The following is a 53,033-nucleotide window of genomic DNA, read 5'->3' on the forward strand; positions in this document are numbered from 1 at the left end:
TTGTAGTTGGATCCGGTAAAGATAGCATGAGGGAGACACCTGTACCCATACCGAACACAGAAGTTAAGCCTCAGAGCGCCGATGGTACTCGGTTGGAGACGACCCGGGAGAGTAGGTAAGGCCGGATTATCCGAAAGGATAAATGATCTTAGGTAGCTCAATGGTGGAGCAACCGGCTGTTAACCGGTAGGTTGTGGGTTCGAGTCCCACCCTGAGAGCCAGGATGCCGGGGTGGCGGAACTGGCAGACGCACAGGACTTAAAATCCTGCGATGGTAAAACATCGTACCGGTTCGATTCCGGTCCTCGGCACCATAAAAAGGTAGGTAAGAAGTGACGCGGGATGGAGCAGTTTGGTAGCTCGTCGGGCTCATAACCCGAAGGTCGTAGGTTCAAATCCTGCTCCCGCTACCATAAATTTAATAAGGCCCTGTGGTCAAGCGGTTTAAGACACCACCCTTTCACGGTGGTATCCCGGGTTCGATTCCCGGCAGGGTCACCAAAGTGTGGGCGCATAGCTCAGTTGGGAGAGCATCTGCCTTACAAGCAGGGGGTCATAGGTTCGAGCCCTATTGTGCCCACCACAAAAAACTAAGTAGTTCTTGGCCTGGTAGTTCAGATGGTTAGAATGCCAGCCTGTCACGCTGGAGGTCGTCGGTTCGATCCCGATCCAGGTCGCCATGCTGGTGTAGCTCAATTGGTAGAGCAACTGACTTGTAATCAGTAGGTTGGGGGTTCAAGTCCTCTCACCAGCTCCAAAAACTACGAAAGAGGAGCGAGGATAAGAGTTCCTATAAATAAGGAGGAGTTCCCGAGTTGGCCAAAGGGGACGGACTGTAAATCCGTTAGCTAAGCTTTCAGTGGTTCAAATCCACTCTCCTCCACCAAAAATTCTATGCGGAAGTGGCTCAGTGGTAGAGCATCGCCTTGCCAAGGCGAGGGTCGCGAGTTCGAATCTCGTCTTCCGCTCCAAATGATTTGTTCCATTATAAGAATTTTGGGATAAGTAAGTATTTTTAATAAAACATCTTAAACATTGTGTATTTGTAATAAACACAGATGATTAAGATGTTTTTTTTTTATACTAGTACTTTGTATTTTCTCAAGAATTCATTAAATCTTATACTATAAAAAAGAGAACTCAAAAAATGAATGCAATACATTTTATCTACAAAAATAATGGGTCATTCAGACTTGGAATGAAAAGAAGATATGTTAAAATAGTCCAAAGAGATTTAGTAAGAAATCATGATATAGCAAGTCCATTAAAAAATTTGTAGTGAGGTGTAATTATGTATAACAATTCATCTTTACAAAACAATTCAATGAAAAGGTGTGAAAAATGTGGAGGCTTTTCTAAGATAGATGCTAATTTTTGTAGACATTGCGGAAATAAATTTTCAAACAATGAACGAAATTATTATACAATTCCGAAACAAAAAGAGATTGCAAAAAGAAATGAAAGTTTAATAAAAAAAATATTAAAAATAATTATATATATTCTCGGAATACTATTCTTGCTACTTATTTTGGCAACTTTTATACTTCAAAGGTTGTCAAAAGACAATGAAGAAATAAATAACAATCAAAACTCTGAAATCTCACATTATTAGTCAAAAGAGCGACAATGATTATTCACTTAAAATGATTGCAAATTATTATGGAGAAGATTGGTTGTTTGTTTCAGATATTCTTGTAAAAATTGATGGAAATTTTTACAATCCATACAATCTAATTGATCCCACTTTTGATAGAGAAGTGTGTGATGGAGGTGTTTCTGAATCAAATGTTGTTGAAATAGCCAATTTGCATGACTTTGTAGTCGTTGCCTGCTACTATGACTTTTTGTCAGATATTTGCAATTCTAAAGAAACGGTAGTATGTTTTTCAGGCAAGAGCAGGAGTGAGTATGTTACAATTTCCTCAAAAGATAAAAAGGCTATAAGAGAAGTTTTAGACGCTTGGGAAACAATAGTGGAGATGAGCAACAATGGAGATTTTGCTGAATCAGATAACATCTAAATAATACATATAAAAAAATGGGGAGCAATTTGATGTGTACCAATAAAACTGGACACAATATTTAACTAATTAGTTGTAGTGGATGCTAACCTATACTTTTTAGGTGGCATTGATTTTGTTTTTAATTGAATTCTTTCGTTATTGTAATAATTTATATATTTCTCTATTGTCTAGAAAATTTTTCAAAAGATCTATAGCTATTTTCATAGCCATAATAAACCTCATTCTTTAATCTCCAAAAAAAATGTTTCCATAATTGAATTATCATAACAATTTCCTTTTCTTGACATGGATGGGTTATACCATGTTTTTTCAGTTCATTTAAATAATATTTATGTTAGTATTGCATCCTTGATCTGAATGTAATATTAAGTTATTTAATTTTGGAAATTTGTTAAATATTTTTGTTAACATAGTAGATATCTGCTCTAAATTAGGACTTAAGGATAAAAAGAAAATATTTTACTTAAACTGGTAACTAAAGGCTGTAAAAAAGGATCTTTGATAAACTTGTGGTATATTTAAAAAAGATGATAGGGTATTGACAGTTGTAAAATTTATGCGTATAATACTAGAAGTAGTCAATGGAAGGGAGTAGTATAAATCTAGCGTTAGTACGTACTACTAGGGAAATATAGAAAATTTTATAAAAGGGGAATTGAAAACTCCTCAAATCATGATTTATGCACCTATAGCTCAGTTGGATAGAGCAACGGACTTCTAATCCGTGTGCCGGGGGTTCGAATCCTCCTAGGTGCACCATTATTTTTTATATGATAAATAAGCAATCATTAAGAAAGGCAACTGACTACTAGGAAAAAATATTAAAAATGAGAAAAACAGGAAAAAACCTACTAAATACTGTATTTTTGTACCGTTAGCTCAGCTGGATAGAGCGTCTGGCTACGGACCAGAAGGCCGGGGGTTCGAATCCTCTACGGTACACCATCAATTTTATGGAAATCTGCAAAAGACCGCAAGTTACTGAAAACTGGTAAGAATGCGGGATTGCAGGTTTCTTTTTTTATTTAGAATTTATAAAAAATCCACAAAATTTCATAAAAAACTATAGAAATCATAAATTTTTACACCATATTTGCACCATATTTTATATGGTGAAGACGTTCAATTCATCCAACTTTTTAACTGCTTCTCTTTTTATATTATCCTCAATATGCGTATAAACATTCATAGTTGTTGCGAAGTCTTTATGACCTGCTAATGTTTGTGCTATTTTAGGAGATATATTTGACTCAGCAAGTCTTGTGATATAGGTATGCCTTAGAGCATGGAAGGTTTTATATTCTATATTGTTTTCTTCGCATATTTTTTTTAGCCTTCTTGTAGGTCTTTTTCTTTCAATATAAGTCCCTTTATCACAGAATAAAATATTATCAGGATCATATTTAAAGCCAGTTTTTAAATTTAATTCTTTTATAGCTATTATTCTGTCTTTTATAATTTGACAGGCCTGTTTAGGTATAGGAATAACTCTTTTAGATGATTTAGTTTTTTGCTTCCTGATTTCTTTTATTCTTTTATTTGTCTTATTTGTTTTACTTTCAAGATTACATTTTAGATTATATTGTTTGTCTGCATTTAAACTGTCTCCTGTAAAATCCTCAACCTTAAGAGCAAGGCATTCTCCTAAGCGGAGTCCTGAAATCAAAGAAGTATATATTGCCAAGTCTACAGGGTCTTCATAGTCCAGACTGTTTAATATTTCCCTTTGTTCCTCTATGGTATAAGCTTTCCTTGGTTTTTTATCAACCTTTATTTTTATTGTTGCAAATGGATTAAATTTTGTCATTTTATTATCTATTGCATATTTAAAAAATGATTTGAAAAGAACTAAGGACTCTTTAATGGAGCTTAAAGAATTTTCAGTACTTAAAGATTTTATAAATTCTTGTGCATCTAAATTTGATATATCTATTATCTCTTTTTTAGCTATTGGATATCCTTTCAACCTTTTTTCATAGGTTGTTAGATATTTCTCCAAGGTATTGGATAATACGGTATCTTTTTTTACATTCATAATCCAATTATAAAACATGGATCCAAAGTCGTTTGAATTTATAAAATCTAAGTCTTTATATTTTTCTACCCACGCCTCCCTTTTTTCCAGTACCATATAACGCTTATAACTGCCGAAGCTTTTACGTATTTCTTTCAGACTAGTCTCAATTGTTGCATCACAACGATAATAATCTTTGCCGTTTACCTTTGTCTTATAAACGGGACTGAGTTTTATTTCTTGCATAAAAAATAACCTCCTTTTATTTTCTAAAGTAAGGTTATATGCTATAATATAGTTGTGTTAGAGTTATAACATATAACCTAAGAAGTCTTTACTCGGCCAGGAGTAGAGGCTTCTTTTTTTATGCTTAAAATAATATTTATTTATCTAAATTTTCAATAGCGTATTCTGCTTCTTCTTCCGTGAACTTTTCCCCAAATTCTGACACTAGTTGTTCTTTGATAGCAGCGGGCGACATATCCATCTCTTTTTGATATGTTTTAGCTTTTTCTAGAGCATGCTTTTTATAATCAGTTACTAAGTTATCCACAGCATATTGTCCAGCTTCAGGTGTAAATTGCTCCCCATATTCTGAGGTCAATTGCTCATATATAGCAGCCTTTGACATGTGCATTTGTTCTGCGTATGCCTCAGCTTTTTTCAAAGCCGACTTGTATTCAGTAGGCACTTTTTCTTCTTCTTTAGCCTCTTCAGCTTCTTCTTTAGCCCCTTCAGCTTCTGCTTCTTCTTGATTTTTTGTATCAGCTGCCGCTTCTGTATTATTGCTTGTATCTTGATTAGCTGTTATATCTTGATTGTTGCCGCCGCCAAGGCTTCCTAAAATACCAATAGCTAAAATTATAACTATAACAATGAACCACCATTTTTTATAAAACGGCTTCTTTTCTACATATACTTTACCGTCGGCACCAGTTATCTTTTTTGCCATTCTCAATCCTCCTTAAATAAACAAACCTATGTTCTTTCAAACTTAAAAAAATAATTCTATCTTATGCTTATCAACTCCTAATAAATTTGATATTTGTTGTATACTAAAGCTTTTTAAACAATCTTTATCCAGACCATTTAAAAGCATAGCTACCATAAATAAGTCCGCTTCATTTTCCAACTTATTAGCTATAAAGTAGGTATTTAGACTTGTGAATATTCTATTTGTATCATGCTTACAAAATATATGACCTAATTCATGCAGACAAGTTATTTTTTGCTCTTGTTCTGTTAGGTTGCTATTTATATAAATAAATTTAATTCTATTTAATGAAAAGGTATAGCCTTTCATTCTAGAGGGCATATCAAGTTTCTTTACTACATAATCTTTAGCCCTTGCTATTATAAAAGGATCTGTAGTGCCATATTTTTTATATATTTTTATAGCCAGTTTTTTTATCTTTTCTTTTTCCATACTTCCACCAATAATATTCTATAGAATATAAATTAAAAATTAATTAAAAAAAGAGATACCTGATTTCTCAAGTATCTCTATGCGTCTAAAACGCAAAACCTAATAGGCTGTGTCTCCACAACTATGTCCCTATAGGACTTGTATACCTAGATTATACAAGAGAAATTATTATTTATCAAAAATAAATAGTTTTTTAATTTTATCGTTTGTTAATAATCATTTTTTAAGCGATTATCACAAAATCTCAATCCATCAATATGTTCAAAAAGATTATTCTTAACTGGTCTGCCTAATGAATCAAGTATAAAGTCCACACCTTCACGTCTGGCCAATTTAGCTGCTGGTACAAAATCAGAATCCCCAGCAATTAGAACTATTTGATCAACTTGTTTTTTATAAGATATAGAAGCTATATCAACTCCAATTTTCATATCAACGCCTTTTTGTAGTGCTGAAAATTGGAAATCATTTTCGCCTAAATTTGAAACAGTTAAATCTCCGGATAATAATTTTTTTAACACCTTTGGTTTAAGGGAGTATCCTAAACTTATGTCAGAGATTGTTCCCAATCTTAAAGCTAATTTTCTTTTCTTTTGCAGCTCCTTTATAAATTCGTTCATCCAATTGAAGTGTTCAGTTTTTCCTAAAGCTATATCCTTTTTTAATAATGGATGATATACGTTTTTTTCAATAGGAGGGCAGTCATAATAAAATATTCTATAAAGATCATTTCTGAACTTATTTTTTTTGTTACCCTCTGTTAAATGACGAGTACAATATTTATATAATTCATCGGCACTTTCTTTGGAACTTTTAAATCCAAATTTTGGCAGTGCAACTTTCCTATAATATCCGCCATCAATTAAAATAGCTGTTTTCATATTTGCTCCTATAAATAAAAAATTCCTTAGTTCAAGCACAGCCTTTATGGTAGGCGACTTACTTCCCAAGGAATAATATAACAAATTAATTTGTATCTAAATTATACCATGAGATTCTATTTTGTAAACATTTAGTTTACGTTTTATGTATTTATTTTTATTTCCATCCTATTTTTTATATTTTTTGGGTGTAAATTTTTCCTTTGCCTTTATCTTTGCAATGGTAAGGGCATCCTCCATATTATCTAATATATATTTAATCACTTCATCATCAAGCTTTTCTCCATCAAGTTGCATCTGTAAGGAGCCTTCATCGAAATTGTTTTGCATTTCTTTTAATACTTTTTGTATATCAAGCTCGTTTTTTCTTGACAGCTTAGGATTAGAGGAGCGACCGAGGAGGTAATCTGTAGACACATTGAATATTTTAGAAAAAGATAGAAGTAGTTCATTTGAAGGTTCTCTCTGATTTAATTCATAAAAAGATATAGCTTTAGGAGTTACTTTAACTTTATCTGCTAGTTCTTTTTGCGTCATGTTATGTAATTCTCGTAATTGTTTAAGAATTTTTCCTTCCATAAAATTTCCCCACTTTCCTATTATCTGTACTGTGAGTACATTATATAGTAAAAATTTTAAAAAATCTATTGACAATCTTCATTTTGTACTGTACAATATGTACATAAGATGATTTGAGGTGATAATTTGAATAGAGTCAAAGATAAAAGAATTGAAAAAAATTTAACTCAGTTAGAATTGGCTAATTTAGTAGGTGTAACACCTAAATATATTGGATTCATTGAAAATGGAGAAAGAAATCCATCTTTAAAAGTTGCTCAAAAGATAGCAAAAATTTTGGGGTCTACAATAGATGATATTTTTTTACATTCTAAATGTACAAAATGTACTAAAAGTTAAATTTAAAAAGAGGGGTGAGAGGATGAGATTATTCAATACTGATTACAGCACAAAGGGAATTAAGCTCTATATGAATAATGAGGTTTACCATATTTATTTAAAGAAAAAAGGGTTTTCAATTGAAATTGTAGATATATTTAAAAGAATTAATGATGAGAGTGTTCCTGTGAAATTTAGTCAAGAACAAATAATGGACTTCACCGTTAAGAACATTGTAAAATCCATTATTTTTGACATAAAAGTATTATTCAAAAGATTCTTTGGCAAGATTAAGTCCAAGTTCAGTTAGTGTTAGCCTGCTCATGCCAAGAGCTTTGTAACCAGGTTTGATGTAAGAGTTTGAATACATTTCGTCTAATGTATCAAACCAATCTTGCCTAATATTGTTATCAAATCCAAAGATAAATTCTCCTGACGGAATACCACTTTTAAGGTAATTTTCATAGCATTTTTGGAGTATTTGATTTTGTATTTTATGAGAGTAGGACATTATAGTCACCTCCTTTGAAAGTATTATATCAAAGGCTGGTGGAAGATAGATAAGTAGTTATAGTGTTTATGAGTAGTAAATAAATTTAAAAATATATGCGGAGGAGTTATGAAGTTAATTATTAATCATGAATACGAGAATAAAAAAGAACTAAAAGAAATAGTAAAGGCAGTAGCTGAAATAGAAAAAGAGCACAGCTGCAACTGTACTCTTAAGCTTAAAAACTCTATACGCAGTTTTCCTTTATTGGGGAGCAAAGATTCTGCACTTGAGAAGATCAGTCAAGCTCTTCAGTCAACTGTTTATGATACTCTGCAAGCATCTGATAAGAAATAGCAGAGGATAACTCAATCAAGGTTTTAGAGAGATCTTTTTGAGATTCAGATAATTCTTGATTGTTGAGATTATTCATGAAATTAGATTTAGTGGTTTCATAAATTTTATTTAGATCCATATAATCACCTCCTTGAGATGATTATAGCAAACTTTAAAAATTAAATTAGGAGGTGGGAGATGGAAAGTAAATCATTACTTTTAAAAGAAATGAACATGGAAAGAATAAGAATCCTTCAAGAACATAAAAAAGAACTTAGAGAGGAAATCAATTCTAATATTTATGAAAAAAATGAAGAGTTATTTTCTAAGTACTTAAAACTCGAAAGACTCTTTAATGAAATTATTTGTTATGAGGCTAAATGCCTAGATGATATTTAATTATGAATTCAGTAAATAAAAAGGAGGTGCAACATGGCAATTTTAACTTTCCCTGAGTTTTTTAAAAAATGTAAAGAAGAATGTAATTTTAAAATCGGTAGAGATAGTTTAAGAACAATAGTCAAGACAGACGGATTTCCTAAAATCATGGTGGGAAGTCAACCTAGAATTATTGAAGATGAGGCTATCGAGTATTTACAGACTAATTACAGTTTAAAAGTAAAGGTTAAGTAAGGAGAACAAAAATGAGTGAAGAAAGAGTAATGCAGATAGTAAATTTTAATGCAGACATTAAGAGAATTCAAGAAAACAACAGAAGAATAAAAGAACTAAGGCTAAGTAAATATGGAAGAGTAGATAAGGAAAAAGAAAGACTATATACAGCTATATTTTTCCTGATGATAACAGTTTATCTAATGGCAATAGTCCTAATGAAAATGGCAATTAAATAAGCTTCTAAAGGAAGAAAAACAATGGAAGCGTATAAGGTACTTAAAAAATTAGGATTTATAAAAAAGGGAGATTATAACTATGGATATTACACCAAGGTATTGAAAAGGGGCAAGGATAAATTCAGATACAGAATAAACTGGCACCCTGACGACCCGAAAGTGTTTTATATTTACAAAATTACCAAGAAGGGAGAGGAGATTATAGACGAAGATGAATTTTTAAAAGGAAAAAGAGAAGAGTCGATAGCAGCAGTAACACAATATAAATATATTCTGGAGCAAATAAAAAAGGCTTCTGTAGTGCAAATACAAAAGCCTTAAAAAAGAAATGTCAACAAAATATTTCTTACTCCAAGTTTAACACAAAGGAGAAAAAAATGAAAGAGATAAGAGAAGCAACCTTTTACGTAACAAAAGATAATAAAATCTTTGAAACTTTAAATGAGGCAGAAGAATACGTTAATAGATTAGCTATTAGAGACGACATGAAAAGACTTGTAGCAAGAAGCATAACTAAAGATGGCTATGAAAGAATTTTAAAAAAAGTATTCAGTCCAGATCCTCAAATGAGCGACTTGGCAGAGTTTATAGCGGACACAATATTAAACAACCTTAAACAGTATAAAGAATTTCTAGAGAGGGTGTAAAAATGAGTACAAAAGAAACACTGTGGGCAGATGCGGATAAAGAAATGAGATGCAAAGATTATGAGCTTGAAGTAAATCTCGACAGACTTATCAGACTTAAGATAAGGGCTGAAAGTTTTGAAGAAGCCTTAGAGCTTGCAGAGGAAGAAGTCATGTGTATATTAACGGACCACTTTGATGACTATATGTCAATAGACACCATTTAAATGGAGGTTGAATATGAAAGAGATAAGACCTTTAAGGGCTGATGAAATAGATGTAAGAGTGCAAAGCATAAAAGATAATGGATACACTGTACTTTTATATAAAGACGCAAGATGCGATATGAAAATTTTAGATGAAACCTTTGGAACAATGAATTGGCAAAGACATCACGAAGTAGTAAACAATAACTTATTCTGTACAGTATCAATATATGACGAAAATAAAAATCAATGGATAGACAAGCAAGATGTAGGAGTGCCAAGTAATGCTCAAGGAGAAAAGGGAGAATCCTCAGACAGTTTTAAAAGAGCCTGTACGAACATAGGAATAGGCAGAGAATTATATACCGCCCCTTTTATCTGGATAAATCCTCTAAGTGGAGAAATAAGAACAAGAGACAATAAAAAGTACGTAAATACAAAGCTTAAAGTAACAGATATTGAATACAACGACAACAGAGAGATTATAAGGCTTGAAATAAGAGACGATAAGGACAATATAAGGTATCAGTATCAAATAAGAGAAAAAATTCAGAATAATGGCAGTGGAGCCTCTGTAAACAATAATGAAAGCCTTGAAAAAGAGAAAATAAAAAGCGATATAGTGGCAATGTGCAAGGTTAAAAATATTGATTTAAATAAGGTTACAGAAGAACTTAGAGCGAACTACGGAACTGACAAGATATTAGATTTAAATTTAAATCAGATGAAAATGTTAAAAGATAAAGTTAGTAGATGGTAAGGGGGAGAAAAAATGGGTAGAGTAAATTACTTTTCAATAATGACAGCGGAAGTAAGATATGATGAAGATTTAACAGCTAATGCAAAAATCTTATATTCAGAGATTACAGCACTTGCAAATAAAGATGGATATTGTTATGCGAATAACAACTACTTCTCAAAACTATACAAAGTATCAAATGTAACTATAAGTAGGTGGATTTCTCAACTTGTAGACAAGGGATATATTAAAAGAGTTATAGAAAAAAAAGAAGGATCCAATGAAATTACAGGCAGAAGATTATATCCAGTCATAAATGAAGACGCAATAGAAGATGAAGAAATAGAAATTAAAAATCAAGATGATATTGATGCAAATAATAATCTACCTATTAACAATAATGATAATACCCCTATTAACAAAAATGTTAAGAGACCTATTAACAAAAATGTTAAACCCCCTATTAACAAAAATGTTAAAGATAATAATACAAGTATTAATAATACAAGTATTAATAATAATAACCCCCCTAACCCCCCTTTAAAAAAAGGGGGAGAGGAGGAGGACTTTTATAAATTAATTTTAGAGACTTGGAATACTTTGCCTATAGACAACATACAAAAAATAACCCCTAGAAGAAAAAAGAATATAAATGCAAGAATAAAAGAATATTCTCAAGATGACTTTATAAAAGCCATTAAAGAAATAAATAATTCAAGTTTTCTAATAGGCAATAATTCTAAAAATTGGCAAATAACCTTTGACTGGTTTCTAAGACCTAATAACTTTATAAAAGTCCTTGAAAAAACCTATTCAAACAGAGAGGTAACAAAAAATGAATATCACTCAAACACTGATGAAGATAAAAGAAGAACTAAATTCAGGGAGATTGGCAGAAGCTTCGGAAGACAAATATAAGTGCGATAAGTGTAAAGATATGGGCTATATAGAAGTTTTAACAGATACAGGATATGAGGTGTATAAGCCCTGTACTTGTCAGATAAAAAAGCAGAATGAAATAAACATGAAAAGGGCAAACTATAAAAAAGCCTTTGAAGATAAGGACTTTAATAACTTTATAGCCTACAACAAGGGAACTGAAGCACTAAAAGAAGCTTGTAAAAGCTTTGCTAATCAAGATGAGGCTAGAGCCTTATTACTACTTGGCAATGTGGGAAGCGGTAAAACACATCTTGCAGTAGCAACTTTAAAAGAGTTTGCAAGAAATAATTATATGGTCAACGCCATAAACTATACAGAGCTAGTTAGAAAGCTATCAAGTGTAGGCAATGACCAAGAAGCCTACTACAACATAATAGGCAGATATATAAGTGCGTGTGTATTGCTCCTAGATGATTTATTTAAGGGTAATGTAAGTCAGGCAAATATCAAGCAGATGTATGAACTTATCAACAAAAGATACGAGGACAATAAATTCACAATAATAACAAGTGAGTATAATTTTGAGGGCCTATTAAGCTTAGATGAGGCAATAGCCAGTAGATTAGGGCAGATGACGAAAAACACCTATTTACTAAATATTACAAAGCTTGAAAATTACAGGCTTAAGAAATTCTAATGGAGATAAAAAATGAAGCTTAAAGGAAAATTAAAAGATATAAGCTACAACAAGACGGGTAAGCCTAGAATTACCCTGGAACTTGAAAGATATTTAGATGTAAATCAGATTAACGATATAGAGGAAGAGGACTTACTTAACATTAAAATATCCAATGCAAGAAAATCTCGTACCTTGGAGCAAAACAATTTACTATGGGCGATTATAAACGATATAGACAAGAAGGTTAATGGAGTCGCAACTGAGGAAGGAAGATGGCAGCTATATATTCAAGGTATAGAAGAAGTGGGAGCGGAGTATGAGGATATTATTATACCGTCTACAAGCTTGGATATATTTAAAGAAGCCTTTAGATCCCTTAAAATTTTAGAGGAAAAGGATAATCAAATAATAGTTAGGTGCTTTGTAGGTTCAAGCAAATTTGATACTAAACAAATGGGAGACCTAATAGAATACTTTATAAAATCCGCAAGTGAAGCAGGATTAACAACGATTGATTATGAGACGGAGTATGAGGCTTTATTTTGAAAGAGAAAAAAGAATGTAAAATGTGCGGAAGATATGATTATTTAGAAGAACATCACTTAATATTTGGAAGAGGACTAAGAGGCCTATCAGATAAATATAAGCTAGTAATAAATATATGCAGACCTTGCCATAATAAAATTCATAAGGATAAAGATTTAATGAATTGGAGTAGGCAAAAGGGACAAAAGATGTTTGAGAAAAATCATACAAGAAAAGAGTTTATAAAAATATTCGGGAAGGATTATTTAAGTGATAAAGAGCAAATATAGAGCAATTAAAACAACAATAGACGGCATAAAATTTGATAGCAAGAAAGAAGCTAAAAGATATCAAGAATTAAAATTACTTGAAAGGGCGGGGGCTATAAAAGCCTTAGAATTACAACCTAGATTTATACTACAAGATAAATTCAGACTTAAGGGCGAAACTCATAGGAAGATTGAATATATAGCCGACTTTAAATACTTTGATGTAGATAAAAAAGCCTGGATTGTTGAAGATGTAAAAGGCATAAAAACCGACGTTTATAAACTAAAGAAAAAAATATTTTTAAAACTATATGGCGAAGATTATAAATTTATTGAGATTTAAGGAGTAAAAAATGAATAATGTAAATTTAGTTGGAAGATTAACAAAAGAACCTGAGCTTAGATACAGTCAAAGTGGAAAAGCAGTAACGAGATTTACTTTAGCAGTAAATAGAAAACTATCAAGAGAAAAGAAACAAGAGGCGGAAAAGAATAATCAACCCACAGCCGACTTTATAGGTTGCATAGCCTTTGGGGTAAATGCTGAAACCTTAGCAAATTATATATCAAAGGGAAATCAGTTAGCGGTGACAGGACATATACAGACAGGAAGCTATGAAAAAGAAGGTCAAAGAATATATACCACAGATGTAATAATAGATAATTTCACCTTTATAGAGACTAAAAAATCAGATAATGCAGATAAAGAAGAAGGTTATTTTCCTGTAGATAATAAAGATGTGCCATTTTAAGAGGTGGAGAAATGAAGTTTGAAGTAAATCAATTAGTTATATATAAAGGTTCAAATGGATATGAGATAGGAAAAATCAAAAGAATAAAAGATAGTAAATCCGCATGGATATGGTATCACAGTGGAGATACAGCGGCACTAACTGACTTTGATTTAATAGAACCTATAATAAACGATTATTGTATTCAAGATTTATTAAACAAAGAGGTGGAAGAATGAAAAAGCATTTAGTGATTAAGTATTTTGACACATACCCAGAAAATAAATTTTATTTTGATAGCAAAGAAGAAGCAGAAAAATTTATAGAAGAAAAAATGAAAAATGAAACTAAGTATTTAACAACTTATGAGTACAGGGGAGAAGTTATACTAAATCCTTATCAACAAACAAAATAAATTGAGGTGGAAGAATGAAATATAAAGAATTAAATGAAATTTTAGAAAAACATAAAAAGTGGTTAAATGGAGATCAAAATGGAGAAAGAGCAAATTTAAGTAATGCAGATTTAAGACGTGCAAATTTAATTGGAGCAAATTTAATTGGATAAATACACAAGAGTTAAAGGGTCAGAAAATTATATCAGTCCAAGTCAATACATCAAGAAAGAATAACCTTATCTCTTATTGGACGGATTTGGGAATTTGGACTACAGGGTGTTTCCAAGGAACTTTAGAAGAACTAAAAAAAAGTATAGAAAAAACTCATAAAGATAATAAGTTTTTAAAAGACAGATATTATCGTGTAATTGATTTTATTTTACAGGAAGCTAAATATGATGAGGTGGGAGAATGAAAGTTAAAGATTTAATAATGAAATTGATTTATTGTGACCCTGAAGCGGAAGTTAAGTGCCTAACTTACAAAAGTGATAATGATGAGGCTGAAGTATTTTCTTTAGACATAAGGACTTTAGAAGATTATGAAGATAATGTTGATTTAATCCTTGATAATTTAGATGTTGATAGGTTTAATGAGGACCAGGTCTTCGAGATACTGAGAAATAAAGTCCTTGAATGGGCAAAAGATAAAGACTTACTCCACGAAGGAAACGCAGAAAGACAGTTCATGAAATTTATCGAAGAAGCCTTTGAGTTTAGAGACGAGTGGATTTTGATGGTACATGAATATAACAAATGTAACTTTGGAGAAGGTGACGACGATCCAGAAGTTGTAGAGTATAGAGGAAACATGCAGCTTGAAATGGGCGATATATTCGTTACATTAATTATTCTATGTGACCAATTAAATTTAGACCCAGTTGAGTGCTTAGATAGAGCATACGACAAAATCAAAGATAGAAAAGGTAAAACTATAAACGGAGTTTTCGTAAAAGAAGAGGACTTATGAAAAAGCAAAAAACGCCACTATATCAAGTAACCTATAAGGAGATAGAAAACTATATTGAACAAGGCTATAAAAAAGGGAGATATGACGCTATAAAAGAGGCAACGGAGTTATCTATGGCGGTGCCTATGATGATATTAAGGGATGAATTCGGATTTGGAGGCAAAAGGCTTGTAAAATTCTATGAAGCCTTTATAGACCTATATGACTCCATAGATAAAAAATATTTAGACCTTAAAGATATTATAAAGACCATAAAGGAAGAAACAGGCATTGAGATTGTAAAAAGGTAAATATTACTTTTAATTAAGAGGTGGAAGTATTGGAGAAAACTCAGCTTATGCAATATATATATTTGCAAAAAGAAATTAAAAACTTGGAAAAGAAAATTAAAAAGCTTGAAGGATCCATTGTTAGAGATAGAGTTAAAGGGTCAAACACTGAATTTCCCTACCAGGAAATACATATCCAAATTGAGGGATACGAAAATTCTCCATACTACCGCCGATTAAAGAGAACCCTTAATAAGAGATATAAAAAATGTATTGAGTTAGAAATGCAGATACAAGATTTTATATCAAGTATTGAAGATTCAAGAACAAGATTAGTGTTTGAATTAAGATACATTGAAGGTAAAAGCTGGGTATATATTTCTAAACAATTAGGAAGCTCAAACGAGTCTTATGCAAGAATGATTCATAATAGATATTTAAATGAAAGATAAGAAATAAACGGGAAAAGTGTTTATTTCTTATCTTTCATTTGTTATAATATATTTATATGAAGGAGGGAGCTATGGATAGTTTAAACATTTTAACTATTTTAAATATTAAATTTAATAGAGTTAATATTTTTGAAAAAAGTATCAACTTAGATTTTTTTACTAATGATAAAGTGGTGAATAAAGAAGGAACAAATAATATTGTAGAAAGTATAAATTCTAATAATATTATTTCTATAGTAGGCTTAAATGCTGTAGGTAAAACAACTTTGTTAAAAATTGTTCAGTTTATTTTAGAAATTGTTATAAATAATAAAAGTTTGAATGAAATGAAAAATTTATTGTTTTTTTCAATGGAGAAATTTAATTATGAAGTTACTTTCTATCAAAACAATAAATTTCATAAGATTTCTTCTTATGTGGAAAGGGATTTAGATAATAAAAGTCAATTAAGAATTAAATTTAGTAATGAATATTTAAAAAGCGTTCCAAAATCAAGAATTAAATCCAAAATAAATTTGAAAAATTTTATATCAGAGGAGTTAAATGATAACAATTCAGATTTGACTAGAAAGAATTTAGATAATCAATTAAAACAAATTTTAAAAGAAGATGATAGTATTATAACTATGATCACTAAGGAAAATGGAGTATTGGTTCGAGATATGATTGATGATGTAAATTTAAATTTTCTCAAAGTAAAAAACAGTGTCCCTTCAGAAGTTTTAAATTTGTTTGATGAAAATATTGATTATTTAAAACATGAAAACGATGATATTGATAGCAACGTTGTTTTAAAATTTAAAAATTCTAATGGATATTATTCAACAGGAAATCAATTAGTTTGGGGAGAATTAATATCTTCAGGCACTATTAAAGGAAATAGTTTAGCTGATATGAGTTTAGAAGTTTTAAAATATGGAGGATATTTATTAGTAGATGAAATTGAAAATCATTTAAATAAACAACTTGTTAAAGTCTTTATGGACTTATTTAAAGATAAAACAATTAATAAGAATGGAGCGACAATAATTTTTACTACTCATTATCCAGAATTAATAGATTTTATGAATAGATCAGATAACATATATATTTTGAGACGAAATGAAGAAAAAAGAGCAACGATTGAGTTGTTAAGTGAACTTGTAGAGAGAGATGATCTTAAAAAAAGCGATGTTTTACTTTCTAACTATATAAAAGGAACTGCTCCAAGTTATGAAAATATAAAGCGTTTTAAAGATTATATAAAATTTGAGGTATCAAATGCCAGATAATATTGATTTAAAAGACTTAGATTTTAATAACTTTTATATATTATGTATTTGTGAAGGTAAAGCCGAATGTGCAATTATGGATATTTTATTGGATAACAAAATGCTTATTTTTGATAGAAGCAACTTACTGGACGAAAAAGTTTATAAAAGAATGACGACAAATAAACTTATAGAGAATTTCTTGCAATTTGATTATAAAAAGGAATTAATAATATTTAGAGTTTTAGATTCAAAGAAAGAGAAGTTACGTTTGAAAAAAGCTTACGATAGATATGAAATTTATAATTTCTATACAGCTCACGAGATTGAGTTTGTATTTATAAATTATGACAATTTGAATTTAGAGTTTCAAAAGAAAAAATCAAAAATGAAAGCTAGTGAATTTTATAAATCTCAAAATAAGAGTTATTCAAAAGGATATGATTATGTAAAAAATTATTTTTGTGATGTTAATAAGTTGTGTGAATCATTAAAAAAATCTAAAAGTAAAAATTATTTAGGAATATCTGATTTATTAAAGTAAATTTTGTGCGGTTTGTGCGATTTTTAAATGCTAATATATAAGGTGTAATAGTAGATTAAAAGTTTAACTATTGCCTCCTTTTATAAATTATATAAATTAGAGTTACGAAACAAAAAGAAGATGTTAAGATAATGCATCTTCTTTTTTTCTTGTATATAGAAGGTGGTCATATATAAGCGAGGAGGTCAAAATGGATAAGTTAAAAATTACATATAAAAATGTAGATGATTTAATACCTTATGAAAATAATCCAAGGAAAAATGATAATGCGGTTGAAGCGGTGGCAAAAAGTATAAAAGAATTTGGATTTAAAGTCCCCATTGTTATTGATAGCGAGGGAATTATTGTTGCAGGGCATACAAGATTAAAGGCTGCAAAACAACTAGGACTTGAAGAAGTACCCTGTATTATTGCAGATGATTTAACTCCAGAACAGGTCAAGGCTTTTAGGTTGGCAGATAATAAGGTGTCAGAATTTGCTGAGTGGGATTTTGAACTTTTAGAACAGGAATTTGAAGACCTTGCAGGATTAAATTTATTCACAGGCTTTGAAGATTTTGAAATTGATAGCTTAACATCAAGCGTTGATGTAGACCATTTCTTTGAAGAAACAGAAGAACATCACAAAGAACCTAAACTTATAACCTGCCCTCATTGTGGAAAGACATTTGAAAAATGATTATTTACCTTGCAGGGGGGTCACAGGGAATTTAATAAATGAATGGAAAAAGGTAATGCAAATTTATTTAGCAGAACTGAGCAGTAAAAAGAAAGCCCTTAGTCCTTTAATTAACGCATTCTTAGGCGGGGGGGGGGTATTATGAAGTTGGCGAACATCGAGGGGACATGAATATTTTCTTGGCAGGCAATCTATATGATAAAGACAGATATGCAATAGAAACAAAAAGCCTGAACATACTTGAGAGTTATTTTTATTTAAGAAGTAAGGAGTGGATGTTTCCCTTAATTAAAGAATTTAACAATTTTTTATTAGACTCAGGAGCTTTTACCTTTATGAATCAAGCTAAAAATTACAAAGTAGACTGGGACGAATACATTGAAGAATATGCAGCCCTTATCAACAAATTAGACATAGATTTATTTTTTGAACTTGATATTGATGTTTTAGTTGGCATTAAAGAAGTTGAAAGGCTGAGGGCAAAATTAGAAAAACTTACTGGCAAGAAAAGCATTCCTGTTTGGCATGTTTCAAGAGGTCATGATTACTGGTTAAAAATGATTAAAAAATATGACTATGTAGCCATAGGTGGGATAGTTACAAAAGAAATAAGACCGAAGCAATATCCAGTATTTACCCAGCTAATAAAAGAAGCACACATTGAGAATTGCAAAGTCCATGGATTAGGATTTACAAATTTAAAAGGCTTAGAAAAATATAGATTTGACTCAGTAGATAGCACTTCTTGGTTATCTGGGAATAGATTTGGAGCAGTTTATAAATTTAATGGAAGGACGATGATAAAAATAGACAAAAAAGAAGGTCAAAGAGTTAAAAATTATAAGACTGCTATGAATAACTTTATTGAGTGGGTCAAATTTAGTAAGTATGCGGAGAAATATTTATAATGAAATATGAGATTTTAGGAATACTAGGAACAATTTTTGTCCTAGTTTCTTTTTTGCAAAAGAACGAATCATACGATAGGAGAGAAAATGAAAGAATTAATAAATAAAAAATACAGTTCACTACAATTACTGCTGACGCTTATTTTTGTCAGTTGTTTGATAGTGAGTAACATTATAGCAAGCAAGCAAATTCAATTACCCTTTGACTTGGTTATGCCTGCAGCTGTTATTATATTTCCAATAACTTATATACTTTCAGATATTTTTAGTGAAGTATATGGATATAAGTGGTCGAGGGCGACAAACTACCTAGGATTAATTATGAATTTATTTGCAGTAATAGCATTTACTATTGCTATAAAAATTCCTGCACCAGTATTTTATGAAAATCAAGAAGCCTTTAAAACTATATTGGGGAATACACCAAGAATTTTAATAGCATCTACTTTGGGATTATGGTTAGGGGATTTTTTAAACGACAACGTATTTAGAATGATGAAGAAGAAATACCAATCATCACATAAAAACTATGGAGCAAGAGCGATTACATCTAGCTTAGTTGGAGAAATTGGAGATAGTTTAATATTTATACCTATTGTATTTTATGGAGCAATGCCAGTAGAAGTTATGGCCAAGATGATATTTACCCAAGCATTTTTAAAAGTTGGATATGAGGTAATTATTTTACCAATATCAAAAAGAGTGATGTTAAAGGTTTCAGAATACGAACAGGAAACATAGATAATTAAAAAACGGTGGTGAGGTGATGGCGAGAGCAAAATATAAAGAGTGGTTAGAAGAAGAAAAATTAATACTTATTAATGGTTGGGCTAAAAAAGGCTTAACCGAAGAACAGATTGCAAAAAACATGGGGATTGCTTACTCCACTCTTAGAGAATGGAAAAAGAAATATGAGGCAATAGAGGCAGCCTTAAAAAAGGGGAAAGAGGTTGTAGATTATGAAGTTGAGTCTGCACTCTTTAAAAGAGCCATGGGTTATGAGTATGAAGAAGAAAAAACATATATTCAAGAAGTAGACGGCAAAGTAACAAAAAGAAAAGAAATTTATAAAAGACATATGCCAGGAGATACAACAGCGCAGATATTTTGGTTAAAGAATAGAAAGCCCGAAGAATGGCGAGACAGACCAAGAATTTCTAACGAGTCGATGTTAAATAGGCTTGATGAAGTATTAGCAAGTATTGAGAGTGGTTTTTAATGGGATTTAGTGAAAAGCAAAAAGAATATTTTTTAAAGGCCACAAGAAGGTGGAATATAAAATCAGGAGCAACAAGAAGCGGAAAAACCTATATGGATTACTTTGTTATACCTAAGAGGATAAGAAATACTACTAATGATGGATTAATTGTTATTTTAGGGAATACACAAGCAACAGTAGAAAGAAACATCTTAGACCCTATGCGTAAAATATGGGGTGATGCCTTAGTCGGCACAGTAAAAAATGATAATAAAATAAATCTATTTGGCAAAGAATGTTATGTATTAGGTGCAGATAAAAAGAACGCAGTAACAAAAATTCAAGGTGCAGGAATTGAGTACGCTTATGGAGATGAAATTACAACTTGGGCTGAGCCAGTATTTCAGATGTTAAAATCAAGACTTGATAAACCCAATTCTGTTTTTGATGGCACTTGTAACCCAGATAATCCTAAGCACTGGTTCAAAGAATTTTTAGACAGTGGCGCCGATATATACGAGCAACATTACACTATTGACGATAACCCTTATTTGTCACCAGCGTTCGTTCAGGCGTTAAAAAAAGAGTATCAAGGTGTTTACTATAATAGATTTATTTTAGGTCAATGGACGAGGGCTGAGGGGCTTATATATGGCATGTTCAATCCAGATATACATGTAGTTGAAGAAGTACCGGATTACCTTGAAGAGTGTTTTGTGGCAGTCGACTATGGAACTCAAAACGCTACATCGTTTTTATTATTTGGAAGACAAAATGATAAATGGTATGTGGTGGAAGAGTACAGATACAGTGGCAGAGATGCAAATAAACAAAAGACGGATGCAGAATATTCAATCGAGATGAAAAACTTTTTAGATGGAAGATATATTCCAATAATCGTTGACCCAAGCGCAGCAAGTTTTATAACACAATTAAGGCGGGATGGATTTAGAGTTTATAAAGCGAAGAACGACGTTATAGACGGCATAAGGTTCACACAGACCCTATTTTCAGATAACAAACTATTTATAAGTAATACATGTGCAGGACTGATAGATGAGCTATATGGGTACTCTTGGGACGAAAAAGCGGCGGAAATTGGAGTAGATAAACCTATTAAAGAAAACGACCACTCCTGTGATGCTTTAAGATATGGAACTTATACGATTATTAGAAAAATGACTGCAAATACTGTTTCTAATTTTTATAAACACGGACTATAAAGGAGGGATAAATTGATATACGAAAAGAAATTTGTTTTAAATGATGATGAACTCACTGATGAATTATTAATTGATTTCATTAGTAAACACAAAAGATTAAACCTAAGATATGAAGAACTGGAAAGAATGTATAAATCAGACCACGACATTTTATATCAAGAAGAAAAGGCGGACTATAAACCTGATAACAGATTAGTAGTTAACTTTGCTAAGTATATTGTAGATACCTTTAATGGATATTTTATGGGGATACCCGTTAAGACCTCACACTCAAATAAAAAAGTATCAGATTTTATTCAGTTTTTAGAAGCCTATAATAACATTGATGACAACAACGCAGAATTATCAAAGAAGTGCGATATTTATGGCCACGCTTATGAACTTATTTATTATGACGAGAACTCACAAATAGGTATTACTGGAGTAGACCCTAGAGAAGCTTTTTTAATTTATGACAATTCAATAAGAGAGAGAATCCTTTATGGCATAAGGTATAAAGAGGACAAGTTAAAAGGGATTAATGGCTCAATATCTGACGCAAATACAATAAAGTATTTCAGAATAAAAGACGGAAAGGTAATTTATGAAGAAGAAAAGCCTAATGTATTTGGAGAAGTGCCAATAGTTGAGTATGTAGAAAATGAAGAAAGGCAAGGAGCATTTGAACCCGTTGAACTTTTAATCAATGCATACAATAAGGCAATATCAGAAAAGGCTAATGATGTGGATTATTTCGCTGACGCCTACATGAAAATATTAGGTGCGGAACTAAAAGAGGAAGACCTATTAAAAATCAAAAGAAATAGGATTATAAACTTGGCTAACTTTGACGACTCCAAAATAACAGTTGAGTTTATGGAAAAACCTAATGCAGATGAGACACAAGAAAACCTAATTGACAGAATTGAAAAATTAATATTCTCAATAGCAATGGTGGCAAATATTAATGATGAAAACTTTGGAACATCATCAGGCATCGCCCTTAAGTATAAATTACAATCTATGAGTAATCTTGCAAATACAAAAGAACGTAAATTTGTAAAGGGAATGAATAAAAGATTTAGTATTATAGCCAATGCGCCCACATCTAAAATAATAAAAGATGATTTAGTAGATTTGACATACCAGTTTACAAGAAATATACCGTCAAACCTCCTAGAAGAGGCACAGACGGCACAACAGCTTATAGACATAGTAAGTGATGAGACAGTATTAAAAACGCTATCTGTAGTGGATAATGTGCAACAGGAACTGGAAAAGATAAAGCAACAGGAAGCGCCGTTAGTGGAGTATGACCATGAAAGATTTGAAGAAGATTGAACTTAAAGGCATAAATGCAAAAATAAAAAGGGATAAGGAATACAGAAAGAAAATAGATGAACTTTATTCTAAAAACATAAGGACTGCACAGAAGGAGATTGAAAGAATTGTTTTAAAAAGTAGTGGAGATAAGATTGATATAAACAATTTAAAGAAAAGAGCCTATGAAGAAGATGTTGATAGCCTTGAAGAGGATTTTGAGGAGTATCAAGACCAGGAATTAAACTACTATGAAAAAGAGCAGATAAAAAACACAAAAATAAATAAACGGATGAGTAAATTAGAATATTTATATGCCTTTGCACTTTTAAGGACTTTTAAAAATTCAAGACAAGAGGAGAAAAATCTAGAAAAGCATTTAAGGGCGGAGGTAAAAGAGGAGAGGAAGAGGCTTGAAGAGGATTATGAATTTAAACGATTAGCCTTGCCTCCTGATTTTATTGAAAGATTTTTCAAAGAAAGTCGATTTTCAGACCGAATATGGGCAAATCAACAAGATTTAGTCGCTGACTTAAAAAAGGGAATTAGACGAACGATATATAAAGGTGAAAACCCTTATAAGTGGAGTAAGACTTTAGAAAAAAACCTAAAGAAAACAGTAGACAATTACACCTATGCGGCACGAAGAATTGCGGTAACGGAGACTGCTAAAATTCAAATAGCTTATCAAATAGATAGCTTTAAAGAAAATGGATATACCAAAATGATGTGGGTATGTGAACCGACCGCTTGTAATCATTGCATGCCTTATAACGGAGAAGTATTTGATATTGACAGCGACCATGATGTGCCACCTATGCATCCATTTTGTGAGTGTAGTTTGGCGCCAGTCCATAGTGAATAATCGTGAGGAATCACGATTTTTTTATTGTGCAGGCTTGGAAACACATTAAAAGCTAAGGGTAAGTTAAGCATTACAACTATAAATTATGGAGGATTAAATGAAGGAAGAAATCAAAGAAACAAAAGTAGAAGAAGTTGAAACTAATACAGATGAAAAAGTAGAAGAAGTTGAAGAAAAACAGGAAGAAAAGAAATACACAGATAAAGATGTAGACGAAATTGTAAACAAAAAATTTGCAGACTGGAAGGCTAAAGAAGAAAAAAGAGTAGATGAAGCTAAAAAACTTGAAAAGATGAACGCAGAAGAAAAAATTAAGTATGAAAGAGATAAGCTGCAAGAAGAGCTTAACGAGTTAAGGGCGGAAAGAAATAAAAATGAAATGATAAAGGTGGCAAGAGGAATTTTATCAGAAGAAGATATATCAATTTCAGATAATCTTTTAGAAATTTTAGTAGACCAGGAAGCAGATAAGACCAAGGAAAATATATCCAGCTTTGTAGAATTATTTAATGCAGAAGTAGAAAAAGTTGTCAAGGATAAATTAAGAGGAACTACACCTAAAAAGAGTGGAGGCTCAAAACTAACTAAAGAGGAAATTATGAAAATAAAAAACCCTATCCTAAGACAAGAGAAGATAGCTGAAAACTTAAACTTATTTGAATAAAGGAGAAAAAATTATGGCGGAAAATTTAACTGAAAAATTAGTAAAAGCACAATCCATTGACTTTGTAGAAAGATTTGGAAATAGTATTTCATCACTTTTAACAATGTTAGGAGTGCAAAGAAAGTTTCCAATGGCTGCAGGCTCAGTAATTAAAACTTATAAATCAAAAGTTACATTACAAAATGGTACAGTGGCTAAAGGAGAGATTATCCCACTATCCAAGGTTGATATGGAAGAGGCAGAACCTATTGAACTTGTATATTCAAAGCACAGAAAAGCGGTAGCGGTTGAAGATATACAAAAATACGGATTTGCTAGAGCAATAGCTATGACTGATGAAAAACTTGTAAGAGAGTTACAAAAGGAAGTTAGAAGCAACTTTTTCACACAATTAGGAAAGGGAACAACCGCAGTAGATGGAGAAGGACTTCAAGGCGCATTAGCACAAGCATGGGGAAACGTGCAGACTAAATTTGAAGATGATGGAGCAATTACAATTGCCTTTGTAAATCCTATGGATGCATCAGATTATCTAGCAAAGGCAAATATAACTATACAAAATGAATTTGGTCTTAACTATGTAGAGAACTTTTTAGGAGTAGATATAGTTATAATCAGTCCTCAAGTTACAGCTAAAACGATGTATGCAACAGCAGCAGAAAATCTTTGCTTTGCCTATCCAATTGTTAATGGCGGAGAAATTGCAAAGGCAGGATTTGACTTTGTAACAGATGAGACAGGCATCATCGGCATTACTCACGCAATTAACAAAGAAAGATTGACAGCTGAAACTACTACCCTATCAGGCGGAGCTTTATTTGCCGAAAGACTTGATGGTATTATCAAGGTTACAATTAAAGCTGCAGCTACTCCAAGCGTATGATAGTTAGAGTTATAAGAGAATACAGAGATAAGGGCGAGGGAAATAAACTTCGCCTTTTAAATTCTGTAATAGACTACAAGGACGAAGAAAGAGCAAAGGAAATAATCGAAAAAGGATTTGCAAAGGAAGTTGAGATTATAACAGTCAATAAGAAAAGAGTAAAAGCAAGGTGATTTAATGACAATTGCTGAAAGAGTTACAAATTTAATATTTATTGATGGGATAGTTGATGATAAGCAGAAGAAATTAATAGATTTAATTGTAAATTTAACTCAGGAAAAACTTATAGCGCTGCTGCCAAAAGAGATTGAAGAAGTACCAAAAGAATTAGAGTTTATAGTAGTTGAAATTGCAGTAAAAAGATATAACCGCATAGGTAGCGAGGGAATGACCTCTGAAACTGTTGAAGGGCATAGTATTAATTTTAGTACAAGCGATTTTGATGAATATGCTGATTTTATAGGCAAGTTTATAGATGAACTTGATGAGGACTTTAAAAATAAAAAGGTTGTGCGATTTCTATGAGATATAGCGACACAGTGAAATTTGTAAAAGAAGAAGAAATTTATAATCGAGATACTGGAGAATATAACATAGAAAATATAGTGCAGACTGAAAGATATGCAGATATAACTGATACTGGAACAGAGGCAATGAATTTGCTATATGGGAAAGTAGTCCAGGGAGCAAAGACCATAAGAATTAAGACGAAGGTTACTGAAGAATTTGATTATGTTTTAATTGGCAAAGCAATTTACTCGGTTAAGATGATTAGGACTTTAAGACAAGAACAGGTTATGCATTTGGTGGTGAAGCAATGAGTTTTAGTTGTAAATTTAGTGGATTTGAAAAACTGACAGAATCTTTAAGTGAAAAAATATTAAGGGCTGAACTTGCAAAACAAATTGTCAAAAGAAACGGGGCAGAGATGCACGAAAAGGCTCAAAGATTTGCACCAGTAGATACTGGAACTCTTAAAAGAAGTATCTCACTTGATATTGTTGACGGAGGAAGAACTGCAATAGTAAGAGGGGATAATGTGGAATACGGAGTTTATCAAGAATATGGTACAAGGTATCAATCGGGAACACCCTTTGTCGGTCCCGCATTTAAAGAACAAGTGGGAAAATTTAAAGAAGATATGAGAGGTATTTTGAAATGATATCACCTCAACAAAGTGTATTTATGTTATGTAAGAATACAGCCTTAGATGTTTTTGATGGCAAAGTATATGATTATTTGCCAGGCAAAGAAACGGCTTATCCCTTTATATTTATTGGAGAACAATTTTCAAACGATATCGTAAATAAATCTGTGGTCTTTGCAAATATAACTCAAAGGGTACATTTTTTCCACAACGATTTTAGAGAAAGGCGAAGGATAAGCGACTTAATCTTAAAGTATATGCAGATGATAAGAGAAAAAGAATTAGCATTTAAAAGAAACATTTTAATAAAAGAAATGACTTATAGAATGCTTACTGATAACACAACGGATACTCCACTTATGCATGGAGTTTTAGAGATTACATTTTTAGTAAATTAGGAGGAAATATGGAAGCTTTAAAAGGTAAAAATTCAATATTATTATTTAGACTTTTAGAAGATGCAGCAAAAAATAAGGCTGCAAAATTAGCATTTCAAACTGAACATTCTGTCGATAAATCAAGAGATAGCGATGTTACAGAAACAAAGGACGGACCTGTAACAGTAGGACAAGGTATGGAAGAGGAAATATCCTTTAACTGCATCATGGCAAAAGACGACCCTGTAGCTAAGATGCTGGATAAGGCGCTTGTAGAGAACAAGACAGTAGAAGTATGGGAAGTTGATGTTACACCTAATAAGGGTGGCGGAAACAAGTACCCTGCCATTTACAGACAAGGTATAGTAACAGAATTTAATAAGTCAGCTAATGTAGAAGATTTAATTGAACTTGAAGCTACCTTTGTTACATCCGGAATAGGCCAAGAGGGCGAAGTTACACTAACACAAGAACAACAAGAAGTAGTCCAATATAAATTTACAGATACAGAAGCTAAGACGATATAAGAGAGTGGAGAAAATCCACTCTCTTTTTAAATGAGGAGAAATTATGATATTAAAACTTGGAAATAGAGATTATGAAATTAGAATAAGCTTTGCCTCAATAGATTATCTAGACAGAATTTACAAGGTAAATGTTGATGGAATGATGGATTATGGTGTTGGTTTAAATATGCTTGTTTTGGGATTGCAACAAGAGGATTTAATAGTAGCGCTTAACTTTATTAGGGCGGGAACTATCCTGGAAAAGCAAAAGCCCTCAAATGATGAAATAGAAGAATATTTTGGCTCATTAGATGAAAAAGGATTTACTGCATTTTTTAAGGAGGCTTTAGACTGCCTAAAAAAGCAACCTCTTACAAAAGTGAAAGTGAGCAAAATTCTAAAAGCGAAAGAAAAACAAGCAGAAAAAGCGAACGCATAACATATTTCGATGTTTTGGTACTGGTAAAGAGAATGTACCCTCAAATGTCTATTGATGAAATAAAAGCGACAACCTTAGCGGATTTTGAGGTAATGCTAAAGGCTTATAGTCTCAATCAAATTGATAAGAGATACATTGCCTCTTTTATTGCTTGGCAAAGTGCCTTAGCAAGGTCAAACGATAAGAAAGGGAAACCCGTATATAGAAAATTCAAAGATTTATTTGATTATGAAAAAGAATTGAAACAAGTTGAAGATAAAAAAATAGAAATAAGCGAAAAGGAAATTAATATTTATAACAAAATTAGTGAAATGAACGGGGGTGAGTAGATGGAAGTTTATGAAGTGAAAGCCGTATTATCTGCAGACTGGAAGTCTTTTCAAGAAGGACTAAAGGGAGCGATGGCCTCTATAAATGAATTTAAAAGTAGTGCAATGGATATGACAAGCATTGGAAGCACTTTAAAAGGAGTTGGTGCGGGATTGACACTTGGAGTTACCGCTCCTTTAGTTGGAATTGGTGCAGCCTCAATAAAAGCGGGCTCTAGCTTTGAAGCGGGAATGAGTAAGGTGCAAGCTATTTCAGGAGCAAGCTCAGCAGATATGGAAAAACTATCCGCAGTAGCTAAAGAAATGGGAGCAACAACAAAATTTAGTGCCACAGAGTCAGCGGAAGCCCTATCCTATATGGGTATGGCAGGTTGGAAAGCCGACCAAATGGTTGAAGGTTTACCCGCAGTTATGAACTTGGCAGCAGCCAGTGGTGAAGAACTTGGAATGGTATCTGATATTGTTACAGATTCACTTTCAGCCTTTGGATTGCAAGCAAAAGATGCAGGACAGTTTGCAGATATTTTAGCAGCAGCAGCAACTAACTCCAATACTAATGTAGGATTAATGGGAGAGACCTTTAAATATGTAGCACCAATAGCAGGGGCTCTAGGATATAACGCAGAAGATACTGCAGTAGCAGTTGGACTTATGGCAAACGCAGGTATTAAAGGCTCACAAGCAGGTACAACTTTAAGAACCGCCTTAACAAGATTAGCTGCGCCCACTAAAGAAGTAGAAAGCGGAATGAAAATGCTTGGCCTCTCTGTTGAAGACGTGCAAGGATTATCCCTTGATGAAACCTTGGCAACTTTTAGAAATGCTTTTCAAAACTTAGACGGAACTCAACAAGCACAAGCGGCCTCTTTAATATTTGGAAAGAATGCTATGTCTGGAATGTTATCTGTAATTAATGCAAGTGAAGAAGAATATAACAGTTTAAGCGATGCAATTTATAATTCTTCAGGAACCGCTGAAAAGATGTCGAAGATTATGCAAGATAATTTATCGGGGTCTTTTACAATTATGAAGTCCGCACTCGAAGGGGTTGGTATTGCAATATCTGAAACTCTAATACCAATAATAAAAAAAATAGTTGATAAAATAACAGAATGGGCAGAAGCATTTAATAAGTTAAGCCCTGAACAGCAAGCGACGATAGTTAAAATTGGACTGCTAGTTGCATCAATCGGACCTCTACTTATGATAGTCGGTACTGTGATAGGTAAATTTAAAGATATGGTAGGAACAGTACAATTAGTTGCAAAAGGATTTGGAAAATTAATCGGTTTATTTGCAGCAAATCCTTGGCTACTTTTAGTTGCAGGAATAGCAGTTGCAGCAGTAGCTATTTATAAGCATTGGGATGAGATAAAAGCTTTCATGTCTAAAACTTGGCAAGCAATAAAAGATGGGGCTAGTAATATTTGGAACGGAATAACTGAAAAAGTCGGAAGTGTAGTTGATGGAATAAAAGAAAAGTGGGGCGGCTTTAAGGATAAGATGTCTGAAACCTGGACTAACATTAAAGAGGATGCAGCTACAGCTTGGGATAATATAAAGACAACAGTATCAGATAAGGCTACTGCAATTAAAGACGGTGCAAAGGAAAAGATAGACGGACTAAAAGAACAAATAGGTACAACTTGGGATAATATAAAAACCGCTGCGGGAACGTCTTGGGATAACATAAAAACTACTGTTACAGATAAGGCATCGGCGATTAAAGATGGTGCAAAAGAAAAAATCAGCGGTTTAAAAGAACAATTAAGCAGCGACTGGGAAGGGATGAAATCTAACGCTAAAACATCTTGGGACAACATTAAAACCTCTGTAGTCGATACTACAAATAGTATAAAGTCGAAGACTCAAGAAATATGGACAGCGGTAAAAGCGGATGTTAAAGAAAAATGGGATGGAATTTCTTCACAGGTAAAAACCTCTGTAAATAATATGAAAACTAATACCAGCTCAGGATTTACTGATATGGTAAGCAAGGTTAAAAGCTCAATGGCACAGTTGGTTAGTGCAGTAAAACAAGGATTTACAGATTCAATAAATGCGGCAAAAGGCTTTATAAGTCAAGCAGTATCGGTAGGCAAAGATTTGATAACAGGATTTGTTAAAGGGGTAACTCAATTTGCAAGTAAATTAATAAGTGCGGTAAAAAATGCGGTAGGCAATGCAATTAGTGCGGCAAAAAGACTTTTAGGAATTGGATCACCATCGAGGGTATTTAGACAAATTGGCGGATTTACAATGGAAGGCTTTGCTATAGGAATTGACAAGGAAAGCAAGTCGGCAGTAAACAGTATGAAAAATGTAGTTGATGATATTATAGGAACCTATGAACCTATGAATAATATCCCTCAACTAGATAGCTTAAAGAGTAAAGCTGCATCGCAAATTGATTATCAGATTAACGATAATTTAAGTCAAAAGCAACCTGCAACAATTAATTTAAAATTAGGCAATAGAAACTTCAGGGCGGTAGTTGATGATATTACAAACATGCAAGGCAAAATTGCTAATTTTGAAGAAGTATATAGTTGGTGATTAAAATGTATGATTTTAGGAATATAGACCAGCATTCTTACCCTATAGAAAGCAAGGTACAGACTATTATTGACGGAATTAATTTAGATGAAACAATTAACGGATTTATGACCTTGGCGGTTTATGGTAGAGAGCTAGTTGGAAGAAATATAGAAACGGCTGAATTTAAAAAGGTGCAGACGGGAACGGGGACAAGAACCTATAAAAACAAAAACAAAAATATTTCATCTTATGAAAGTAGGTTTATATCCTCTAGTATTGTGCCAAGAGAATTTACTATTAAATTTGTTTTAAAAGCGAAAGATGAACAAGACTATTTTAGTAAATTTGAAGAACTTAATTATTATTTAGACAAGGAAGATATTCAGATAAGATTTACCGACGATAAAGAATTTTATTATTGGGGAACAGTAACAAAAGTTGAAAGCCCACAGGAAGATAATTTGCAAGCAATCTGCAGTATAAGTTTTGAAGTTTCTAATCCTTTTAAATTTAAAGTAGACCTTGAAAAAATAAACTTTAATACAAGAACAAAAATCACAAAAGACACTAGATATCCTTTAAAAATTGAAAAAATAAAAATCAATTTAAAGGCAGTTGGGGACAAATTAATATTGAAAAATCTTACAGACGGAAAAAGAATTATCTTTGATAAGAACTTTACTGCAGATGATTTTATTATTATTGATTTTAATGACTGGAGTATAAGGGGCAAGGGAGACGAAAACTTTTATAAATATTTGGATATTCATTCACAACTTGAAGAATTTGGAATAAACACCTTTGATGAAATAGAAACGAGTTTGAACTGCGATGTAGAAATAGAGTACAGAGAGGTTAGGCTATGATTTATTTATTTGACCACAAAGAAAATTTATTAGGACAATTAAAGCCTGGGGAGTTGAGATTTTGTCAACAGGAGGAAAACCTTAATGGTTTGATGTTTTTAGACCTTGAAATACCTTTAAACTTAAAAAATAAGATGAAAGATGTAGAATTTGTAGCGCATGCAGACGTAAATAATGAAGAAGATTTTTATTTTTATAAATTAATCAACTTCTTAAATTCTGATGCATCTTACCACTATAAGGGGATTAATATAGCTTATGATGATTTTAAAGGCTATGGGTATTTAAGAGAATTTAGAATGCAAAATACCACCGCAGCAAAGGCACTAGCGACTATTTTAAATGGTAGTAGGTGGGAAGCTGGAATTGCAGAGGGAACAGTTGAGAAAGATTTATATTTATACGATATTACAAGGTTGGATGCTCTCGGAAAGCTTATTGATACCTTTGGAGTGGAACTTGAATTTAAAGTAAAAATCAAGGGAAATAAAATCGTCAAGAGATTTGTAAATATGTATAACAAGATGGGCTACATCACCCATAAAAGATTTGTTTATGGGCACTCAGCTTTAAAGGTTGTTAAAGAGGAAGACCAACAAAATATATTTACAGCGGGAATTGGAAGAGGCAAAGGCGAAGAAAAATTTGATGCAAGTGGAAAATCTACTGGCGGATTTGGAAGAAGAATTGATTTTAAGGAAGTCGAGTGGAGTAAGGCAAAGGGGGACCCAGTAGACAAGCCTTTAGGTCAAGAGTATGTTGAGATAAAAGAATTGACTGAAAAATACGGTTATTCTGACGGAACGCCAAGATTTAAGTTAGTTAAAAAAGAGAACATAGAAGATGCGAAAGAATTGCTGCAAGCGACTTATGATGAGTTGGTAGCAAATAGTAGACCTTTAGTACAATTTGAGGCAGATATAAGCGACTTTGGAACTGTTTACTTGGGCGACACTATAAACATAATTAGGCACGACTTAGACATTTATTACTCATCAAGAGTTTTTAAAATTACTAGAGACCTTTTAAATCCAAGTGCAACAAAAATTGAACTGGGAGATAATTTAGAGTATAGCCAAGTTAGGAAAAACAAGCAGATTTTAAACGGATTAAAGGATTTGGATAGCAGAGTTACAGAAGTCGCAAATAACGCTAATTTGACCTTTAACGATGTTATAAACGAAATGAGGGAAGGATTAAAAAATACTTTCTTCAACGAAGACGGATACAATTACGAGTTTAAAGCAGGAAATAAATATGGTCTTCCTGCAGGATATTATTCTTTTGATAGACCAATAGACAAAAACCCAACAAAGGTTATTTACATTGGAGCAGGTAAAATGGCAATAGCTAATCAAAAGGACTCTAACGGTAAATGGGATTTTAAAACATTTGGTACTGGAGACGGAATACTTGCAGAAAGAATTGTAGGCACACTTGGAGAGTTTGCAAAAGTAAACGCTGAAAATATTATTGTAGGCTCAGATTTTTACAAAACTTCTATTGGAAAAGAAGTTGAAAAAGTCGCTGCAGATAATAATGTCGTGCAAATAGACAAAAACGGGATAATGATTTATCAGAAAGACGGATATAAATACACAATAGATTTAAACGAAGTTAAAGATGGAGTAGCAGATGTTAAAAAGGCTGTAATTCAAGATAAATTATATAACGGAATTAAAATAAATGCACAAAACGGTTTCCAAGCAATAAGAAGCGACGGGCTTGTAAAAGTTGAAATAAATGCAACTGACGGCCTTAGAATATTCAATAGAGGAAGCAATGGGGACAACTGGCAGTCTGTATTATGGAACGACATAGAGGGGAACACGTCCTATGGTGGAAATATTAAATTTGTAAACGTCAGTAATGGTCAATTCTTAGGCGGAATATATAAAAGCTGGGGTGAATTTGTTATTGCTCATGGTGAAAATAACGGCTTTATTATTGCAGATGGTAAGGGTAGACCATATATGCAATTTAACCGCAACAATTATTACAGTAATGCCAATAGCAAACTTGACATAAACTTTAATGGCAGTATTGGATTTAGATTAGTTGCTAATGCAGACTGGGCTAGAGACTTTGCTATCATGCCATATAGAGAGAGCGATTATAGTCCATATGGTATGTTTATAGGCTTTTTAAACAATAGCAGTCAAACAGGCTTAGGAGCAGGAATAATTATAAGTCCATATGGACTAAGAAAAGTTGATCAAAACGGAAACGTACAAAATATGTAAGGAGGGGTAGAATGGTACAAGATGAGATATTAAAATTAAAATTTGATAATTCTTATGGCGGAAAATTGTTTGCAACTCAGACGGATACCGGAAGAACCTTTACAGTGCAAATATTATCAGATAGAAATGAGATTATAAATGTTACTGGTATGAGTTTAAGACTTTATGTTGGAAATCAAAAAGAAGTAACATATTGTGATGGAGAAATAATTGATGCGGAAAAAGGTAAGTTTAAACTACAATTATTTAATTCTCAACTTAAATATCCAGGCATACAAAAAGCACAATTTATCTTAAAAAAAGACGATAGGAAAATCGGTTCAAAAATATTCGATATGCATATTGAAGAGGGTGTTGAAGCTGGTTCTTCTATGGGGGTCAATCTTGTAATTCAATATGAACAAATAGCAGAGGCGACGGAGTTTTTAAGAGATTATGATAAAACTTTGGAAGAGGCTAAGAATGTAGATTTATCTTTAAAGGTTGGAATAAAAGAGGGAACGGACACAAGAGAACACTTAGCAGCCTGTAAGGCAAGAGCCCTTGAAATTAAAAGCGATTTGGAGACTACTACAACAAATGCTCAAAACATTTTAAATGAAGCAGTAAGCTTTAAAGATGATGTAGAAAGTATTAAAAACACCTTAGTTGAGGAGAATACAAAAGCCAATACAAACTTAACTAATTTAGAAGCAAAAATTGCAGAGGGCAAGCAAACAGCTACAGACCTGGGAAATAAAGTAGCGGAGTCTAAAACAACTAAGAGAGAGTTGGAAGAGGCAAACACCGCAGCAGGACAAATAAAAACATCTTTAGAGGAAACAACATCAGCCGCCAATAATGCTAAGACACAGCTTGAAAGTCTAAAAAGTCAAAGCGAAACACTATCCGACAGTTTATCAAACAAAATTGCAACAGGAAGCAGTCTACAGTTAAATCTTGCTACAAGCTTAAATAATGCTGTAGGTATAAAGAATGATTTAGACAATAGTATCAGTACCGCTACAAGTACAAATACGACTTTAAAAGAGACTGATACTAACGCTAAGAACACAGAACAGTCAATTAGAGATTTAATAAATCAGTTAAATCTAACGAAAGATGAAGTCAATCAAATAATAGCAAGTGGAAATCTAAATCAGTATGTAACAGACCCTAAGCTGCAAGAAGCCTTGAAAGCTTATGCAGAGAAAACTGAAATACCTAAAAACTTATCTGAACTTCTAGAAGATAATGAACATAAAACAATAACGGCCGCAGAAAAGAGTAAGCTGGCAAATATTGAAGATGGAGCAGAAAAAAATAAGGTAAACTCAGTAAACAATAAAGTGGGAGATGTAGTTTTAAAGCTTTCAGATTTAGAAAATGATAAGACCTTTAAAACTGAGGCGGAGATACAAGGGTTAATTAATAATTCTAAAAAGCTTAAAAAAGAAGTTGTTAATTCTCTACCGTCAAGCGGTCAAGATGATGTTATTTATCTATTAAAAAATAAAAGCGACACTAACAACGTATATACTGAATATTTGTGGATAGGTGCAAAATGGGAAATCATTGGAAATACTAAGGTAGACCTAACAGGCTATGCAAAAAAGACTGATATTAAGACTAAACTATCAGAAATGGAAGAGGACGCAGGACACAAAACACTAAACGATAGTGAAAAAGCTAAGGTTCAAGCTATACCTGATGACCCTAAGTATACTGATACTGTACCTGACCTAACACCTTATGCAAAGAAGACTGATATTAAAACTAAACTATCAGAGATGACAAGTGATAGTAATAATAGGACTGTTAGTGATACAGAAAAAACTAAACTGGCAAACCTAAAAGAACAAGTAATACTAACAGAAACAGAATACAACGCTTTATCGCCCACACAACAAAATGATGAAAATAAAATCTATTTTCTAAAGGCGTGATGATATGGATAGTAGAAATATTAAAGAGATTAAAAACTTAAACACTAATATATCAAAGGTCTTAAATGGAAATAAGGTGATATGGCAAGGTGAAGCAGACCCTACTAAGCTTATAGGTGGAAATTTACAAGCGGGTTTTTATGGAGAATGTCCATCTAGCTTGCTTATAACTGGAGATGAATTGGCAAGACAAATAGGTTTAACTGCTGGAACTAGTCAATTTTCTAATGAGTCTTGGCTTAAATTCTCATATTTAGGTAAGGTTGAATATGTAGCTAAGAAACCTTTTAGATACTTAATTCCCTGGAATAGCATTAATGCTGTAAATGCTGTATTTGGCAATAGGAGAATAAATATAAAGGGTAAAACCTATAAAGTTAGACTTATGAAAGGTAAGACTGAGGGCAAACAAGGTGATCAAGAATATTACTATGGATCCATTAATTATAATTCTGAATGGAATAGACTTATGCTTCCCATTCACGAAAACGCTCCTTCTAATTGGAAAAATCCAGAAAATGTAGTTTCACCTACAGAAAATTGGAATAATGGATATAAAGATAGTGATTTGTGTACAGGTAGTACGGATAATGGTGCTCGTTCTTGGTGCCAAGAGTATGGGACCCGTCAAAGCACTCGCTTGGTTCGTGGCGGAAAGGGGGTTTCATATGCGACGATGGAAGAGACGCTTGAAAATCCAATTTACTTGCACCGTTTACAGGGTTGGCGTCCTGTCTTAGAATTAGTTGATTAAGAGGTGATAAATTGAAATTAATAGAATATTCAAACATAGAAAACTATAAAAAGGTGAGTCTATTATTCGATGACAATAAATATGGGACAATATATATTGCAGACAATGAAAGACCAAAAGAAGAAATATTAAAAGACGCTTATATACTTTTAAAAAATGCAGATAAAAAAGACTATATGGGAGATATAAGCAAGTTAGAAGATATAGAACTAGAAACATCAAAGGCAATAAAACTTTATGTAGACTTTTATAATCTAACAGCTAAGGTGTACGACCAATATGGAGATGAAATTCAAGAGAAAGTCAACTTCACTATTGAGGGAACAGACAAGGCAAGAATAGAGAATAATAAGATTATTGAGGAAGAGGTAACGGAAATCACCTCTTATTTTATTGTAGCTAAGTGTAAAGAGTTAATAGAAAAAGAAGAAAGATTTATTTATCCAACAATTAAAGAAGAACCTAAAAACTCAAACATAGAAGAAAGATTAGAAGCAACAGAAAAAGCAATGGCAGATTTAATGCTGATGATAGGAGGAATGTAAAATGGCAATGTTTATAGCATTTAGATTAATGGACGGTACTTTTAAATACAAGCAAATATTCGGCTTTAAGATGTATCAAAGGTTTCAAGAAGAGACTAACGCAATACTTGTAGCAGAGGGTAGGCAAGATTTAATAGAGGAGGTCTAAATAATATTAAGCCTAAAAGGAAGTGATAAAATGTTGGAGCTTTATCAACCGATAGTCAATTTTGGTGTATTGGTAGTTATAGCTGCTATGTATTTATGGCAGACACCTAAAACAATAGAGAAGATCACCAAGGTCATAGAAGCCAATACAAGTGTTATTCGAGAAAGTAAGACCTATCATGAAAGAATGGAGCATTTCATGCTAGATATGAAGAATGACATTACACAGATTAAGAATAGTAAGGACAATGAGGAAATTAAGGAAATGATTATACGCTTGGAGGAAAAGATTGACCGTCTGGGAAAATAATAGGGCAGGCTTAGACCTGCCTTTTTTATTGGAGTAAATGAGGTGAAAAATGAAATTCAGATATAGACCTATAAAAAGAAACACATATACAAGGGGAAAAAATCCTGAAATTTTATATTTAGTAATTCATGATACAGGCAACACTAATGTCGGTGCTAATGCCATAAATCACAGAAACTATGTTGAGAATAATAAAAGAGGTGCAAGTGCTCATTATTTTGTTGATGATACAGGTATCGTTCAATATGTAGGAGATTCTTTAGCCGCAGGTGCTGTTGGTGATGGTAATGGAAAATACGGAATAAGAAATAGAAACTCCCTATCAATAGAGATGTGCATTAATTCTGACGGAGATTATTCTAAAATGTATAAAAATACAGTTGAACTTGCTAAAAACTTAATGAAGAAATTTAATATCCCTATTGAAAGAGTAGTAAGACATTATGATGCAAGTAGAAAATCTTGTCCAAGTCATATGAGGGCAAACAACTGGTCTAAATGGTGGCAATTTAAAGAAGATATAAAAAAGCCAATAGAATGGAAAATAGACTTATCAAAAGATTCAGAATTCGGAAAAGAGGAGGATAAAGTGACAGACTTTGACAAGGAATACCAGGAAGCAATAAATAAAAAAATAACAGACGGAACAAGACCTGATGACACCATAACAAGAAAAGAAGCGGCGGTAATGATACTAAGAGCAATAGGCAATAAAAAAGAAGACCCGCCAACCTGAAGAGCAAGATATTACTATATAGACGGAATAAACATAATAGAAACAAGAGCAGACAACATAGAAATATCAAAGATAAATAACCTTCCTCTTCATAAAACAGATAAAAGCGGAATAAACGGAAGCTTTTACCAAATAGGTGGTAGTGAGATATATGCACTAGCAATAAACGAGGGTAAAGAACTTGTTAAAAACTCCTATGTATCAAACTATGAAGGACTAAAAAGAGGGACAATATGGTATAACGGAAGAGGATGTCATATAGACAAAATATATAATGCTAAAGAAGAAATAAAGAGCAAAATACAGTGGGCGATATCCGGACTGGAATTATATCCCGACTACAATCCAACAGAAGAAGGATTTACAGGAGCCTATTCAGACGTATTAAGAAAAACAAATCACACCGCCATAGGCTTTAAAGATAACAAGGTTTATCTCATAACAGGAAAAGACTACTACCTTAAAACCTTTAAAGATATAATATTAAACTCCCCTATAGCCTTTGACGGATTAATAGCACTAGACGGAGGAGGTTCAACACAAATGACCTATAAAAATGACCATATAGTAAGCTCAAATAGGACACTTAATCATGCCATAACACTAAAAGAAGTCTAAATCAAAGGAGAGCCACAAAATATAGGCAAAAACAAGGTTTTATACCATAGACGACCAATAAAAGACCAAGAAGAAAAACAAAATCAAAATAACCCACATATAAGAGGTGTTTATTTGGACTTGTCGATAAAATATCTTTCTAAACTAGAAAGACCATGGCTGATAAAAAGAGAGGGCGGAAAATACGAACAACACGCTCATATGCACACAAAAAAAGATGCCTTAAAGGTTAGGCAACTAATAGACAATAATAAATATCCCTATAATAAAGACTATAAAACAGCCATACAAAGATTATTAACAGAAGAAGAATTTAAAAAGCTTAATAAAAAGCAAAGATACTATAATAAGCAAGGAGTTAAAAAATGAGTAAAAAAGAATTTATAAGGAAAATAGCAAGTAGAAAGTTTTGGGCTTGTATAAGTACGGTTGTTATAGCAATAATAGCCTTTATAAATGCAGACCCTGAAACGACAGAAAGAATAGTAGCCTTAATATCAGCTATAGGCGGTCTATGTATATACATGCTTGCAGAGGGTATGGCAGACTCTAAGCCGACAGATATAACAAATATTATAGACACAAAAGAATTTAAGGATGAGTAAGAAAAAGCCTGGAGATTAATCCAGGCTTATTTTTTTATAGCATATAACCTTTTTACACCATATTTTCACCATAGAGAGAAAATAGATTTTAGAATGGCTAATTTACAGGAATTGCGGAATTTGGTATAGAATCCTCTACGGTACACCATCAATTTTATGGAAATCTGCAAAAGACCGCAAGTTACTGAAAACTGGTAAGAATGCGGGATTGCAGGTTTCTTTTTTTATTTAGAATTTATAGGTTCTTATAAAACAATTTATATATTTAAGTTTTTAAATTATTAAATTATTAAATTTCTAATTTCAGATATTAAAAATATTTTTAACTGATAAAATATAAAATAGGTGATGTTATAATAAATGTTTAGAATGTTAAAAGCTTTATTTGTTGCTATAAAAGCCCACAAGGGACAAAGAGATAAGGGTGGTAAGCCTTATATCTTTCATCCCATAAAAGTTGCATTAAATGTAAGTGGTTACAGTCAAAGAATAGTGGCGCTTTTGCATGATGTTATAGAAGATAGTAATTACAAATTAGGAGATTTAAAATTTTTAAAAGAAGATGAGAAAGAAGCTCTAATATTATTAACTCGTGTTGATAAGCAGGATTATTTTGATTATATAAAAAGTATAAGGACAAATTCTATAGCAAGGTCTGTAAAGCTTGCGGATTTAGATCAAAACATGAATCTTAAAAGATTAAAGATTGTTAGTTGTGAAGACTTGAAAAGACGTGAAAAGTATGAAAAGGCTAGGAAAATATTACTTAGTGAATAGTATAGATTTGTTATTTAAGATTACTATTTTTGAAATGTAATCTAGGGCAAAGTTTATACATAATAATTAATGGTTAAACGGAATAATATTTTTTAAATTGCAAACTATTATCAATTGAAGGTAAAATATCAATGTGTTAGAATTAATTTATTAAATTATATAAGGAGGAATTATGGATTACGAAAGTTTAGAATATAAAGATAAATCAATTTGGCAATTTGTAGATCGAAGCGAATATGATGAGATTTACAGTTATGGAGAAAGATATAAGAATTTTTTAGATGAGTCCAAGACTGAAAGAGAAGCTTGTAAGTATATTATAAAAAAAGCTGAAGAAAAAGGATTCAAAAGTCTTGATAAGGCAGTTAAGGACGGAGTTAAACCCGGAGATAAGATTTATATTAACAACAAAGGAAAATCTGCAGCACTTTTTGTTATAGGAAAAGATTTAACTAAGGGAATGAATATAGTTGGATCTCATATAGATGTACCAAGGCTTGATTTAAAGCAAAGGCCTCTTTATGAAGATGGAGAGCTTGCTATGTTTAAAACTCATTATTATGGAGGCATTAAAAAGTATCAATGGACTACAATTCCTCTTGCACTTCATGGAATTATTTTTACTAAGTCAGGTAAAAAAATTGAGTTAAGTATTGGAGAAGATGAAAATGATCCGGTATTTTATATTAATGATCTTCTACCTCATTTAAGTGCAGACCAAAATGATAAGAAGTTAAGAGATGCTATCTCAGGAGAGGAACTTAATGTAGTTGTTGGCCATAGTACTTTTGGAATTGATGAAGAAAAAGATCCTATTAAAAAATTAATTTTAGCAAAGTTAAATGAAAGATATTCTATAGTTGAAGAGGATTTTATAGTTGCAGAACTTGAAGTGGTACCTGCAAGTAAAGCAAGAGATGTAGGATTTGACAGATCTTTAATTGCTGCTCATGGTCATGATGACAGGGTGTGTTCCTATGCAAATCTTGAAGCTATCTTAGCTATTGAAGAACCTGAAATTACTGCTGTGAGCTTATTTGTGGACAAGGAAGAAATAGGCTCTGTAGGTAATACCTCCATGTCAGCTAAATTTTTTGAGAATGCTGTTGCTGAAATAATTGCTTCAATGGGAGACTATAGCGATATTTTCACAAGAAGGGCTATGGCAAATTCAAAAGTGTTGTCTGCAGATGTTACAGCAGCTGTAGATCCTGATTATAAAGATGTAATGGATCTTAAAAATGCAGCTAAACTTGGATACGGTATTGCAATGTCAAAATATACGGGTTCTAGAGGAAAGTCAGGCTCTAATGATGCAAATGCTGAATTTTTATCAGAACTTAGGGATTTGTTTAATAAAAACAAGATTGTTTGGCAAAGTGGAGAGCTTGGAAAGGTAGACAAGGGAGGCGGAGGAACTATTGCCTATATACTTGCTGAGCATGGAGCTGAAGTAGTGGATTTAGGCACGGCAATGCTTTCTATGCATGCACCTATTGAGTTGGTATCTAAGGCTGATGCCTATATGACATCAAAGGCTTATAGGGTATTTTTAAATCAATAAATAACTACTGGTGTCATTTAATTAATAATAAATAACTAATAATATAAAAAGAGAAGAATATTTAATTATTCTTCTCTTTTTCTTCTTCTTCATATCCGGAAAAATCTATTCCCAAAACAGTATTTATTAATTTTCTTGTAGTTTGTAAAAACTTTTCAGGAACATATAGGCTAGTGCCTGATATTTGGTTTCCTATAATTTGTGCTAAATCCGTATTGACTTCGTCTTTTTTTTCAGAGAAGGGAATTTCTTCATCCTTTAACATAGCCTTTATTGAATCAAGATGAAAGTCATCGTAAAGGGTAACCAATTTTTTATAGGTTTTTTCATCTGCCAAAATAATCACCTCTATATTATAAATTAAATAATTTAAGCTTATAAAAAAGTGATGAAATTGGGTTAGATTTCATCACTTTTATCTTATATTTTAGAGTAATATTCTACAACGAGTTGGTCTTCAATTTCAATAGGTACATCTTCTCTATTTGGAAGAGTAACTAATGTAGCCTTAAAGTCTTCTTCCTTAGAAATATAAGGATAAGATGTTACATAATTAGTTTCATAGTTTTCTTTGAAAAGTTCAGCTTTTCTTCCTCTTGGAGAAAGTGCTATAACATCTCCTGCATCACATCTGTAGGAAGGAATGTTAACTTTTTTACCATTTACATAAATATGACCGTGAGTAACCATTTGCCTTGCTTGTCTAATTGAACTTGCAAATCCCATTCTGTAAACAAGATTGTCAAGTCTTCTTTCAAGAAGTTGCACAAAAGCTGCACCTGTTTGCTCTTTAGATTTTTTAGCTTCCATAAAAATGCTTAGAAATTGTTTTTCAAGCACTCCGTAGTAAGCTCTTAATCTTTGCTTTTCTAAAAGCTGTTTACCATATTCAGTTAATTTCTTGTCGCTTCTTGCAGTACCCTTTGTAGCTCTTTTCATAGCCTTAGGATGACCGCACACGTTAAGTCCTAATCTCCTAGATTGTTTAAATCTAGGTCCCATCATTTTTGCCATTAAATTTTTCAACTCCTAATAAATTTCTCGCCGCGATAATTTTAAGAGCCGAAAGCATTATACTAAAAAAACTGTATTTTGTAAACTTTTTTATAAGCTTTTTTTAGATTTAATTAAAAATATATTAAAAGACATTCGCCTTGATTTACCATATACTATAAAATAAAATTTATAAAAATAAATTTTTAAATTAATAAAAAGATCTATTTGTTATAATATAAGGGATAAGAAATAAATTTAAAATATATTGTTAGGAGTAAATATGTTAATTAAAAACATTAGTGTTCTTGATGTTGAAAATGGAAAAGTCATTGAAGGCTTGGATATTTACATTAAAGGCAATCTTATAAGTGACATAGGAAAAGATTTACATATAGATGATAGTGAAGTAATTGATGGGAAAAATAAATTAGCTCTTCCTGGATTTATAAATGCCCATACTCATCTTGGTATGAGTCTACTTAGAAATTATGCAGATGATTACAAGTTAAAAGAGTGGTTGGAGGAAAAAATTTGGCCTATTGAGGCTAAGCTTGATCCTGAAGACATTTATATAGGGACCTTGTTGTCAATGGTTGAAATGATAAAATCAGGGACGACTACATTTTGTGATATGTATTATGAAATGGAGAGAGTTGCTGAGGCAACTATAGAAAGCGGCCTTAGGGGAATGATTACAAGAGGGCTTGGGGATTTAATGGGGCCTCCATCTCCTGAAGAAAGACTTGCGGGAATGAAAAAATTGTATGATGATTATAATGGTAAAGGCGAAGGAAGATTAAAAGTTTTCCCGGGACCCCATGCAATTTATACATCAACAGATAAATTTCTAAAAGATACAGTTAAGCTTGCAAAAGAATGCGGAAACAGAATTCACATTCACTTGTCCGAGACAGAGTCTGAGGTTAAGGATTCTTTAAGAGATAGGGGTATGACACCAATAGCCTTTTGCGACTCTTTAGGCCTTTTAGATCAACCTACAATTGCCGCCCACTGCACTCACATAACAGATGAGGAAATAGATCTGGTAAAGAACAAGGAGTTTTTTCCAGTCTATAACCCAACAAGTAATTTAAAACTTGCCAGCGGTTTTACTCCTGTTAAAAAGATGCTTGATGGTGGCCTTAAGGTTTGTATCGGAACAGACGGAGACTCCTCCAACAATAACTTAAATATGGTTGAAGAAATTCATATTGCAAGTGTTGTAAATAAGGCTGTGGAAAAAGATGCCACCGCTTTAAAAGCAATTGATGTTATAAAAATGGCAACTATAAATGGAGCTAGGGCCTTTGGAATAAATGCAGGTGAAATAAAAATAGGCAAGCTTGCCGACATAACGATTTTTAATTTAAATTCAGTAAACTTTACTCCAAGAAATAATTTAATCAGTGCTATTTGTTACTCAGCATCATCTGAAGATGTAGATACGGTTATTGTTGATGGAAGGGTTTTAATGAGAAACAGAAAACTTTTAACTTTAAATGAAGAGGAAATTATAAAAAAAGCCCAAGAAAAAATGGATGCTTTGTTAAAAAGATAGGAGATATTATGGACAAAAAAACAGTTTATAGCGGAATTCAACCCTCAGGCTCACTAACCTTAGGAAATTATTTAGGAGCTTTAAAAAATTTTATAGGATTGCAAGATGAGTACAATTGCCTTTATTGTATAGTCGATATGCATGCCATAACAGTTGCACAGGATCCCAAATTACTTAGAAAAAATACCTTAGACGTCCTTGCTCTGTATTTAGCTGCAGGTCTTGACCCTGAAAAATCCATTATATATATACAATCCCATGTGCCTCAACATGCTGAGCTAGGTTGGATATTAAATACTATATCTTCAATAGGACAGCTTCAAAGAATGACACAATTTAAGGACAAGTCAAAAAAGAGTAAGGAGGTAATGGCAGGTATCTTAAATTATCCTGTTTTAATGGCTGCTGATATACTTTTGTATCAAACCTCTTATGTACCTGTGGGAGAAGATCAAAAGCAACATGTCGAGCTTACAAGAGACCTTGCACAAAGATTTAATTCAAAGTATTCTGATACCTTTACTATGCCGGATATTCTTACACCTAAGTCAGGAGCAAGGATTATGTCTTTACAGAATCCGGAGGCTAAGATGAGCAAGTCAGACAGTGATGAAAATTCCTATATATTACTACTCGATGATGAGGATGCTACAAGAAGAAAGATAAAAAGAGCCGTAACAGATTCACTAAATTCTATGGCCTACAAGGATGACCAACCGGGACTTAAAAATCTTATAAATATTTATTCTTCATTTACAGGAGAAAGTGTTGAGAATATAGTTTCTAAATATGAAGGCCAAGGTTATGGTGTATTTAAAGCAGATCTTGGAGATGTAATTGTAGAGGGTCTTAGACCTTTAAGAGAAAGCTTTAAAGAAATAAGATCCGACAAATCTTACCTTGAGAAGGTTTATAAGGAGGGCGCCGATAAGGCAAGCTATTTAGCAAATAAAACCCTTAGAAAGGTTTATAAGAAAATGGGATTTATCCCCAGATAAACCCTTCCTTGACAAGACAATTTCTTAAAATTATAATGGTCTTACAGTTTGAATATATACGTAAAAAAAGAGGAGTAATATATCTAAGACTTAAGAGAGGTAGCGGAGGGTGTAAGCTACTGTCCCAAGTATATGAAGGTTGCTTTTTAGTTTGTAGAAATCTACACGGGGAATCGTTAAATTCTTTAAGCCGCATTGCGGGAATTAAGGTGGTACCACGTCCTTCGTCCTTATCGACGAAGGACTTTTTACTTATATGTTTATTTATTACTAGAGGAGGAAGAATGAAGCAGTTATCAAAAACTTATGATCCTAAGGATTTTGAAGGCAGAATTTATAAGTATTGGATGGATGAAGGTTATTTCAGACCTGAGGTGGATAAAAGTAAAAAACCTTTTACTATAGTTATGCCGCCACCGAATGTTACAGGAAACTTGCATATGGGTCATGCTTTAAATAATACTATTCAGGATATAATAATCAGATTTAAAAGGATGCAAGGTTACTCAGCTCTATGGTTACCGGGAACGGATCACGCCTCTATTTCAACTGAAGCCAAGGTTGTAGGAAAGCTTAAAGCTGATGGAAAAACAAAGGAAGATGTAGGTAGAGATGGCTTTTTAGAAGAGGCTTGGGAGTGGACAAGAATCTATGGGGGCAATATAAAAAATCAATTAAAGGAGCTTGGAGTATCTTGCGATTGGTCAAGAGATAGATTTACTCTTGATGAAATGCTTTCAAACGCGGTAATGGAAGTCTTCATAAGATTATATGACAAAAAACTTATTTATAGAGGAGACAGAATTATAAATTGGTGTCCTAATTGCGGAACCGCTATTTCAGATGCAGAAGTAGAACACGAAGAAACAGATGGATTTATTTATAATTTAAAATATCCCCTTGAAGGCGGAGGATTTATAGAGATAGCAACTACAAGACCTGAAACAATTCCGGGAGACTTGGCTATAGCTGTTCACCCTGAAGATGACAGATATACTGATCTTGTGGGAAGATATGCTATTTTACCTATAATGGACAGAAGAATACCTATTATAGCTGACGAATATGTTGAAAGAGATTTTGGAAGTGGAGCGGTAAAAATTACACCTTCTCATGATCCTAACGACTTTGAGGTAGGGGAAAGACATGGACTTGGTCAATGTAAGGTAATAGATGATGAAGCAAAGCTAAACGAAAATGCTGGCAAGTATAAGGGTATGGACAGATACGAAGCCAGAAAGCAAATAGTAGAAGACTTTAAAAAGCTGGGACTTTTAGTAAGTATTGAAAATCATCATAATGCGGTAGGCCACTGCGAAAGATGTCACACAGTTATTGAACCTATTATATCCAAGCAATGGTTTGTAAAAATGAAACCTCTTGTAGAACCTGCTATTGAGGCTTTCAAAAAGGGTGAACCTGAATTTATACCTGATAGATTCGGAAAGGTTTATCTGAATTGGTTGGAAAATATTAAGGACTGGTGTATATCTCGTCAGCTATGGTGGGGACATAGACTTCCTGTTTACTATTGCAATGAAACAGGGGAGGTAGTGGTTTCAAAAACCGACCCTACAGGAACAAAAGGTTATGAAGGAAAAACTTTTAAACAAGATGAAGATACACTTGATACTTGGTTCTCATCAGCCCTTTGGCCTTTTTCAACCTTAGGTTGGCCTGAAGAAACTGAAGACTTTAAATACTTTTTCCCTACAGATGTGCTAATTACCGGTTATGATATTATATTTTTCTGGGTAATAAGAATGGTATTTTCATCCCTTGAACAAACGGGAAAAATGCCTTTTAAACATGTATTTTTTACAGGGCTTGTAAGAGATTCTCAAGGAAGAAAAATGAGTAAGTCTTTAGGAAATGGTGTAGATCCTCTTGATATTATAGAAAAATACGGAGCAGATGCCTTAAGATTTACACTTATTACAGGAAATAGTCCGGGAAATGACATGAGATATTATGACGAGAGAGTTGAGGCTAACAGAAATTTTGCAAATAAGCTTTGGAATGCTACAAGGTTTGTGTTAATGAATATTAATGAAAAAGAGGATTTTTCAATAGATATATCTAAACTTAAAAACGAGGACAAGTGGATTTTATCAAGACTTGAAGAAGTTATAGAAGAGGTTACAAGAAAGCTTGATCAATATGAAATAGGAATTGCAGCTGAAGATATTTACGATTTTATTTGGAGCGATTATTGCGATTGGTATATTGAAATGGTTAAGCCGAGATTATATGGAGATGATGCTGATAATGCAAATTCAGCTAAGGCAGTTCTTTTGTATGTCTTAAAGAGAACGCTGGAGATTCTTCATCCATTTATGCCTTTTATAACAGAAGAAATTTATTCTCACTTACCTGGAGTAGATAAAGCCCTTATTATTGCGGACTGGCCTAAGGTTAAAGATGAATATAGATTTGAAAAGGAAGAAAAAAACATTGAATATATTAAAGTTGCAATTAAGGAAATAAGGAACGCTAGATCTCAAATGGATATTGGTAATGATAAAAGGTCCAACACAATAATTTACACTAAATCAGAAGAAGTAAAAAATATAATAAGTGAAAATAAGGATAAGTTTTTAAATTTAGGGTTTTCAAATAATGTGACGATAGTTGAAACTATGGAAGATATTGGAGATGACAACATATCAATTGTCCTGGACAGGTCCGAAATATTTTTACCACTTAGGGAATTAGTTGACTACAATAAAGAACTTGATAGACTTTCAAAAGAAAGAGAAGATATAGTTTCTGAACTTAAAAGAGCGAAGGGCAAACTTTCCAACGAAAGCTTCGTATCAAAGGCACCTGAAAAAATAGTAAATGCAGAGAGAGAAAAAATAGTGAAATACGAAAAAATGTTAATAAATATTGAAGAAAGAATAAGGACTACAAAAGAGAAGTTAAAATGAATGTTCAAGAAATAATAAAAAATATAGAAGAGAGAGATGTTAAGAGAAAATCCTTCAGCCTTGACAGAATGAGGAAGATGCTTGAACTTTTAGGCAATCCTCAAAAAGGATTAAAGTCTATTCATGTAGCAGGAACCAACGGCAAAGGCTCAACATCAAATTTTATATACAACATGCTTCTTAAAGCCGGGTATAATGTAGGCATTACCATATCTCCTCATATAGAAAGGTACAACGAAAGAATAGTAGTTTCAAATGAGGAGATATCAGATAATGACTTTAAAAGACTCGGTGAAAAAGTTCTCGAAGAGGAAAAGAGTATCATAGAGGATTATGAGAAACTTACCTATTTTGAATTTATTACCAGTATAGCCTTTTTATACTTTAAGGAAAAAAATTGCGACCTATGTGTATTGGAAGTGGGTATGGGAGGCTTATCGGACAGTACAAATGTGATTGAAAGTGAAGATAAACTTTTAGCCATAATAACGCCTGTATCCTTTGACCACATGGCTTTTCTAGGTAATACATTAACTGAAATTGCCAGTCAGAAAGCAGGCATTATAACAAAAGGCACAACAGTTATATCATCAAATAAAGATTCTGATGTAGTTAAAGTTTTAAGGGAAAAGTCCTTAGAGGAAGAAGCTGATTTTTATGATCTTGATGATATTGAAATACTTGATTTAAAAATAGACGATGCTAAAAGTAGCTATTCCATAAAATTTAAATCACAAATTATAAAAGATATTAAGGTTAACCTTATAGGCTATTATCAAGTTTATAATTCAGCCATAGCAATTGCGGGATTAATGGAACTTAGAAATAAGGGTAAGATAAAAATAAGTGATAGTGAAATAAGGTTCGGCATAGCTGCAACTAAATGGCCGGGAAGAATGGAACTTATAAGTAAAAATCCAAGAATTCTTCTAGACGGTGCTCATAACTATGACGGAATAAAAAATCTTGCAGAGAATTTAAAACTTTTCAGTTACGATAAACTATATTTAATAAGCTCTATTTTAAGTGACAAGGAACACAAAAAAATGCTTGAAATTCTTTCCTCTTATTCAAATGATATAATTCTTTTAGATTTAGATAATAAAAGGAAGACTGACATGTCTATTTTAAAAGAAGAAGCTAAGAATTACTTTAATAATGTTGAGGTAAGCTCAAATCTTGTTGGAGCTATTGAAAAATTAAAGGCGAGGGCAGGTAAAAAAGATCTTGTAGTAATAACCGGGTCCCTTTATATGGTAAGTGAAGTAAAGAAAATAATGGACATATAAAAAATAAACCATCCGATGGATTTTCCAAATTCGGATGGTTTTTTTATTCACTAAATTGCATAATAATATTTTTAAAAAGCTTTTGAGGGCTATTTTTAAAGGTCTCACAAATTGATATGGCATAGTCTTCGTTAGGAGCTTCAATTTTCAAATTAAAGATTTCTCTATTTTGTTCGTTAATAGATAGTAGACAATAATAAATGCCTTCATCATCTTTATAGTAACTTGAAGATACTGAATTATTATTAACCTTGTCGTCTCTAAATTTATTTACAAAGCCATCAAGAGTAGATTTAAGATCCTCGTTTATGTTTTCGGTAAAGAAATTTAAAGATTCCTTTCCTGTATCTGTAAGGAATATTTTTTCTTCGGAGTTTATCTCTACAAGCTTTGAAGATAAAAGTTCATTAAGGTACTCTTTAAAGTAAAAATAATTAAATATATCATATCTTAGTATAAAAGATATAAGCTCTTCTTCAGTTAAAAGATCATTGAAACGATTAATAATATATAAAATAATAATTTTATTTTGAGCAAGCTCAGTAGCACTTAAATTATTCATAATTCTCACATTTACTCCTTTGGCTAATTATACCACAAGATTGAAAGTTTTAAATCAATATCTAATCTGATATAATTCAATTGGTGATATTATGGATTTTGATTTTATTATTAAAGCTGTTTTTCTTATAATACTGGTTAGCATACAATTTACACTCAACAAAATATTGGTGGAGCTTAAAATTATAAAGAACAAAATAGAAATTATAGATTATAAGGGGGAAAAGGAACAAGCTTAAAAACTGTCCAATGCTATGAATAGAAATAAATATAAAAAAAAGAACCTGAATGTTCTAAGTGTTAATACATTTACCCTTGTTTTGTCGATATTTTTTTTAACTATAGGCTACTCACTTCAATCTGAAAATTTTTTAAAAGGCACTTTTATTAATGAGGTATTTATAATATTGATACCGGCTTTGTTTTTGTCCAGAGGAGGCAAAATAACCGAGGTGCTTAGCATAAAAAAGTTATCCCTGATTAATTTTTTAAGGGTAGTTGCTATAGTTATTTTAGCCTATCCTGTAATTTTATTATTAAATGGAATATTCTTGACAATACTTTCTCATTTTGTAGGACTTGAAAATTACCCCATGGATTACAATGAGTCAAGGATAAAGTATTTGTTTTATATATGTTTTATACCTGCTATTTGCGAAGAAATATTTTTTAGAGGCGCCCTTATTAATTCCTATAATATATATGGAGGAAAATTTGCAATTCTAATGTCATCTTTAGTTTTTGCCCTATTTCATTTTGATGTTCAAAATTTTATAGCTCCATTGCTTTTAGGAATTTTATTTGGAAATTTACTTGAGCTTACAGGCACTATATTTGCACCTATGATAGCCCATTTCTTAAATAATGTTTTGGCATTTATAAGTTCAAAGTATGTAAATGATATAGTCTTTAACTACCTTGATAACACTTCTCTTGCAAGAGACATTGGATCTCTACAACTTTATATAATAATTATGCTTAGTATAGTATCCATAGTTTGTTTGATTTTACTTAGGATTTTATTTGTAAGAATGGATAAAGAAAGAAAAATCAGGGAGGGAAATGGACAGAAATTAAGAAGACGAAGTATTGAAAGTATAGACTTTTTTAATTTCGTCCCTATTGTTACACTGATAATACTTTATTTTATTTATTTCGTTGTAGTTTTTTAAGGAGGATTATAATGAAAGATATTTTAAAAGCGGCCGATTTAATTTTAAATTCGAAGAAAACTTTTGCACTAACTGGTGCAGGTATAAGTACAGAGTCGGGCATACCTGATTTCAGATCAGACACAGGTTATTATTCTAAAATGGATCCCGCTGAAGCCTTATCAAGAGATATACTTTTAGGAAACCCAAAGAGATTTTATTCTGAAGGTTACGTGATTTTAAAAGATTTATTTAACAAAGAGCCCAACAAGGGACATTTTGCTTTAGCAGAACTTGAAAAAATCGGAAAATTAAAGGGAGTAATAACTCAAAACATAGATAACCTTCATATAAAGGCAGGGAATAAAAAAGTATATGAGGTTCACGGAGAAAGCAGACGTATACATTGTATAAATTGTGGTAGAGAATATCCCTTTGACTTAATGGTTAAAAAAGTTAATGAGGGACAAATACCTCCAAAGTGCGATGAGTGTAAGGGGACCTTAAGACCTAATGTTGTAATGTTTGGGGATATGATGCCTGATGCTTATATCAGAGCTGCTGAAGAACTTGAAAGCACTGAACTTTTAATAGTTGTTGGATCAAGTTTACAGGTGAGCCCGGTAAACTTTTTGCCTAACTATGTTGATAAACTTATCATTATAAATAACACGGTTACTCCTTTTGACTCAAAAGCCGAAGTAGTTATTCATAGAGGATCGGGAGATGTACTTGAAGCAATATTGGAAGAGGTAAAGAAGAATCTATGACCTATGAAAAGTTTGCATTTATATATGACAAATTAATGTCAGACTATAATTATGACAAGGTATATGACTTTATAATTGATTTTATAAATGAAAAAAGCCTTAAAGTTAAGGAAATATTGGAGCTAGGTTGCGGTACAGGAGAATTAACCTTAAGACTTGCAAATAAATACCCTGTTAAAGCTTTAGACCTTTCTTCTGATATGCTGAGTATAGCTGATAAAAAGCTTATAGGACTTAAAGCAGATCTTTATAATATAGATATGAGAGATTTTAAATTTGCAGAAAAATTTGATCTTGCACTTTCTGTTTGCGACAGCCTTAATTATATTATGGAAGAGGAAGATATAGAAAGTATTTTTAAAAATGTTTATGAGCATTTAAATAACAAAGCTTTATTTGTATTTGATCTAAATACTGAAGAAAGATTTAAAAGTTTTGATGACATTTATCTTGAGGAAAACGAAGATGTGTTTTTAGTTTGGGAAAATTTTTATGATTTAGATACTTGCATAAATACTTATTCAATAAATTTTTTTGTTGAAAAAGGAGACTTATATGAAAGGTTTTACGAAGAGCATCATGAAAGAGCCTATAAAAAAGATTTCATAATAAAAGCTTTAAAGGACTCAGGCTTTAAAAACATAGAGATTTTTAGTGAATATGATAAAACAATTACTTTAGAGAAATCAAAAAGATTAGTGTATATAGCAGAAAAATAAAAGGAGATTTAATGGATTACTTAGTAAAGGCAGTTGATAAGGACGGTTTTGTAAAAATCAGTGCCGCCAATACCAAAAATACAGTGGAAAAGGCAAGAAAGCTTCATAATCTATCAAAAACCGCATCAGCGGCACTAGGAAGGACTTTAACTGCCGGCTTAATAATGGCCTCTGATTTAAAAAATGAGAAGGATTCAATAACTATTAATATAGACGGAAGCGGAGATATAGGAAGAATAGTTGTAACAGGAAAAAATGACGGCAAAATAAAGGGATATGTAAACAATCCTTCAGCAGATGCAAAAATAAGAGAAGTGGACAATAAACTTGATGTCTCAAAAATAGTGGGTCAGGGTACCCTAACGGTTGTGACAGATTTAGGACTCAAGGAACCCTATGTAGGACGTGTAAATCTTGTATCAGGAGAAATAGCAGAGGATTTGGTAAATTATTTTTATA

Annotated in this window: 77 protein-coding genes, 11 tRNA genes, 1 rRNA gene and 1 other annotated feature (1 of these 90 running past the window's edge); of the genes, 79 read left to right on the forward strand and 10 right to left on the reverse strand. The window is 32.3% G+C overall.

Going from position 1 to position 53,033, the window contains the following annotated elements:
- The first annotated feature begins 11 nt into the window (after positions 1-11).
- The 13 genes from rrf to PEPCATONIAE_RS00060 all read left to right on the forward strand — a co-directional run bounded on the left by rrf (position 12) and on the right by PEPCATONIAE_RS00060 (position 2,021).
- Positions 12-127 (forward strand): 5S ribosomal RNA (rrf, locus tag PEPCATONIAE_RS00005).
- Positions 128-146: 19 nt separating this feature from the next.
- Positions 147-221 (forward strand) — tRNA-Asn (locus tag PEPCATONIAE_RS00010).
- A gap of 4 nt (positions 222-225) precedes the next feature.
- A tRNA-Leu gene (locus tag PEPCATONIAE_RS00015) sits at positions 226-314 on the forward strand.
- A 22-nt stretch (positions 315-336) separates the two neighbouring features.
- Positions 337-413, forward strand: a tRNA-Met gene (locus PEPCATONIAE_RS00020).
- Between the two features lie 12 nt (positions 414-425).
- Positions 426-501, forward strand: a tRNA-Glu gene (locus PEPCATONIAE_RS00025).
- Positions 502-507: 6 nt separating this feature from the next.
- Positions 508-583: transfer RNA gene (locus PEPCATONIAE_RS00030), tRNA-Val, on the forward strand.
- Between the two features lie 20 nt (positions 584-603).
- Positions 604-680: transfer RNA gene (locus tag PEPCATONIAE_RS00035), tRNA-Asp, on the forward strand.
- 1 nt (position 681) lies between these two features.
- A tRNA-Thr gene (locus PEPCATONIAE_RS00040) sits at positions 682-757 on the forward strand.
- A 43-nt stretch (positions 758-800) separates the two neighbouring features.
- Positions 801-886, forward strand: a tRNA-Tyr gene (locus PEPCATONIAE_RS00045).
- Between the two features lie 10 nt (positions 887-896).
- Positions 897-971, forward strand: a tRNA-Gly gene (locus tag PEPCATONIAE_RS00050).
- A gap of 176 nt (positions 972-1,147) precedes the next feature.
- Positions 1,148-1,279: a hypothetical protein gene (locus PEPCATONIAE_RS08685; protein WP_282957725.1), complete on the forward strand. Its 132-nt coding sequence runs from the start codon at positions 1,148-1,150 to the stop codon at positions 1,277-1,279.
- A gap of 12 nt (positions 1,280-1,291) precedes the next feature.
- Entirely contained in the window at positions 1,292-1,612 is a 321-nt protein-coding gene (locus PEPCATONIAE_RS00055) for a zinc ribbon domain-containing protein (protein WP_138158737.1), read from the forward strand.
- A gap of 31 nt (positions 1,613-1,643) precedes the next feature.
- Complete coding sequence (locus tag PEPCATONIAE_RS00060) at positions 1,644-2,021, forward strand: hypothetical protein (RefSeq protein ID WP_138158738.1); 378 nt, start codon at positions 1,644-1,646, stop codon at positions 2,019-2,021.
- 65 nt (positions 2,022-2,086) lie between these two features.
- On the opposite strand, the gene PEPCATONIAE_RS08735 is transcribed toward PEPCATONIAE_RS00060, so the two are convergent.
- A complete protein-coding gene (locus tag PEPCATONIAE_RS08735) occupies positions 2,087-2,188 on the reverse strand; it encodes an IS3 family transposase (protein WP_138159408.1) in 102 nt (33 codons plus the stop codon).
- Positions 2,189-2,706: 518 nt separating this feature from the next.
- Between PEPCATONIAE_RS08735 and PEPCATONIAE_RS00070 the strand changes: the two genes are divergently transcribed.
- Positions 2,707-2,783 (forward strand) — tRNA-Arg (locus tag PEPCATONIAE_RS00070).
- A gap of 109 nt (positions 2,784-2,892) precedes the next feature.
- Positions 2,893-2,969, forward strand: a tRNA-Arg gene (locus tag PEPCATONIAE_RS00075).
- A 160-nt stretch (positions 2,970-3,129) separates the two neighbouring features.
- Here PEPCATONIAE_RS00075 and PEPCATONIAE_RS00080 read toward each other — a convergent pair.
- The 5 genes from PEPCATONIAE_RS00080 to PEPCATONIAE_RS08595 form a co-directional block, all read right to left on the reverse strand.
- Positions 3,130-4,284 carry a tyrosine-type recombinase/integrase gene (locus PEPCATONIAE_RS00080; protein ID WP_138158739.1) on the reverse strand — a complete coding sequence of 385 codons (1,155 nt, stop codon included), beginning with the start codon at positions 4,282-4,284 and terminating at the stop codon, positions 3,130-3,132.
- Positions 4,285-4,420: 136 nt separating this feature from the next.
- The gene (locus PEPCATONIAE_RS00085) at positions 4,421-4,990 is read right to left on the reverse strand and encodes an Ltp family lipoprotein (RefSeq protein WP_138158740.1); all 570 of its coding nucleotides are present in this window, start codon (positions 4,988-4,990) and stop codon (positions 4,421-4,423) included.
- A 42-nt stretch (positions 4,991-5,032) separates the two neighbouring features.
- Entirely contained in the window at positions 5,033-5,464 is a 432-nt protein-coding gene (locus tag PEPCATONIAE_RS00090; RefSeq protein WP_138158741.1) for an ImmA/IrrE family metallo-endopeptidase, read from the reverse strand.
- A 209-nt stretch (positions 5,465-5,673) separates the two neighbouring features.
- On the reverse strand, positions 5,674-6,345 hold the full coding sequence (locus PEPCATONIAE_RS00095; RefSeq protein WP_138158742.1) for an NYN domain-containing protein: 672 nt from the start codon (positions 6,343-6,345) through the stop codon (positions 5,674-5,676).
- A 168-nt stretch (positions 6,346-6,513) separates the two neighbouring features.
- Complete coding sequence (locus PEPCATONIAE_RS08595; protein ID WP_246060396.1) at positions 6,514-6,924, reverse strand: helix-turn-helix domain-containing protein; 411 nt, start codon at positions 6,922-6,924, stop codon at positions 6,514-6,516.
- A 126-nt stretch (positions 6,925-7,050) separates the two neighbouring features.
- On the opposite strand from PEPCATONIAE_RS08595, the gene PEPCATONIAE_RS00105 reads away from it, so the two are divergent.
- On the forward strand, positions 7,051-7,263 hold the full coding sequence (locus tag PEPCATONIAE_RS00105; protein WP_138158743.1) for a helix-turn-helix transcriptional regulator: 213 nt from the start codon (positions 7,051-7,053) through the stop codon (positions 7,261-7,263).
- A 244-nt stretch (positions 7,264-7,507) separates the two neighbouring features.
- On the opposite strand, the gene PEPCATONIAE_RS00110 is transcribed toward PEPCATONIAE_RS00105, so the two are convergent.
- Positions 7,508-7,753 carry a hypothetical protein gene (locus PEPCATONIAE_RS00110; RefSeq protein ID WP_138158744.1) on the reverse strand — a complete coding sequence of 82 codons (246 nt, stop codon included), beginning with the start codon at positions 7,751-7,753 and terminating at the stop codon, positions 7,508-7,510.
- A gap of 108 nt (positions 7,754-7,861) precedes the next feature.
- Here PEPCATONIAE_RS00110 and PEPCATONIAE_RS00115 point away from each other — a divergent pair, with 108 nt between their 5' ends.
- The 54 genes from PEPCATONIAE_RS00115 to PEPCATONIAE_RS00375 all read left to right on the forward strand — a co-directional run bounded on the left by PEPCATONIAE_RS00115 (position 7,862) and on the right by PEPCATONIAE_RS00375 (position 41,602).
- Positions 7,862-8,089, forward strand: coding sequence for a hypothetical protein (locus tag PEPCATONIAE_RS00115; protein WP_138158745.1), 228 nt, complete (start codon positions 7,862-7,864; stop codon positions 8,087-8,089).
- A 177-nt stretch (positions 8,090-8,266) separates the two neighbouring features.
- On the forward strand, positions 8,267-8,467 hold the full coding sequence (locus tag PEPCATONIAE_RS00120) for a hypothetical protein (protein WP_138158746.1): 201 nt from the start codon (positions 8,267-8,269) through the stop codon (positions 8,465-8,467).
- 33 nt (positions 8,468-8,500) lie between these two features.
- Positions 8,501-8,701: a hypothetical protein gene (locus PEPCATONIAE_RS00125; protein WP_138158747.1), complete on the forward strand. Its 201-nt coding sequence runs from the start codon at positions 8,501-8,503 to the stop codon at positions 8,699-8,701.
- An 11-nt stretch (positions 8,702-8,712) separates the two neighbouring features.
- Complete coding sequence (locus PEPCATONIAE_RS00130; protein WP_138158748.1) at positions 8,713-8,919, forward strand: hypothetical protein; 207 nt, start codon at positions 8,713-8,715, stop codon at positions 8,917-8,919.
- A gap of 21 nt (positions 8,920-8,940) precedes the next feature.
- Entirely contained in the window at positions 8,941-9,240 is a 300-nt protein-coding gene (locus PEPCATONIAE_RS00135) for a hypothetical protein (RefSeq protein WP_138158749.1), read from the forward strand.
- Between the two features lie 56 nt (positions 9,241-9,296).
- The gene (locus PEPCATONIAE_RS00140; RefSeq protein ID WP_138158750.1) at positions 9,297-9,566 is read left to right on the forward strand and encodes a hypothetical protein; all 270 of its coding nucleotides are present in this window, start codon (positions 9,297-9,299) and stop codon (positions 9,564-9,566) included.
- Positions 9,567-9,568: 2 nt separating this feature from the next.
- A complete protein-coding gene (locus tag PEPCATONIAE_RS00145; RefSeq protein WP_138158751.1) occupies positions 9,569-9,772 on the forward strand; it encodes a hypothetical protein in 204 nt (67 codons plus the stop codon).
- Between the two features lie 13 nt (positions 9,773-9,785).
- Positions 9,786-10,511, forward strand: coding sequence for a hypothetical protein (locus PEPCATONIAE_RS00150; RefSeq protein ID WP_180339318.1), 726 nt, complete (start codon positions 9,786-9,788; stop codon positions 10,509-10,511).
- Positions 10,512-10,523: 12 nt separating this feature from the next.
- Positions 10,524-11,408, forward strand: a complete 885-nt coding sequence (locus PEPCATONIAE_RS00155; RefSeq protein ID WP_138158752.1) for a helix-turn-helix domain-containing protein — start codon at positions 10,524-10,526, stop codon at positions 11,406-11,408.
- A complete protein-coding gene (locus PEPCATONIAE_RS00160) occupies positions 11,380-12,069 on the forward strand; it encodes an ATP-binding protein (protein WP_180339319.1) in 690 nt (229 codons plus the stop codon). The genes PEPCATONIAE_RS00155 and PEPCATONIAE_RS00160 overlap by 29 nt, the downstream gene beginning before the upstream one ends.
- Positions 12,070-12,081: 12 nt before the next feature.
- On the forward strand, positions 12,082-12,597 hold the full coding sequence (locus PEPCATONIAE_RS00165; protein ID WP_138158754.1) for a hypothetical protein: 516 nt from the start codon (positions 12,082-12,084) through the stop codon (positions 12,595-12,597).
- On the forward strand, positions 12,594-12,866 hold the full coding sequence (locus tag PEPCATONIAE_RS00170) for a DUF968 domain-containing protein (RefSeq protein ID WP_138158755.1): 273 nt from the start codon (positions 12,594-12,596) through the stop codon (positions 12,864-12,866). The genes PEPCATONIAE_RS00165 and PEPCATONIAE_RS00170 overlap by 4 nt, the downstream gene beginning before the upstream one ends.
- Complete coding sequence (locus PEPCATONIAE_RS00175) at positions 12,847-13,188, forward strand: DUF1064 domain-containing protein (protein WP_138158756.1); 342 nt, start codon at positions 12,847-12,849, stop codon at positions 13,186-13,188. Before PEPCATONIAE_RS00170 ends, PEPCATONIAE_RS00175 begins: the two co-directional genes overlap by 20 nt.
- A 10-nt stretch (positions 13,189-13,198) precedes the next feature.
- The gene (locus tag PEPCATONIAE_RS00180) at positions 13,199-13,597 is read left to right on the forward strand and encodes a single-stranded DNA-binding protein (protein ID WP_138158757.1); all 399 of its coding nucleotides are present in this window, start codon (positions 13,199-13,201) and stop codon (positions 13,595-13,597) included.
- An 11-nt stretch (positions 13,598-13,608) separates the two neighbouring features.
- The gene (locus PEPCATONIAE_RS00185) at positions 13,609-13,815 is read left to right on the forward strand and encodes a hypothetical protein (RefSeq protein ID WP_138158758.1); all 207 of its coding nucleotides are present in this window, start codon (positions 13,609-13,611) and stop codon (positions 13,813-13,815) included.
- Positions 13,812-13,991, forward strand: coding sequence for a hypothetical protein (locus tag PEPCATONIAE_RS00190; RefSeq protein ID WP_138158759.1), 180 nt, complete (start codon positions 13,812-13,814; stop codon positions 13,989-13,991). Before PEPCATONIAE_RS00185 ends, PEPCATONIAE_RS00190 begins: the two co-directional genes overlap by 4 nt.
- Before the next feature lie 14 nt (positions 13,992-14,005).
- Entirely contained in the window at positions 14,006-14,143 is a 138-nt protein-coding gene (locus PEPCATONIAE_RS08555; RefSeq protein WP_218975500.1) for a pentapeptide repeat-containing protein, read from the forward strand.
- Between the two features lie 86 nt (positions 14,144-14,229).
- A complete protein-coding gene (locus tag PEPCATONIAE_RS08560; RefSeq protein WP_218975501.1) occupies positions 14,230-14,388 on the forward strand; it encodes a hypothetical protein in 159 nt (52 codons plus the stop codon).
- Positions 14,385-14,942, forward strand: a complete 558-nt coding sequence (locus tag PEPCATONIAE_RS00200; protein WP_246060397.1) for a nucleoside triphosphate pyrophosphohydrolase family protein — start codon at positions 14,385-14,387, stop codon at positions 14,940-14,942. Before PEPCATONIAE_RS08560 ends, PEPCATONIAE_RS00200 begins: the two co-directional genes overlap by 4 nt.
- Positions 14,939-15,232 carry a hypothetical protein gene (locus tag PEPCATONIAE_RS00205; protein WP_138158760.1) on the forward strand — a complete coding sequence of 98 codons (294 nt, stop codon included), beginning with the start codon at positions 14,939-14,941 and terminating at the stop codon, positions 15,230-15,232. Before PEPCATONIAE_RS00200 ends, PEPCATONIAE_RS00205 begins: the two co-directional genes overlap by 4 nt.
- Positions 15,233-15,261: 29 nt before the next feature.
- Positions 15,262-15,663: a hypothetical protein gene (locus tag PEPCATONIAE_RS00210; RefSeq protein ID WP_138158761.1), complete on the forward strand. Its 402-nt coding sequence runs from the start codon at positions 15,262-15,264 to the stop codon at positions 15,661-15,663.
- 71 nt (positions 15,664-15,734) lie between these two features.
- Positions 15,735-16,934 (forward strand): AAA family ATPase, encoded by a 1,200-nt coding sequence (locus tag PEPCATONIAE_RS00215; protein WP_180339320.1) that lies wholly within the window; start codon positions 15,735-15,737, stop codon positions 16,932-16,934.
- The gene (locus PEPCATONIAE_RS00220) at positions 16,924-17,457 is read left to right on the forward strand and encodes a hypothetical protein (RefSeq protein WP_138158763.1); all 534 of its coding nucleotides are present in this window, start codon (positions 16,924-16,926) and stop codon (positions 17,455-17,457) included. Before PEPCATONIAE_RS00215 ends, PEPCATONIAE_RS00220 begins: the two co-directional genes overlap by 11 nt.
- A gap of 190 nt (positions 17,458-17,647) precedes the next feature.
- Entirely contained in the window at positions 17,648-18,136 is a 489-nt protein-coding gene (locus PEPCATONIAE_RS00225) for a ParB N-terminal domain-containing protein (protein ID WP_138158764.1), read from the forward strand.
- 167 nt (positions 18,137-18,303) lie between these two features.
- The gene (locus PEPCATONIAE_RS00230; protein ID WP_138158765.1) at positions 18,304-19,044 is read left to right on the forward strand and encodes a hypothetical protein; all 741 of its coding nucleotides are present in this window, start codon (positions 18,304-18,306) and stop codon (positions 19,042-19,044) included.
- An 87-nt stretch (positions 19,045-19,131) separates the two neighbouring features.
- Positions 19,132-19,785: a queuosine precursor transporter gene (locus PEPCATONIAE_RS00235; protein ID WP_138158766.1), complete on the forward strand. Its 654-nt coding sequence runs from the start codon at positions 19,132-19,134 to the stop codon at positions 19,783-19,785.
- A gap of 25 nt (positions 19,786-19,810) precedes the next feature.
- Positions 19,811-20,263, forward strand: coding sequence for a transposase (locus tag PEPCATONIAE_RS00240; RefSeq protein ID WP_138158767.1), 453 nt, complete (start codon positions 19,811-19,813; stop codon positions 20,261-20,263).
- A complete protein-coding gene (locus tag PEPCATONIAE_RS00245) occupies positions 20,263-21,465 on the forward strand; it encodes a PBSX family phage terminase large subunit (protein ID WP_138158768.1) in 1,203 nt (400 codons plus the stop codon). Before PEPCATONIAE_RS00240 ends, PEPCATONIAE_RS00245 begins: the two co-directional genes overlap by 1 nt.
- 12 nt (positions 21,466-21,477) lie before the next feature.
- On the forward strand, positions 21,478-22,785 hold the full coding sequence (locus PEPCATONIAE_RS00250; protein ID WP_180339322.1) for a phage portal protein: 1,308 nt from the start codon (positions 21,478-21,480) through the stop codon (positions 22,783-22,785).
- The gene (locus PEPCATONIAE_RS00255; RefSeq protein ID WP_180339323.1) at positions 22,763-23,629 is read left to right on the forward strand and encodes a minor capsid protein; all 867 of its coding nucleotides are present in this window, start codon (positions 22,763-22,765) and stop codon (positions 23,627-23,629) included. Before PEPCATONIAE_RS00250 ends, PEPCATONIAE_RS00255 begins: the two co-directional genes overlap by 23 nt.
- 97 nt (positions 23,630-23,726) lie before the next feature.
- Positions 23,727-24,293 (forward strand): DUF4355 domain-containing protein, encoded by a 567-nt coding sequence (locus PEPCATONIAE_RS00260; protein ID WP_138158770.1) that lies wholly within the window; start codon positions 23,727-23,729, stop codon positions 24,291-24,293.
- A gap of 13 nt (positions 24,294-24,306) precedes the next feature.
- The gene (locus tag PEPCATONIAE_RS00265) at positions 24,307-25,176 is read left to right on the forward strand and encodes a hypothetical protein (protein WP_138158771.1); all 870 of its coding nucleotides are present in this window, start codon (positions 24,307-24,309) and stop codon (positions 25,174-25,176) included.
- Positions 25,173-25,349 (forward strand): hypothetical protein, encoded by a 177-nt coding sequence (locus PEPCATONIAE_RS00270; RefSeq protein ID WP_180339324.1) that lies wholly within the window; start codon positions 25,173-25,175, stop codon positions 25,347-25,349. Before PEPCATONIAE_RS00265 ends, PEPCATONIAE_RS00270 begins: the two co-directional genes overlap by 4 nt.
- A gap of 4 nt (positions 25,350-25,353) precedes the next feature.
- A complete protein-coding gene (locus PEPCATONIAE_RS00275; protein ID WP_138158772.1) occupies positions 25,354-25,701 on the forward strand; it encodes a phage head-tail connector protein in 348 nt (115 codons plus the stop codon).
- Positions 25,698-25,997 carry a hypothetical protein gene (locus PEPCATONIAE_RS00280; protein WP_139659121.1) on the forward strand — a complete coding sequence of 100 codons (300 nt, stop codon included), beginning with the start codon at positions 25,698-25,700 and terminating at the stop codon, positions 25,995-25,997. Before PEPCATONIAE_RS00275 ends, PEPCATONIAE_RS00280 begins: the two co-directional genes overlap by 4 nt.
- A complete protein-coding gene (locus PEPCATONIAE_RS00285; RefSeq protein ID WP_138158774.1) occupies positions 25,994-26,338 on the forward strand; it encodes an HK97-gp10 family putative phage morphogenesis protein in 345 nt (114 codons plus the stop codon). The genes PEPCATONIAE_RS00280 and PEPCATONIAE_RS00285 overlap by 4 nt, the downstream gene beginning before the upstream one ends.
- A 23-nt stretch (positions 26,339-26,361) precedes the next feature.
- A complete protein-coding gene (locus PEPCATONIAE_RS00290; RefSeq protein ID WP_138158775.1) occupies positions 26,362-26,721 on the forward strand; it encodes a hypothetical protein in 360 nt (119 codons plus the stop codon).
- Between the two features lie 8 nt (positions 26,722-26,729).
- Complete coding sequence (locus PEPCATONIAE_RS00295) at positions 26,730-27,227, forward strand: phage major tail protein, TP901-1 family (protein ID WP_138158776.1); 498 nt, start codon at positions 26,730-26,732, stop codon at positions 27,225-27,227.
- Between the two features lie 43 nt (positions 27,228-27,270).
- Positions 27,271-27,645: a tail assembly chaperone gene (locus PEPCATONIAE_RS00300; RefSeq protein ID WP_138158777.1), complete on the forward strand. Its 375-nt coding sequence runs from the start codon at positions 27,271-27,273 to the stop codon at positions 27,643-27,645.
- A 44-nt stretch (positions 27,646-27,689) separates the two neighbouring features.
- Entirely contained in the window at positions 27,690-27,974 is a 285-nt protein-coding gene (locus PEPCATONIAE_RS00305; RefSeq protein WP_138158778.1) for a hypothetical protein, read from the forward strand.
- Positions 27,975-30,530 (forward strand): phage tail tape measure protein, encoded by a 2,556-nt coding sequence (locus PEPCATONIAE_RS00310; protein WP_138158779.1) that lies wholly within the window; start codon positions 27,975-27,977, stop codon positions 30,528-30,530.
- Between the two features lie 5 nt (positions 30,531-30,535).
- Positions 30,536-31,378 carry a distal tail protein Dit gene (locus tag PEPCATONIAE_RS00315; RefSeq protein WP_138158780.1) on the forward strand — a complete coding sequence of 281 codons (843 nt, stop codon included), beginning with the start codon at positions 30,536-30,538 and terminating at the stop codon, positions 31,376-31,378.
- Positions 31,375-33,621, forward strand: coding sequence for a phage tail spike protein (locus tag PEPCATONIAE_RS00320; RefSeq protein WP_138158781.1), 2,247 nt, complete (start codon positions 31,375-31,377; stop codon positions 33,619-33,621). The genes PEPCATONIAE_RS00315 and PEPCATONIAE_RS00320 overlap by 4 nt, the downstream gene beginning before the upstream one ends.
- Before the next feature lie 11 nt (positions 33,622-33,632).
- On the forward strand, positions 33,633-35,546 hold the full coding sequence (locus PEPCATONIAE_RS00325; RefSeq protein WP_138158782.1) for a BppU family phage baseplate upper protein: 1,914 nt from the start codon (positions 33,633-33,635) through the stop codon (positions 35,544-35,546).
- A 76-nt stretch (positions 35,547-35,622) separates the two neighbouring features.
- A complete protein-coding gene (locus tag PEPCATONIAE_RS00330; protein WP_138158783.1) occupies positions 35,623-36,300 on the forward strand; it encodes a hypothetical protein in 678 nt (225 codons plus the stop codon).
- A gap of 11 nt (positions 36,301-36,311) precedes the next feature.
- Complete coding sequence (locus PEPCATONIAE_RS00335; protein ID WP_138158784.1) at positions 36,312-36,845, forward strand: hypothetical protein; 534 nt, start codon at positions 36,312-36,314, stop codon at positions 36,843-36,845.
- Position 36,846: 1 nt separating this feature from the next.
- Complete coding sequence (locus tag PEPCATONIAE_RS00340) at positions 36,847-36,993, forward strand: hypothetical protein (RefSeq protein WP_180339325.1); 147 nt, start codon at positions 36,847-36,849, stop codon at positions 36,991-36,993.
- Positions 36,994-37,023: 30 nt separating this feature from the next.
- Entirely contained in the window at positions 37,024-37,302 is a 279-nt protein-coding gene (locus tag PEPCATONIAE_RS00345) for a hypothetical protein (protein WP_138158785.1), read from the forward strand.
- A 49-nt stretch (positions 37,303-37,351) separates the two neighbouring features.
- A complete protein-coding gene (locus tag PEPCATONIAE_RS00350; RefSeq protein ID WP_138158786.1) occupies positions 37,352-38,038 on the forward strand; it encodes a peptidoglycan recognition protein family protein in 687 nt (228 codons plus the stop codon).
- 111 nt (positions 38,039-38,149) lie between these two features.
- Positions 38,150-38,656, forward strand: coding sequence for a phosphodiester glycosidase family protein (locus tag PEPCATONIAE_RS08740; protein WP_428842292.1), 507 nt, complete (start codon positions 38,150-38,152; stop codon positions 38,654-38,656).
- Positions 38,657-38,770: 114 nt separating this feature from the next.
- On the forward strand, positions 38,771-39,025 hold the full coding sequence (locus PEPCATONIAE_RS00360; protein ID WP_138158787.1) for a hypothetical protein: 255 nt from the start codon (positions 38,771-38,773) through the stop codon (positions 39,023-39,025).
- Positions 39,022-39,261, forward strand: coding sequence for a hypothetical protein (locus PEPCATONIAE_RS00365; protein WP_138158788.1), 240 nt, complete (start codon positions 39,022-39,024; stop codon positions 39,259-39,261). Before PEPCATONIAE_RS00360 ends, PEPCATONIAE_RS00365 begins: the two co-directional genes overlap by 4 nt.
- A 360-nt stretch (positions 39,262-39,621) precedes the next feature.
- Positions 39,622-40,038, forward strand: a complete 417-nt coding sequence (locus PEPCATONIAE_RS00370) for an HD domain-containing protein (RefSeq protein WP_138158789.1) — start codon at positions 39,622-39,624, stop codon at positions 40,036-40,038.
- 172 nt (positions 40,039-40,210) lie between these two features.
- On the forward strand, positions 40,211-41,602 hold the full coding sequence (locus PEPCATONIAE_RS00375) for an aminopeptidase (RefSeq protein WP_138158790.1): 1,392 nt from the start codon (positions 40,211-40,213) through the stop codon (positions 41,600-41,602).
- Between the two features lie 61 nt (positions 41,603-41,663).
- On the opposite strand, the gene PEPCATONIAE_RS00380 is transcribed toward PEPCATONIAE_RS00375, so the two are convergent.
- Both PEPCATONIAE_RS00380 and rpsD read right to left on the reverse strand, forming a co-directional pair.
- Complete coding sequence (locus PEPCATONIAE_RS00380) at positions 41,664-41,939, reverse strand: hypothetical protein (protein ID WP_138158791.1); 276 nt, start codon at positions 41,937-41,939, stop codon at positions 41,664-41,666.
- Between the two features lie 83 nt (positions 41,940-42,022).
- Positions 42,023-42,616, reverse strand: a complete 594-nt coding sequence (gene rpsD, locus PEPCATONIAE_RS00385) for a 30S ribosomal protein S4 (RefSeq protein ID WP_138158792.1) — start codon at positions 42,614-42,616, stop codon at positions 42,023-42,025.
- A 262-nt stretch (positions 42,617-42,878) separates the two neighbouring features.
- On the opposite strand from rpsD, the gene PEPCATONIAE_RS00390 reads away from it, so the two are divergent.
- The 4 genes from PEPCATONIAE_RS00390 (at position 42,879) to PEPCATONIAE_RS00405 (ending at position 49,373) form a co-directional block, all read left to right on the forward strand.
- Entirely contained in the window at positions 42,879-44,156 is a 1,278-nt protein-coding gene (locus tag PEPCATONIAE_RS00390; protein ID WP_138158793.1) for an amidohydrolase, read from the forward strand.
- An 8-nt stretch (positions 44,157-44,164) separates the two neighbouring features.
- Positions 44,165-45,154 (forward strand): tryptophan--tRNA ligase, encoded by a 990-nt coding sequence (gene trpS, locus PEPCATONIAE_RS00395; protein ID WP_138158794.1) that lies wholly within the window; start codon positions 44,165-44,167, stop codon positions 45,152-45,154.
- Positions 45,155-45,206: 52 nt separating this feature from the next.
- Positions 45,207-45,389, forward strand: a binding site (T-box leader).
- Positions 45,390-45,438: 49 nt separating this feature from the next.
- Entirely contained in the window at positions 45,439-48,084 is a 2,646-nt protein-coding gene (locus PEPCATONIAE_RS00400; RefSeq protein ID WP_138158795.1) for a valine--tRNA ligase, read from the forward strand.
- Complete coding sequence (locus PEPCATONIAE_RS00405) at positions 48,081-49,373, forward strand: bifunctional folylpolyglutamate synthase/dihydrofolate synthase (protein WP_138158796.1); 1,293 nt, start codon at positions 48,081-48,083, stop codon at positions 49,371-49,373. Before PEPCATONIAE_RS00400 ends, PEPCATONIAE_RS00405 begins: the two co-directional genes overlap by 4 nt.
- 43 nt (positions 49,374-49,416) lie before the next feature.
- Here PEPCATONIAE_RS00405 and PEPCATONIAE_RS00410 read toward each other — a convergent pair whose 3' ends face one another.
- Positions 49,417-49,935 carry a DUF4364 family protein gene (locus PEPCATONIAE_RS00410; protein ID WP_138158797.1) on the reverse strand — a complete coding sequence of 173 codons (519 nt, stop codon included), beginning with the start codon at positions 49,933-49,935 and terminating at the stop codon, positions 49,417-49,419.
- 91 nt (positions 49,936-50,026) lie between these two features.
- Here PEPCATONIAE_RS00410 and PEPCATONIAE_RS00415 point away from each other — a divergent pair, with 91 nt between their 5' ends.
- The 5 genes from PEPCATONIAE_RS00415 to hslO all read left to right on the forward strand — a co-directional run.
- Positions 50,027-50,173, forward strand: coding sequence for a hypothetical protein (locus PEPCATONIAE_RS00415; protein ID WP_180339326.1), 147 nt, complete (start codon positions 50,027-50,029; stop codon positions 50,171-50,173).
- Positions 50,174-50,386: 213 nt separating this feature from the next.
- Positions 50,387-51,106 (forward strand): CPBP family intramembrane glutamic endopeptidase, encoded by a 720-nt coding sequence (locus tag PEPCATONIAE_RS00420; protein ID WP_246060398.1) that lies wholly within the window; start codon positions 50,387-50,389, stop codon positions 51,104-51,106.
- Positions 51,107-51,117: 11 nt separating this feature from the next.
- Complete coding sequence (locus PEPCATONIAE_RS00425) at positions 51,118-51,855, forward strand: SIR2 family NAD-dependent protein deacylase (protein WP_138158799.1); 738 nt, start codon at positions 51,118-51,120, stop codon at positions 51,853-51,855.
- The gene (locus PEPCATONIAE_RS00430; protein WP_138158800.1) at positions 51,852-52,574 is read left to right on the forward strand and encodes a class I SAM-dependent DNA methyltransferase; all 723 of its coding nucleotides are present in this window, start codon (positions 51,852-51,854) and stop codon (positions 52,572-52,574) included. Before PEPCATONIAE_RS00425 ends, PEPCATONIAE_RS00430 begins: the two co-directional genes overlap by 4 nt.
- A gap of 11 nt (positions 52,575-52,585) precedes the next feature.
- Positions 52,586-53,033, forward strand: the 5' portion of a protein-coding gene (gene hslO / locus PEPCATONIAE_RS00435; protein ID WP_138158801.1) for an Hsp33 family molecular chaperone HslO. 434 nt of this gene lie beyond the right edge of the window; 448 of the gene's 882 nt are visible here — the first part of the coding sequence; the start codon lies at positions 52,586-52,588; its stop codon lies off the right edge, out of view.

This window comes from Peptoniphilus catoniae (assembly GCF_901447155.2).
In the GTDB taxonomy this organism is placed as follows: Bacteria; Bacillota; Clostridia; order Tissierellales; family Peptoniphilaceae; genus Peptoniphilus_E; species Peptoniphilus_E catoniae.

What these genes read in the sequence shown, in the direction of transcription:
- PEPCATONIAE_RS00185 (WP_138158758.1), top strand. Translation starts at nt 13,609, where the DNA reads ATGAAGTTTGAAGTAAATCAATTAGTTATATATAAAGGTTCAAATGGA.
- PEPCATONIAE_RS00315 (WP_138158780.1), top strand. Translation starts at nt 30,536, where the DNA reads ATGTATGATTTTAGGAATATAGACCAGCATTCTTACCCTATAGAAAGC.
- PEPCATONIAE_RS00115 (WP_138158745.1), top strand. Translation starts at nt 7,862, where the DNA reads ATGAAGTTAATTATTAATCATGAATACGAGAATAAAAAAGAACTAAAA.
- PEPCATONIAE_RS00055 (WP_138158737.1), top strand. Translation starts at nt 1,292, where the DNA reads ATGTATAACAATTCATCTTTACAAAACAATTCAATGAAAAGGTGTGAA.
- PEPCATONIAE_RS00320 (WP_138158781.1), top strand. Translation starts at nt 31,375, where the DNA reads ATGATTTATTTATTTGACCACAAAGAAAATTTATTAGGACAATTAAAG.
- PEPCATONIAE_RS00190 (WP_138158759.1), top strand. Translation starts at nt 13,812, where the DNA reads ATGAAAAAGCATTTAGTGATTAAGTATTTTGACACATACCCAGAAAAT.
- PEPCATONIAE_RS00135 (WP_138158749.1), top strand. Translation starts at nt 8,941, where the DNA reads ATGGAAGCGTATAAGGTACTTAAAAAATTAGGATTTATAAAAAAGGGA.
- PEPCATONIAE_RS00090 (WP_138158741.1), bottom strand. Translation starts at nt 5,464, where the DNA reads ATGGAAAAAGAAAAGATAAAAAAACTGGCTATAAAAATATATAAAAAA.
- PEPCATONIAE_RS00155 (WP_138158752.1), top strand. Translation starts at nt 10,524, where the DNA reads ATGGGTAGAGTAAATTACTTTTCAATAATGACAGCGGAAGTAAGATAT.
- PEPCATONIAE_RS00215 (WP_180339320.1), top strand. Translation starts at nt 15,735, where the DNA reads ATGGATAGTTTAAACATTTTAACTATTTTAAATATTAAATTTAATAGA.
- PEPCATONIAE_RS00145 (WP_138158751.1), top strand. Translation starts at nt 9,569, where the DNA reads ATGAGTACAAAAGAAACACTGTGGGCAGATGCGGATAAAGAAATGAGA.
- PEPCATONIAE_RS00255 (WP_180339323.1), top strand. Translation starts at nt 22,763, where the DNA reads ATGAAAGATTTGAAGAAGATTGAACTTAAAGGCATAAATGCAAAAATA.
- PEPCATONIAE_RS00120 (WP_138158746.1), top strand. Translation starts at nt 8,267, where the DNA reads ATGGAAAGTAAATCATTACTTTTAAAAGAAATGAACATGGAAAGAATA.
- PEPCATONIAE_RS08595 (WP_246060396.1), bottom strand. Translation starts at nt 6,924, where the DNA reads ATGGAAGGAAAAATTCTTAAACAATTACGAGAATTACATAACATGACG.
- PEPCATONIAE_RS00285 (WP_138158774.1), top strand. Translation starts at nt 25,994, where the DNA reads ATGAGTTTTAGTTGTAAATTTAGTGGATTTGAAAAACTGACAGAATCT.
- PEPCATONIAE_RS00325 (WP_138158782.1), top strand. Translation starts at nt 33,633, where the DNA reads ATGGTACAAGATGAGATATTAAAATTAAAATTTGATAATTCTTATGGC.
- PEPCATONIAE_RS00310 (WP_138158779.1), top strand. Translation starts at nt 27,975, where the DNA reads ATGGAAGTTTATGAAGTGAAAGCCGTATTATCTGCAGACTGGAAGTCT.
- PEPCATONIAE_RS00245 (WP_138158768.1), top strand. Translation starts at nt 20,263, where the DNA reads ATGGGATTTAGTGAAAAGCAAAAAGAATATTTTTTAAAGGCCACAAGA.
- PEPCATONIAE_RS00345 (WP_138158785.1), top strand. Translation starts at nt 37,024, where the DNA reads ATGTTGGAGCTTTATCAACCGATAGTCAATTTTGGTGTATTGGTAGTT.
- PEPCATONIAE_RS00280 (WP_139659121.1), top strand. Translation starts at nt 25,698, where the DNA reads ATGAGATATAGCGACACAGTGAAATTTGTAAAAGAAGAAGAAATTTAT.
- PEPCATONIAE_RS00240 (WP_138158767.1), top strand. Translation starts at nt 19,811, where the DNA reads ATGGCGAGAGCAAAATATAAAGAGTGGTTAGAAGAAGAAAAATTAATA.
- PEPCATONIAE_RS00265 (WP_138158771.1), top strand. Translation starts at nt 24,307, where the DNA reads ATGGCGGAAAATTTAACTGAAAAATTAGTAAAAGCACAATCCATTGAC.
- PEPCATONIAE_RS00180 (WP_138158757.1), top strand. Translation starts at nt 13,199, where the DNA reads ATGAATAATGTAAATTTAGTTGGAAGATTAACAAAAGAACCTGAGCTT.
- PEPCATONIAE_RS00370 (WP_138158789.1), top strand. Translation starts at nt 39,622, where the DNA reads ATGTTTAGAATGTTAAAAGCTTTATTTGTTGCTATAAAAGCCCACAAG.
- PEPCATONIAE_RS00125 (WP_138158747.1), top strand. Translation starts at nt 8,501, where the DNA reads ATGGCAATTTTAACTTTCCCTGAGTTTTTTAAAAAATGTAAAGAAGAA.
- PEPCATONIAE_RS00425 (WP_138158799.1), top strand. Translation starts at nt 51,118, where the DNA reads ATGAAAGATATTTTAAAAGCGGCCGATTTAATTTTAAATTCGAAGAAA.
- PEPCATONIAE_RS00110 (WP_138158744.1), bottom strand. Translation starts at nt 7,753, where the DNA reads ATGTCCTACTCTCATAAAATACAAAATCAAATACTCCAAAAATGCTAT.
- PEPCATONIAE_RS00350 (WP_138158786.1), top strand. Translation starts at nt 37,352, where the DNA reads ATGAAATTCAGATATAGACCTATAAAAAGAAACACATATACAAGGGGA.
- PEPCATONIAE_RS00270 (WP_180339324.1), top strand. Translation starts at nt 25,173, where the DNA reads ATGATAGTTAGAGTTATAAGAGAATACAGAGATAAGGGCGAGGGAAAT.
- PEPCATONIAE_RS00260 (WP_138158770.1), top strand. Translation starts at nt 23,727, where the DNA reads ATGAAGGAAGAAATCAAAGAAACAAAAGTAGAAGAAGTTGAAACTAAT.
- PEPCATONIAE_RS00415 (WP_180339326.1), top strand. Translation starts at nt 50,027, where the DNA reads ATGGATTTTGATTTTATTATTAAAGCTGTTTTTCTTATAATACTGGTT.
- PEPCATONIAE_RS00220 (WP_138158763.1), top strand. Translation starts at nt 16,924, where the DNA reads ATGCCAGATAATATTGATTTAAAAGACTTAGATTTTAATAACTTTTAT.
- PEPCATONIAE_RS00295 (WP_138158776.1), top strand. Translation starts at nt 26,730, where the DNA reads ATGGAAGCTTTAAAAGGTAAAAATTCAATATTATTATTTAGACTTTTA.
- PEPCATONIAE_RS00230 (WP_138158765.1), top strand. Translation starts at nt 18,304, where the DNA reads ATGAATATTTTCTTGGCAGGCAATCTATATGATAAAGACAGATATGCA.
- PEPCATONIAE_RS00225 (WP_138158764.1), top strand. Translation starts at nt 17,648, where the DNA reads ATGGATAAGTTAAAAATTACATATAAAAATGTAGATGATTTAATACCT.
- PEPCATONIAE_RS00375 (WP_138158790.1), top strand. Translation starts at nt 40,211, where the DNA reads ATGGATTACGAAAGTTTAGAATATAAAGATAAATCAATTTGGCAATTT.
- PEPCATONIAE_RS00340 (WP_180339325.1), top strand. Translation starts at nt 36,847, where the DNA reads ATGGCAATGTTTATAGCATTTAGATTAATGGACGGTACTTTTAAATAC.
- trpS (WP_138158794.1), top strand. Translation starts at nt 44,165, where the DNA reads ATGGACAAAAAAACAGTTTATAGCGGAATTCAACCCTCAGGCTCACTA.
- PEPCATONIAE_RS00365 (WP_138158788.1), top strand. Translation starts at nt 39,022, where the DNA reads ATGAGTAAAAAAGAATTTATAAGGAAAATAGCAAGTAGAAAGTTTTGG.
- PEPCATONIAE_RS00235 (WP_138158766.1), top strand. Translation starts at nt 19,132, where the DNA reads ATGAAAGAATTAATAAATAAAAAATACAGTTCACTACAATTACTGCTG.
- PEPCATONIAE_RS00140 (WP_138158750.1), top strand. Translation starts at nt 9,297, where the DNA reads ATGAAAGAGATAAGAGAAGCAACCTTTTACGTAACAAAAGATAATAAA.
- PEPCATONIAE_RS00410 (WP_138158797.1), bottom strand. Translation starts at nt 49,935, where the DNA reads ATGAATAATTTAAGTGCTACTGAGCTTGCTCAAAATAAAATTATTATT.
- rpsD (WP_138158792.1), bottom strand. Translation starts at nt 42,616, where the DNA reads ATGGCAAAAATGATGGGACCTAGATTTAAACAATCTAGGAGATTAGGA.
- PEPCATONIAE_RS08685 (WP_282957725.1), top strand. Translation starts at nt 1,148, where the DNA reads ATGAATGCAATACATTTTATCTACAAAAATAATGGGTCATTCAGACTT.
- PEPCATONIAE_RS00290 (WP_138158775.1), top strand. Translation starts at nt 26,362, where the DNA reads ATGTTATGTAAGAATACAGCCTTAGATGTTTTTGATGGCAAAGTATAT.
- PEPCATONIAE_RS00400 (WP_138158795.1), top strand. Translation starts at nt 45,439, where the DNA reads ATGAAGCAGTTATCAAAAACTTATGATCCTAAGGATTTTGAAGGCAGA.
- PEPCATONIAE_RS00130 (WP_138158748.1), top strand. Translation starts at nt 8,713, where the DNA reads ATGAGTGAAGAAAGAGTAATGCAGATAGTAAATTTTAATGCAGACATT.
- PEPCATONIAE_RS00305 (WP_138158778.1), top strand. Translation starts at nt 27,690, where the DNA reads ATGTCTATTGATGAAATAAAAGCGACAACCTTAGCGGATTTTGAGGTA.
- PEPCATONIAE_RS00200 (WP_246060397.1), top strand. Translation starts at nt 14,385, where the DNA reads ATGAAAGTTAAAGATTTAATAATGAAATTGATTTATTGTGACCCTGAA.
- PEPCATONIAE_RS08555 (WP_218975500.1), top strand. Translation starts at nt 14,006, where the DNA reads ATGAAATATAAAGAATTAAATGAAATTTTAGAAAAACATAAAAAGTGG.
- PEPCATONIAE_RS00095 (WP_138158742.1), bottom strand. Translation starts at nt 6,345, where the DNA reads ATGAAAACAGCTATTTTAATTGATGGCGGATATTATAGGAAAGTTGCA.
- PEPCATONIAE_RS00390 (WP_138158793.1), top strand. Translation starts at nt 42,879, where the DNA reads ATGTTAATTAAAAACATTAGTGTTCTTGATGTTGAAAATGGAAAAGTC.
- PEPCATONIAE_RS00060 (WP_138158738.1), top strand. Translation starts at nt 1,644, where the DNA reads ATGATTGCAAATTATTATGGAGAAGATTGGTTGTTTGTTTCAGATATT.
- PEPCATONIAE_RS00430 (WP_138158800.1), top strand. Translation starts at nt 51,852, where the DNA reads ATGACCTATGAAAAGTTTGCATTTATATATGACAAATTAATGTCAGAC.
- PEPCATONIAE_RS00165 (WP_138158754.1), top strand. Translation starts at nt 12,082, where the DNA reads ATGAAGCTTAAAGGAAAATTAAAAGATATAAGCTACAACAAGACGGGT.
- PEPCATONIAE_RS00080 (WP_138158739.1), bottom strand. Translation starts at nt 4,284, where the DNA reads ATGCAAGAAATAAAACTCAGTCCCGTTTATAAGACAAAGGTAAACGGC.
- PEPCATONIAE_RS00150 (WP_180339318.1), top strand. Translation starts at nt 9,786, where the DNA reads ATGAAAGAGATAAGACCTTTAAGGGCTGATGAAATAGATGTAAGAGTG.
- PEPCATONIAE_RS00275 (WP_138158772.1), top strand. Translation starts at nt 25,354, where the DNA reads ATGACAATTGCTGAAAGAGTTACAAATTTAATATTTATTGATGGGATA.
- PEPCATONIAE_RS00405 (WP_138158796.1), top strand. Translation starts at nt 48,081, where the DNA reads ATGAATGTTCAAGAAATAATAAAAAATATAGAAGAGAGAGATGTTAAG.
- PEPCATONIAE_RS00300 (WP_138158777.1), top strand. Translation starts at nt 27,271, where the DNA reads ATGATATTAAAACTTGGAAATAGAGATTATGAAATTAGAATAAGCTTT.
- PEPCATONIAE_RS00205 (WP_138158760.1), top strand. Translation starts at nt 14,939, where the DNA reads ATGAAAAAGCAAAAAACGCCACTATATCAAGTAACCTATAAGGAGATA.
- PEPCATONIAE_RS00085 (WP_138158740.1), bottom strand. Translation starts at nt 4,990, where the DNA reads ATGGCAAAAAAGATAACTGGTGCCGACGGTAAAGTATATGTAGAAAAG.